Origin of the sequence: Pseudomonas sp. DCB_BI, from assembly GCF_026240995.1 — a bacterium.
Classification (GTDB): domain Bacteria; phylum Pseudomonadota; class Gammaproteobacteria; order Pseudomonadales; family Pseudomonadaceae; genus Aquipseudomonas.
The window spans coordinates 168494-225654 of sequence record NZ_JAPFCG010000005.1; the positions used below are offsets into that span (position 1 = coordinate 168494).

Consider the following 57161-nt stretch of genomic DNA (forward strand, 5'->3'; position numbering starts at 1 on the left):
CTGACCGGGCCGCTGACCTTGTCCAGGCGGTAGTAGTTGTAGCCCCAGCCTTCCAGTGTACGTTCCTCGAGGCTGCCGCCCAGGCGCTGGTGATTGCAGTCCACCTCCAGGGTTTTGCCGGCGAGGATTTCCAGTTGGTAGGCCGATTCGTCAGCCTGGGCCGGCAGGTGGATGACCTGGCGCGTGAAGCCTTTTTCCGCCTCGGGGTAAGGCGCGACGTCCTTCAGGCTGGCGGCTGAAGCGGGCGCAGCCGCCGCCAGGGTGAGGGCCAGGATCGCGGTGATTGGGGTAGGGCGCATAAGGCCTCCTTGCAGATAAACGAATGCGAAACCACCACCAGGCCCAGGCCGCCCGTCACTGGGCCAACCAGCCACCATCAACGTTCCAGGCAGCGCCGCGAACCTGGCTACCGGCTTCGCTACACAGGAATAATACCAGCTCACCCAAGTGTTCAGGGGTGACGAAGGCCAGCGACGGTTGCTTCTCTGCCAGCAGCTCATGCTGAGCTTGCAGAGGGTCGCCACCGTTGGCAGCACGATCGTCAATTTGCTTCTGTACCAGCGGGGTGAGCACCCAGCCCGGGCAGATGGCGTTGCAGGTGACCGGGCTGGCGGCGGTTTCCAGGCCGACCACTTTGGTCAGGCCGACCACGCCATGTTTGGCCGCCACATAAGCGGCCTTGCCGGTCGAGCCGACCAGGCCATGTACCGAGGCGATGTTGATGATGCGACCCCAGTTGCGCGTGCGCATGCCCGGCAGCGCCAGGCGCGTGCCATGGAAAACGGCAGACAGGTTGAGGGCAATGATCTTGTCCCAGCTTTCCACCGGGAATTGATCGACCGCCGCCACATGCTGGATACCCGCGTTGTTGACCAGGATGTCGACACCACCGAACTCACGCTCGGCCAGGGCGAACAGTGCCTCGATCTGGGCTACATCCGACAGGTCTGCCGGGTGGTGGATCACCTTCACCCCGTGCCGGGCGATGTCGGCCAGCGCCGCTGCCGGGTCGCCAAAGCCATTGAGTACGATGTTGGCGCCAGCCCGGGCCAGGACCAGGGCGATACCCAGGCCGATACCGCTGGTGGAACCGGTGACGAGTGCAGTCTTGCCGTTGAGGGTCATGCAATGCTCCTTGGACAATGCCTGTGGCGTAGAACGTGGCGATGACCACGCACACTGCCAGGGTCTTGATCAGGGTAAAACCAAAATGCACGGTGCAGCGCCTGAATCCTCATCCGCGAGGGTCAAACGCTTCACGCAGGGCATCCCCGATGAACACCAGCAGTGACAGGATCAGCGCCAGTGCAAAAAACGCGGTAAAACCCAGCCAGGGCGCTTCCAGGTGCTGCTTGCCCTGGGTCACCAGTTCACCCAGCGAGGCGCTACCGGCCGGCATCCCGAAATCAAGAAAGTCCAGCGCGGTAAGCGTGGTAATCGCACCCGTGAGCATGAACGGCACATACGTCAGCGTGGCATTCAGGGCATTGGGCAAGATGTGCCGCAGCATCACCTGGCTGTCCGGCAAGCCCAGCGCCCTGGCCGCTTTCACATACTCCAGGTTGCGCCCACGGAGGAACTCGGCGCGCACCACATCGACCAGGGTCAGCCACGAGAACAGCGCCATGATCCCCAACAGCCACCAGAAATCCGGCTCGACGAAGCCGCTGAGGATGATCAGCAGGTACAGCACCGGCAACCCCGACCACACCTCCAGCAAGCGTTGACCGAGCAGATCGACCCAGCCGCCGTGGTAGCCCTGCAGGGCACCCGCCGTTACGCCGATGAGCACGCTGACCACGGTCAAGGCGAAGGCGAACAGCAATGACACCCGCGTGCCATACAGCACCCGCGCCAGCACATCGCGGCCCTGGTCGTCGGTGCCCAGCCAGTTGCTGGCGCTGGGCGGGCTGGGCGTGGGCACTTGCAGGTCGTAGTTGGGGGTGTCGGCGCTGAACGGGATGGGGGCGAACAGCATCCAGCCGCCCTGGCCCTCGATCAGCTGGCGGACATAGGTGCTGCGGTAGTCTGGCTGGAAGGGCAGCTGGCCGCCAAACTGCTGTTCGGTATAACGCTTGAGCGCAGGCACATACAGTGCTCCCTTGTAGCTCAGCAGCAGCGGCTTGTCGTTGGCCACCAGCTCGGCGCCCATGCTCAGTACCAGCAAGCCGGCAAACAGCCACAGCGATACCCAGCCAAGGCGGTTGCGACGAAAGCGTTGCAGGCGGCGGCGCGAGACAGGCGACAGCATCAGTGCGCCCTCGTGTCGAAGTCGATGCGCGGGTCCAGCAGGGTGTACGACAGGTCACCGATCAAGCGGATCAGCAAACCTGCCAGGGTGAAGATGAACAAGGTGCCGAACACCACCGGGTAATCCCGCGATACGGCGGCGTCGTAGCTCATCCGGCCCAGCCCATCCAGCGAGAAGATCACCTCGATCAGCAACGAACCGGCGAAAAACACCGTGATCAGTGCCTGCGGCAGCCCGGCCACCACCAGCAGCATGGCGTTGCGCAAGACGTGGCCATACAACACCCGGCGCTCGCTGAGGCCCTTGGCCCGGGCGGTGACCACGTACTGGCGGGAAATTTCGTCGAGGAAGGCATTCTTGGTCAGCAGGGTGAGGGTGGCGAAGCCGCCGATCACCAATGCCCCGACCGGCAGGACCAGGTGCCAGAAATAGTCGGCGACCTTGCCCAGCAGGCTGAGCTCGTCGAAATTGTCCGAGACCAGGCCGCGTACCGGGAACCAGTTCAGCGAAGTGCCACCGGCGAACAGCACGATCAACAGCAGGGCGAACAGGAACGAGGGCAAGGCGTAGCCGATCACGATCAATGCACTGCTCCAGGCATCGAAGCGGCTGCCATGGCGCACGGCCTTGCGGATGCCGAGCGGGATCGACACCAGGTAGGTGATCAGGGTGGCCCACAAACCCAGTGACAGGGTCACCGGCAACTTGTCGAGGATCAGGTCGGTGACCTTGGCGCCGCGGAAGAAGCTGTCGCCGAAGTCCAGCCGGGCGTACTGGCCGAGCATCAGCCACAGGCGTTCGGGGGCGGATTTGTCAAAACCGTACTGGCGCTTGATCTCTTCGATCAGTTTCGGGTCCAGCCCACGGGTGGCACGCGATTCGCCATGGACCACCTCGGCCCGTGCGCCCGGCGCGCTCCCGCCGATGCCTTGCAGGCGCGCCACGGCTTGTTCGACCGGGCCGCCCGGCGCAGCCTGGACAATGGCAAAATTGACCAGCAGGATCGCCAGCAGGGTCGGGATGATCAACAGCAGGCGGCGCAGCAGGTAGCTGGTCATGGGGCTGATTTCCGGCGTTCGGCCATTTGGTCATTGGTCAGCGCCGCAGGGCTGACCTCCCACCAGGTGTCCAGGCCTTCATCATAGGTGGCCTGGACCTTGGGCAGGCCGAAGCGGTTCCACCAGACGGTGGAGCTGCCCGGCGGGTAGTAGTTGGGGATCCAGTAGTAGTTCCATTGCAGGACCCGGTCCAGGGCATGGGCATGGTGCAGCATGTCGGCCTCGGTACTGGCACGGACCAGGCCGTCGATCAGGCGGTCCACGGCCGGGTCCTGCAGCACCATCAGGTTGTTCGAACCGGGGTCGCGGGCGGCTGCCGAGCCAAAGTAGTTGTACAGCTCGGCACCCGGCGACAGGGTGACCGGGTAGCCGGTGACGATCATGTCGTAATCGCGGGCCATCAGCCGGTTGATGTACTGCGCCGAGTCGACATTGCGGATATTCAGGGTCACGCCGATCTGGGCCAGGTTGCGCTTCCACGGCAGTAGCAGGCGCTCCATGCCGGCCTGGCCATTGAGGAAGGTGAACGCCAGCGGCGCGCCTTCACTGTTGACCAGGCGGTCGCCATCGGGGTGCCAGCCAGCTTGTTCGAGCAGGGCCAGGGCCTGCAACTGCTGCTTGCGGATGATCCCCGAGCCATCGGTGACCGGGGCCGTGAACACCGTGGTGAACACTTCATCTGGCACTTGGCCGCGCAAGGGGGCGAGCAGCTTCAACTCACCCGCATCCGGCAACTGGCGAGCGGCCAAAGGGGTATTGGAGAACACGCTTTGCTGGCGAATGTACAGGTTGCGCATCATCTGCCGGTTGCTCCACTCATAGTCCCAGAGCATGCCCAGCGCCTGACGCACGCGGCGGTCCTTGAACTGCGGCTGGTCGAGGTTGAACACAAAACCCTGAGCCACTTGCGGTTTGGCCGGGCCCAGGTGGGCGCGTTGCAAGCGGCCGTCGTCCAGTTGTGCGCCGTTGTAGCCCAGGGTGTAGGCGGTGGCTGAGAACTCGCGGTTGTAGTCGTAACCACCGCCCTTGAGCACCTGGCGGGCCACTTCGGTGTCGCCGAAATACTCGATGCGCAGCTTGGCGAAATTGTAACGACCGCGGCTGGCCGGTAGATCACGCGCCCACCAGGTGGGGTCGCGCTCAAAGGTGATGCTGCGGCCGTTGTCGATCCGACCGATGCGGTAAGGCCCACTGCCGACCGGCTTGTCAAACCCGCCACCGTTGGCGAAGTCGCGCTGCTGCCAGTCGTGCTCGGGCAGCACCGGCAAGCTGGCAAGGTCCAGTGCCAGCGTGCGACCGTGCTCGGGCCTGAAGTCGAAGCGCACGCTGTGCGGGCTTTCTACGGTTACCCCGGTGACGTCGGCGAACTGGGTGCGAAACTTGAGGCTGCCCTTGCTCATCAGCAGTTCATAGGTGAAGCGCACATCCTGCGCGCGCACGGGCTTGCCGTCGGCGAACGTGGCGCGCGGGTCGATGTCGAAACGCAGCCAGGCATCCCCAGGGCCGCGCTCCATGCGCCGGGCGATCAGGCCGTAGACGGTGTAAGGCTCGTCGAATGAACGCACCGCCAGCGGCGCGTATAGCAAGCCATCCACCTCGCTGACGCCGATGCCTTTATCGATGTACGGCAGGACATGGTCGAACTGGCCGATCTCGATGGCCGAGCGGCGCAGGATGCCGCCTTTGGGGGCGTCAGGGTTGACGTAGTCGAAATGCCGGAAGCTGGCGGCGTAGCGGGGGGCTTCGCCGTAGACGGTGAGGGCGTGGGTAGGAGCGGCCTGGACCGTAAAGCCCATGCACGAAAATACAAGCCCCCACAATACTTGTGGGAACGGTTTTACCCGCGAATGCGTCGGAGCAGGCAACGAGGTTGTCTGGTCTGGCCTCTTCGCGGGTAAACCCGCTCCCACAGGGGGGCTGATCACCGGGAGGGGTGAATCAGTCCTGACGGCTGGTCACTTCCAGCAGGTGGTAGCCGAACTGGGTCTTCACCGGGCCCTGCACGGTGTTGACCGGGGCGCTGAACACCACGGTGTCGAACTCCTTGACCATCTGGCCGGGGCCGAACGAGCCCAGGTCACCGCCCTGGCGGCTGGATGGGCAGGTGGAGTTGGCTTTGGCGACTTCGCCGAAGTCGGCGCCTGCTTCGATCTGGGCTTTCAGTTCGTTGCACTTGTCTTCGCTGGCAACGAGGATGTGGCGGGCGGTTGCACGGGCCATGGGTACTGCTCCTTGGGGTAAAAAGGCAAGCCTAGCGCACTTGTCCGGGGTCTGTCTCGCCAGGCTTGCAACCATCGGCTTACAGTTTTTGTGCCGCTTCGCGCAACAGGGTTTCGGTGCTGGCCCAGCCCAGGCAGCCGTCGGTGATCGACACCCCGTACTTCAACGCGCCCTTGCCCAGCGCCTGGCAACCGTCGAACAGGTGCCCCTCGATCATTACCCCTACCAGGGAGCGGTCGCCAGCCAGGCGCTGTTCCAGCACCTCGGTGAACACTGCAGGCTGGCGCGCCGGGTCCTTGTTGCTGTTGGCGTGGCTGCAGTCGACCATGATCCGGGCCTGCAAACCGGCCTTGGTCAGCGCCTGGCGGGCCATGGCGATGCTGGTGGCATCGTAGTTCGGGCCCTTGTGGCCGCCGCGCAGCACCAGGTGGGTGTCCGGGTTGCCCAGGGTTTCGATGATTGCCGGGTGGCCCTGCGCATCCATACCGAAGTGGCGGTGCGGGTGCGCGGCGCTGCGCATGGCGTCGCTGGCGATGGCAATGCCGCCGTCGGTGCCGTTCTTGAAGCCGACCGGCAGTTCCAGGCCGCTGACCATTTCGCGGTGGATTTGCGATTCGGTCGTGCGTGCGCCGATCGCGGCCCAGGCCAGCAGGTCATCGAAGTAACCGGCAGCTACCGGTTGCAGCAGCTCGGTGGCGATTGGCAGGCCGCGCTCGATCATGCTCAGCATCAGCCCTCGAGACAGGGCGATACCTGAATGCATGTCATCGCTGCCATCCAGATGCGGGTCGTAGGCCAGGCCTTTCCAGCCTACCGTGGTACGCGGTTTTTCGACGTAGGCGCGCATCACCAGCAGCAGTTTGTCATCGACTTCACGGCTGAGGGCGGCCAGGCGGTCGGCGTATTCCAGGGCCGAGCGTGGGTCGTGGATCGAGCACGGGCCGACGATGACCAGCAAACGCTGATCGCGACCTTCGAGGATGTCGCGGATGGCTTGGCGGTGGGCTTGGACTTGCTGGGCGAGTTCGCTGGGCAGCGGCATTTGCTGCTTGAGCAGGTGCGGGCTGGGCAGGCGCTTGCTGACGGTGGTATTGGCCGCTTGCGGCTGGGTCAGGGGCAGGGCGAGGCTGGAAGCTTGCATGGCGTTTTTCCCTGGGCGGACGGCGGGTTCTGGCCCGCACGGTCGGCCCTATCGAGGTGTTCGACAGATCGTTGAGTGCGTATCGGCTGCTGCATTGCCACCGGTGGAAGACCGATCGGAGGCGGCAGGCTGGCCCGAACGGGATTGGCTAAATCGCCAGGCATAGGTGTTTGCGTCGTAATAAGTGGCGTAGTTCATCAATCTGTCCTCAATGTGAATCGGTGTTGTTCAAAGGCCGGAAAAGCAAAACCCCCGGTCGGGGAGCCGACCGGGGGTTTGAGTATTCTCATGTTCGGCGGCCCCTCGAAGGTGGGCGCCGGATGGGTATCGGCGCCTAGTGGCTAAACCAATACCCAAAGTAATAGCTGGCAGGTGCCACGCAGCCGGCAACAGCCAGCACAGGACGCAGGTGGCGACCGGTGTTGTTGGCGTGGTTGCAGGTGTGTTTCGGCATGTTGCTCTCCAGTGAATGAGCCCGAGCTTACTTCAGTTGGTACGGGCCATTCAATGGATAAATGCGATGGGGTGAATCATTTATTTTTGTACTAGTTGGTTCAATGGCCGTAGCGCCCGACCAGGCTCTGAGCGCCCAGCGCGTGGCCTTGCAGCAACTGCAGCAGGCCACTGCGGTCCAGGCCCTCGGGCAGCGTACCCAGCGGCAGGTCGGTGGCGATCAGGGTCAGTGCGTAGTGGTGCGGGTTGTCGCCGGCGGGCGGGCAGGGGCCACGGTAGCTCAGGGTGCCACGCGAGTTGCGGCCTACAGTCACGTACTGCCCGCTAAGCCCGGCCGCCCCCTCCTTGAGCCCTTCGTGCTCCGGGTCGATGTTGTAGGCGAGCCAGTGCACCACGCCGAGCCCCTTGCTACCGTCCGGATCGAACATGATCAGTGCCAGCGACCGGGTACCCTCGGGCAGGTTGTCCCAGCTCAGTTGTGGAGTACGTTCTTCGCCAGCACCGCAGGCCGGGTCCAGGCCGACCTGTTGCAGGGCAATGACCCCGCCATCGGTGAACGATGAGGAGCTTATCGACAACGCGCCTTGGTTGCTGCCGGCGGCCAGCGCAGTGCACGGCAGCAGGGCCGCGAGCAGCCAGGGTGTGAGGTTCATGGCGAATCCTTGGCAGGGCGATGGACCGCAGTGTAGCCCAGGCCCGCTTCAGTGGCTGTCCTGATCCTCGGCGGTGCCGCCCGTGTGCCCGGCGCCGGAACCGGTGGCTTCGCCGGTGCTGTTGGAGCCCCCGCTGGCGCCATCGGCGGCATCGGTGCTACTGCCGGTATCACTCGCGTCGTTGCTTTTGCCGCTGCCGGGGCTGTTGACGCTGCTGCCTTCACCGGCGGTCTTGCCCCCGGACTGGTCGGTTTGCGGGCGGCTATCAGTGTTGGTGTCGGTAGCGGCAAAACTGGTGCCGGTGAGGGAGGCCAAGGCCAGGGCCAGGCACAGCGAGAGCGGACGAATGCGGATCATGGGGTGGCTCCTTTGCGGATGATCTGTCATTCGTTTGGCTAGGGGCTGCTGGCGGGGTGCGTTCCAGGCGACGAGTGGTCGTTTGGCCCAGGGCCGCACAGCGGCCCCCTGGCTCAGTGGGTTTCGCTGCGTGAGGCCTGCAATGGCTCGGCTGGCTCCAGCGGCGGATGCTCCTGCGCCGCATGCATCAGGTCTTCGGTCACCCGCAACTCGGCGCCGGTGGGCGAGAAGGTGGTCGAAGCGGTGAACGGCGCCGGGTGCTCTGCCGCCGGGCGTTTGCCGCGGCGCCACATGAAGAAGCACACCATGGCCAGGTTGACCACGGCAAACGCCCAGAACAGCCCAGCCTCGCCAAACTCGGTCATCATTGGCGAGATAGCGACCGGTGCCATGGCCGAGCCCAGCGAGTTGATCAGCAGCAGGCCCTGGATCATCGGCACCAGGGCATCGGACGGCGCCCGGTCGGCTGCATGGCTGACCGCTACCGGGTACAGGGTGAACACACCGCCCCCCAGCAGGAACAGCGTGGCCGGCAGCAGGAACGAGTCCGATGGCAGGAATACCGTTACGAGCGACAGCACAACGCACAACCCGGCAAGGGCGAGCAGCACATCGAGGCGGTCCTTGCGGTCGGACCAGCGCCCGACCGGGTATTGCAGCAGCATCGCGCCAAGGATCACCCAGGCCATCATGTTGCCGACCTCACCCACCTCCAGGCCAATACGTTGCAGGTACAGCGGCAGCAGGGCATAGATACCGGCAATGGCCACGCCCGAACCGAAGCAGCCGACCAGGCCTGAGGGGGCCACGCCCAGCAACTGGCGGGGTTTGAGAGGTTCGACCTGGTCAAGCAACGGTGACACCCGCGGCAGGATCACGATGGGCAGCACTGACAGCGCAGCAAGCACGCCGGCCAGCATGAAGGGGGCGGTGTCACCCAGCTGGGTGATTTCGCCCAGGCCAGCCTGGGCGATCACCCCTGCGCCATAAAAGGCGATCATGTACAGCGCGAGCAAGCGCCCGCGGATTTTCGCGTCACCGGCCAGTAGCAGCCAGCTTTCGATCACCAGGAACACGCCCACTGCGGCCCAGCCGTTGATCAGGCGCAGTACCGACCACCAGGTCACGTCGTAGAACAGCCCTTGCAGCAGGATAGTCACGGCGATCAGCGAGGCGAAGCTGGTGTAGGCGCGGATGTGGCCGATGCGCAGGATCAACCGGTCGTTGAAGATGGCGCCGAGGGTCAGGCCGATGAAGTAGGTCGACGACACGATCCCGATAGTGGTGGCAGACTCACCGGCAGCGCCCAGGCGCAGGGTGGTCAGCGAAGACATGAAGCCGTTGCCCAAGGCGATGATGAACAGCCCGAGCAGGGGCGCCAGCGCCATGGCCAGCAAACGCGGAGACATAGGTACCTCTGGTTGGAAGAGCGGAATGAGCGCCTTCTCGGACGCGCACACGGGCTCACCCCGACAAGGGGCGAGTAGCTGCACGGATGCGACCTGGGCAAGACTCAACCGCTGGGCCCTTGGGAAATGGGCCGGGCGGGGAGGGTTGAGCCTATTTCACATGTGCGTTCATGTGTTCAGGCACGGACTCTGTCGTTGCTGCCGGTTGCCACCGTTCAAGGCGACGGGCGAAAAGGAAGCGCGATTCTACGGGCTTGCAAGCATTTGCCCAAGGGGCCTGGGTATGCGACGAGACGCCGCAGCCTGGGGAAGACATGCAGGTGTCCTGGGCAGACATCCTGCGGCCGGTTCGGGTTGTGCAGGCGCGGCCTTGTGATACTGCATAATGCAGGCCCTACCCGAAGGAAGGCATTCCATGTTCGCGTCGCTGTTCGCAGTCCTGGCCCCGGTGTTCATTGTCGCCGGCATCGGCTATGCCTGGGCCCGCAAGGGCCTGGCCTACCCCACCGACTTCATCGCCCGGCTGGTGATGACGGTCGGCACCCCGTCGTTGGTGCTGTCCACCCTGAGCCGCACCGAACTCGACCCGAATGCCTTCACCAGCATGGCCATGGCCTGCCTGCTGTGCACCTTGGGCATGGCCCTGGCCGCGTTGCTGGTGTGCCGTGCCTCGGGCATGCACTGGCGGGTGCTGTTGCCGGCCTTCATGTTCCCCAACACCGGCAACATGGGCCTGCCGATCAGCCTGTACGCCTTCGGTGAACATGGCCTGGCGCTGGCCGTAGCCTTCTTCCTGACGTTGTCGATTGTACAGTTCACCATTGGCATGGCCATTTCCGGCACCGCCGCTTCGCTCAAGGCATTGCTGCACAACCCCATCGTGCTCAGCCTGGCCGGCGCCATGCCGATCATTTTCCTGGGTTTCGAGCCCCCGCGCTGGTTGGCCAACACGGCGGACTTGCTGGGCGGCATGACGATCCCGCTGATGCTGCTGACACTGGGGGTGTCGCTGGCCAGCATTCGTCTGCGCCATGTCGGCAGCGGCATGCTGCTGGGCGGGTTGCGTATCGGGCTGGGCGCTGCGGTGGGCTGGGTGGTGGGCGCGGCACTGGGCATGGACGGCCTTGAGCGTGCAGTGCTGGTGGTGCAATCGGCGATGCCGGTGGCTGTCTTCAACTACCTGATGGCGGTGCGCGCCAACCGTGAACCGGAGCAGGTGGCGAACCTGGTGATGTGCTCGACGGTGCTGTCGTTTGCCTGGTTGCCGGTGGTCCTGGCCTGGTGGATGTAGGCCTGTACCGACGATAGTGCCGGTACAGGCTTCGGGCTACTGGGCCAGCAACTGGTCATCCACCCAGCCTTGGCTGGTCAGCACCAGGGTTCGGGTTTCCTTGAGCGGGGCAGCATTGCTGGCCACCGCCTGGCCCAAGCCGGCGATGCTGGCCTTCACCTGATCATTGGCGGCCCACGCCGGCAACTCGATGATCTTGTAGGCATAGGTCACATTCGACAGCTTCTGCCCGGTTGCCTCGCTCGGCTCACTGAACTGCTCGATCGCCGTCACTTGCGCCTTGCCGAAGCACAGCCCGGCGCCTGCCTTGTAGTATTTGCGGCCTTCATCGGTCAGGTCGTAGGCGTAGTAGATATCCGTGCGTGCCGGCGACCACAGCCGGGCCGGTATTTCGGTGCGCGAAATTTCCTTCTCGCTGACCACGCCTACCTGCGCCAGGGCGTGCAACGCCTTGTTGGTGCCGTGCACGTCGAAGTCCTGGGTCTTGGTAGGGAACGAGCTGATGACGAAACAGTGTGGGTACCGGGTATCCAGGGAGGCCTGGGCAGCCTTGTGGAAACTGGCCTTGATGGTGTCCTGGCTGTCGGAGCAGCCGGCCAGTGTTGCCAGCAGTGCCAGTGGCACGATCTTCCTGTACATGGTGAAACTTCCTTGGCGACGGATCGTGCGCGATTAAAACCCACGGGTTAGAGCGGCGCAATCGTGGCACGACGGCATCCCTGTAGGGGCTGCCGGGGTTACATCACTGTTCGCCCCGGGTGTCGATACTGACCACCACCGACATCCCTGGGCGCAGATGCCTGGCAGTCGGCTGGTCGGCATCCACCGTGATGCGCACCGGTATGCGCTGGGCGATCTTGACGAAGTTGCCAGTGGCGTTGTCCGCCTGCAGCAAGGCGAATTCAGAGCCGGTGGCCGGCGAAATCTGCTGCACATGGCCCCGTAGCTTCAGGTGGTTCAGCGCGTCTACGGTAAAGCTCACGGGCTGGCCGATACGCACATTGGCCATCTGGGTTTCCTTCATGTTGGCAATCACCCAAAGGGTGTCGGGCACCAGCGCCATGAGCTGCGCGCCGGAGTTGACATAAGCACCCAGGCGGGTGCCGATCTGCCCCAGCTGGCCATCGCGCGGGGCCGTGACGCGGGTGTTGTCGAGGTCGATGCGTGCCAGCTCCACGGCGGCCTTGGCGTTCTCCACCGAGGCCTCGAGTGCGGCCCGGTTGACCACCACGGTCTCACGGTCCTGGCGGGCGATTTCCAGCGCCGCCCTGGCCTGGGCCAGGCTGGCGACGGCAGCGGCCGCACTGGCACGGGCCAGGTCCAGGTCGCGGCGCGACACCGAGCCATCGTTGACCAGCGCCTGGTTGCGGCCGAGGTCAGCCTTGGCCTTGGCCGCCTGGGCCGCAGCATCGCCGATGGCGGCCTGGCGCTGGGCAATGGTGGCTTCGGCGCTTTTGCGCTGCTGCTGGTTGTTGGCCAGGGCCGCCAACTGCTGTTGCAGCTGGGCGCTGGCCTGGGCAAGGCGCTGTTTGTAGATACGGTCGTCCAGTTGCACCAGCAGGTCGCCGGCCTTGACGAACTGGAAGTCATGCACCGGTACATCGACGACGTAGCCACTGAGCTGCGGGCCGATGATGGTCACCTGGCCCCGCACCAGGGCGTTCTCGGTGCTTTCGATGGCGCTGCTGAATGGCGGCAGGCGCCAGGCATACAGCACCAACAGGATGCCGGCCAAGGCCACGGCGGCGAAGCTGATGGATGACAGGATGCGTACCCGCCGCGTGCGTACCGGGCTGGTTGGTTCACTGGGCGGTGTGACGCCCTCCGGGGTTTCAGCGATGGCGGTGGTGGTCGTGGTGCGGGTGTCGTCGGTCATCGGGTGGGCGCGCCGGGGGTAGAGTCGGTAAGGGTGGCCTGACGTTTCACATGCCAGAGCCAGGTGCTGCGGATACAGATCCAGATCATGGTCAGGATAGCGATGCTGCCAATCAGCACGAACACATCGTTGTAGGCCATGACGTTCGCTTCACGGGTAGCAGCGCTGGCCAGCAGGCGCATGCCGGCTTCACTGCGCAAGGCAGGGTCGGCAATGATGCCGCCGTAACCGGCACCCCCGCTTTGAACGCGGGCATTGACCAGGGGTTCCAGGTAGCTGAGGCGATCCATCAGGTGGCTGGAGTGAAACTTTTCCCGCCAGGTCTGGAAGGTGCCCAGCAACGCCGCACCAATCAGGCCGCCGAGGTTGTTGCAGATGCCGAACAACACCGAAAAACTGACCAGGTTGCGCGGGTTGGCGCGCACATGGCTGATGCCCAGGGCCATCGACGGGCCGAGGAAGAAGGTGCTGCCGAAGGCCAGCAGGAACTGGCTCAAGTACATCTGAGCCGGGCGTGTGAGGTTGCTGGAACTGCTGTCCATGAAGGCGCCGGCGGCCATGGCCAACAGCGAGACGAACAGCGGCATCACCAAGTGGTTGGGGTTGATGGTGAGGGCGCTGCTGGCCAGGCCTGCGACAGCGCCCAACAGCATGATCCAGTACAGCGAGCGCATCTGCTCGCTGCCCATGTTCAGCGCCTGCAGGAAACCGACCGCGCCGGTGGACTGTTCCGAGGTCACCATGCGGATCAGCACCACGCACAGGGCCAGGCGTATGATGGCGCCACTGCCCAGCCAGTGGGTCATCAACAAGGGGTTGCGGCGATTGTGCTCGATGGCCAGGCCGCTGAAGACCAGCGCGATCGACGCCGCCAGTGCCACGCCGATCCACGGCGCCTCCAGCCACCAGTCGATGCGCCCCAGCGACAGTACGGCGCAGAGCAGTGCGGTACCGCTGGCGATCAAGGTGAAGGTCAGGAAGTCGAGGGGTTCGAATGTTTTAAAACGGTCACCGGGCGGCAATTTCAGCAGCAGTACGCAACCCAGTGCGGTGAGTGCCAGGCCCAGCTCGAACAGGTACAACCCGCGCCATTCGGCGATTTGCAGAAGGTCTTCGGAAAAGATCCGGGCCAGCGGTAGCGCCAGCTGCGAGGCGCCCAGGCCCAGTACCATGGCCTTGAGCCGCCACTGCGCCGGGAAGGCCTGAATCATGTAATACAGCCCCAGCGAGCTGAGCGCCGCGCCGACCATGCCGTGGGCCGCGCGAACGGCGATGGCAGAGTTCAGGTCGTTGACCAGCAGGTGGGCGAAGGTGACCAGCACGTACAGCACCAGAAACACTTCGGTGAAGGCACGCAGGCCAAACTGTTGGCGGAACTTCACCAACAGCAGGTTGATGGAGACGTTGGTCATCACATAGGCGGCCGGCAGCCAGGCCATTTCCGCGGTGGTTGCACCCAGGGCGCCTTGCAGGAACACCAGGTTGGCGGTGACCAGCGCGTTGCCCAGGCCACCGGTGATTGCCACCAGCAGGCCGACCACGCCGTAGGCCAGGCGCTTGGCTGGCGAATGCAGGGGCGTGGAAGGGGAGCCTGGCAGGCTGGGCTTTTCGTGGGGGAGCCACTGGCGGGGGGCGTATTTATCCATCGGCAGACTTTACTTTAGCGACGCTTGGGGCTGCTAGGTGCGTCCTTTGGTTTTTGTGCTGGGGTCGAGATCGGGCGCCGCCCGCTACAACGCTTTGGCCAGAAACTCGGCCGTGCGGCTTGCCCTGCACCCGGCCACCACCTGCGGGGTGCCGCTGACCACCACCTTGCCCCCGGAATCCCCGGCCCCCGGGCCAATATCGATCACCCAGTCACTCTGCGCCACCACCCGCATGTCATGTTCGACCACCACCACGCTGTGGCCCCCCTCGACCAGGTGGTTGAGCTGCACCAGCAGCCGGTCGATGTCCTGCGGGTGCAAGCCGTTGGTAGGCTCATCCAGCACATACAGCGTGGCCCCGCGGGCCGTGCGCTGCAGTTCGGTCGCCAGCTTGATGCGCTGCGCTTCGCCTCCGGACAGTTCGGTGGCAGGCTGGCCCAGGCGCAGGTAACCCAGGCCGATATCCTGCAGCACCTGCAGGCAACGCCGCACGGGAGGCTGGTCGGCAAATGCTGCCAGTGCCTGTTCGACGGTCAGCTGCAGCACTTGCGCGATGTTCATGCCCTGCCAGCTCACCGCCAGGGTTTCGGGGTTGTAGCGGGCGCCATGGCAGGTCGGGCAGGGTGCGTAGACACTGGGCATGAACAGCAACTCGACGCTGACGAAACCTTCGCCTTCGCAGTTGGCGCAACGGCCCTTGGCGACGTTGAAGGAAAACCGCCCGGCATCGAAGCCTTGCGCTTTGGCGTGTTCGGTGCCGGCGAATAGCTTGCGTACATGGTCGAACAGGCCAGTGTAGGTGGCCAGGTTGGAGCGGGGCGTGCGGCCGATCGGCTTCTGGTCGACCTGCACCAGGCGCTTGATGCTGCCAAGGCCCGCACTCACATGGCCGCTGCTGGCCTGTTCCGGCGCGTCTTCCAGGCTCTGTGCTTCGGCCTCGCTCCGTTGCTCGACATGGCCCAGGTGCGCGCCCACCAGTTCCAGCAGGGCCTGGCTGACCAGGCTGGACTTGCCCGAGCCGGAAATACCGGTAACGGCGGTAAAGCAGCCAAGCGGGAAGGCGGCGCTGACGTTGTGCAGGTTGTTGCGGGTGATGCCTTCAAGCTTCAGCCAGTCGCGGGCCTGGCGGGGCTGACGCGTGGTCCGGGCCGGCGCGCTGAACAGGTAGGCGCGAGTGCGTGACGGCTCGACCTCGGCCAGGCCTGCGGGTGGCCCGCTGTACAGAATGGTGCCGCCATGCTCACCGGCCGCTGGCCCGACATCCACCAGCCAATCAGCGCGGCGCATGGTGTCCAGGTCATGCTCCACCACATACACCGAGTTGCCAGCGTGCTTCAGGCGCTGCAGGGCTGCGAACAGTGCTTCGCTGTCGGCGGGGTGCAAACCGGCCGAAGGTTCGTCGAGCACGTAGATCACGCCGAACAGCTGCGAATTCAGCTGGGTGGCCAGGCGCAGGCGTTGCAGTTCACCAGAAGACAGGGTCGGAGTGCTGCGCTCCAAGGCCAGATAACCCAGGCCAAGCTCGAGCAGGGTATCGATGCGTTCGAGCAACTCGTTGGCGATGCGTTGGGCTGCCAGGCGCTTTTCTACCGTCAGCGGGTCCTGTTTTCGGGTCAGGTAGTCCGCTGCCGCCACCTTCCGGAACACATCCGCCAGCGCCTGCAACGACAGCTGCGACAGCTCGGCGATGTCCAGGCCGGCGAAGGTCACGCCCAGCGCCGCGCGCTTCAGGCGCTTGCCCTGGCACAGCGGGCAGGGGCTGGGGCGCATGTACTGGGCCACGCGCTTGCGCATCTGCGCGCTCTGCGAGTGCATGAAGGTATGCAGCACGTAACGGCGGGCACCCATGAACGTGCCTTGATAGCTGGGCTCCAGCTTGCGCTTGAGCGCTTGGCGGGTCTGTGCAGGGGTCAGGCCGGCATACACGGGGGCGGTGGGGGTATCTTCAGTGAACAGAATCCAGTCGCGCTGCGCCTGAGGCAGATCGCGCCAAGGCATATCGACGTCATAGCCCAGCGTGACCAGGATGTCGCGCAGGTTCTGACCTTGCCAGGCCATTGGCCACGCGGCCACTGCACGCTCACGGATGGTCAGGGACGGGTCCGGGACCATGGTCGCTTCGGTCACCTCGTAGACACGCCCCAGGCCATGGCACTGCGGGCAAGCGCCCTGGGGCGTGTTCGGAGAAAAGTCTTCGGCGTACAGCAGCGCTTGCCCTGCCGGGTAGTGGCCAGCGCGGGAATAGAGCATGCGGATCGAACTGGACAAGGTGGTCACGCTACCCACCGAGGAACGAGCACTCGGCGTGCCGCGTTGTTGCTGCAAGGCCACCGCTGGCGGCAGGCCCTCGATACTGTCCACGTCTGGTACACCCACCTGGTCAATCAGGCGCCGGGCATAGGGTGCCACCGATTCGAAATAGCGGCGCTGGGCTTCGGCGTAAAGGGTGGAGAATGCCAACGAAGACTTCCCCGAGCCGGACACGCCGGTGAAGACCACCAAGGCGTCGCGGGGGATATCAACATCGATGTTCTTCAGGTTGTGTTCACGGGCACCGCGCACCCGGACGAAACCGCTTGGTGTGGTTGAGCGTGTGGGCATGACGCGGTCCTTGGCTGGCTGAGCCGCCCAAGGTAGCAGTAATTGCGATGCCTGTACGGGATCACGCCATGTTCCACAGGGTGGAACCATATTCAATTGTGCTCTTGAGCTACGCGCGCAAACCTGTGACCTGGCACGACCTGCCCCCCACGTCGTGATCTCAAGGCGAACAACAAGAACGGGAAATCACCCGCGCGAGGAGACTCTGCATGTCCCGACACCAGCACATCCTGGCCTGGCTGAACGATGTGGCCAGCGACCTGCACGCAATCCGTCACGATATCCACGCTCACCCGGAACTGGGCTTTGAAGAAAGCCGTACCTCGGCACTGGTTGCCCGGTTGCTCGAGGCGTGGGGCTACGAGGTGCACACGGGCATCGGCCAGACAGGCGTGGTCGGTGTATTGCGCAATGGCAGCAGCCAACGCCGCCTGGGCCTGCGCGCCGACATGGACGCGCTGCCCATCCACGAAGCAACGGGCGCGGCATACAGCAGCCAGCACCCAGGCTGCATGCACGCCTGCGGCCACGACGGGCACACCACCATGCTGTTGGGCGCCGCACGCTACCTGGCGGCAACCCGGCAGTTCGACGGCACCCTGACACTGATCTTCCAGCCGGCCGAGGAGGGCCAGGGCGGCGCCGAGGCGATGCTGGCCGACGGCTTGCTGGAGCGTTTCCCCTGCGATGCCCTGTTCGGCATGCACAACATGCCGGGGTTGCCGGCCGGGCATCTGGGCTTTCGCGAGGGGCCGATGATGGCGTCGCAGGACCTGCTCACCGTCACGCTCGACGGTGTTGGTGGCCATGGCTCGATGCCGCACCTGACCGTCGACCCGCTGGTGGCGGCGGCCAGTGTGGTAATGGCGCTGCAAACCGTGGTCGCCCGCAACATCGATGCACAAGAAGCTGCGGTGGTCACGGTCGGTGCGTTGCAGGCCGGCGAAGCAGCCAACGTCATTCCTCAGCAGGCGCTGCTGCGCCTGAGCCTGCGCGCGCTCAACGCCGAGGTGCGGGCGCAGACCCTGGCGCGGGTGCGGGCGATCATCGTCAGCCAAGCCGAAAGCTTTGGCTGCCGCGCCAGTATCGAACACCGCCCGGCCTATCCGGTGCTGGTCAACCATGCCGAGGAAAACGCCTTCGCCATGCAGGTAGGGGTCGAGTTGCTCGGGGCTGATGCGGTGGATGGCAACACCCGCAAGCTGATGGGCAGCGAAGACTTCGCTTGGATGCTGCAGCGCTGCCCGGGCGCCTACCTGTTCATCGGCAACGGCGTATCACGGCCGATGGTGCACAACCCGGCCTACGACTTCAACGACGACATCCTGCTGACCGGCGCCGCCTACTGGTGCGCGCTGGCAGAGCGGTGGCTCGCGCCCATCTGATCCTCTTTCTGACGACTGCCGCTGGAACCTGGGCGCGACCGCGCCCGGGCGATCACCCAATCATTGTGTGGAGTGTTCCCTATGCAGACTTCGAGCACCGGCGTGTCGCGTACCCGGCAAGTGGTGGCCGCCGTTATCGGCAACGCCCTGGAATGGTATGACTTTATCGTGTACGGCTTTCTGGCCAGCATCATCGCCCGGCAGTTCTTCCCGTCCGACGACGAATACGCCTCGCTGCTGATGGCATTGGCCACCTTCGGCGTCGGCTTTTTCATGCGCCCGGTGGGTGGCGTGTTGCTGGGCATGTATTCCGATCGCAGAGGCCGCAAGGCTGCCATGCAGATGATCATCCGCCTGATGACCGTGTCGATCGCCATGATCGCCTTTGCTCCGGACTACCTGGCGATCGGCATGGCTGCGCCGCTGCTGATCGTGGTGGCGCGCATGCTGCAGGGCTTTGCCACTGGCGGTGAGTATGCCAGCGCCACGGCCTTTCTGGTGGAAAGCGCGCCGGCCCATCGCAAGGGCCTGTATGGCTCCTGGCAACTGGTGGGGCAATGCCTGGCGGTATTCTCCGGCGCGACGATGGTGGCGCTGGTCACCCACCTGTGCTCGCCCGAGACGCTGGACAGCTGGGGCTGGCGCATCCCGTTCGTGCTGGGCCTGCTGATCGGCCCGGTTGGCCTCTGGATCCGCAAGCACATGGAAGACCCCGAGGAGTTCATCGAGGCGCGTCGCCAGGCCAAAGGCCAGTCGCCGAGCCTGATGCAGGTGCTGCGTGAGCATCGGCGCAGCCTGCTGGTGTCGATGGGCCTGGCCTGTGGTGCGACGGTGTCGTTCTACGTGGTGCTGGTGAACATGCCGACCTTTGCCCACAAGAGCCTCGGCCTGCCGCTGGACCAGGTGCTGCTGGTACAGATGCTTGCCGTAGGGCTGATGACCATCGTCATTCCCTTGGCCGGAGCGTTGTCTGACCGGCTGGGGCGACGCCCGGTGCTGATGGCTTTCACCCTGGCGTTCTTCGTGATGGTCTACCCCCTGTATGTGTGGGTGGCCGCTGCGCCATCCCTGGAGCGACTGCTGGTCATGCAACTGCTGCTGTGCACGGCCATCGGCGGGTTCTTCGGCCCGGCACCTACTGCCTTGGCCGAGCAGTTCCCGGTCGACGTGCGCTCTACGGGTGTTTCGGTGGCCTATAACGTGGCGGTAATGGTGTTCGGCGGTTTCGCCCCGCTGATCGTCACCTGGTTGACGAAAGTGCTCGGCACCCCCGTTGCGCCATCGTTCTACGTATTGTTTGCCTGTCTTCTGACCCTGTTGGGTACTTATTGCCTGAAAGAAGCACCCCGTGCGGGCAAACCTGCCGCCTTCAACCTTGGAGTGAAACCGTGAAGCCGCTAGCCATCGACCCCATCGTGGCCCTTGACGCCGAGGCGTTGTCCCAATCCATCCATGCCCGCCAGCTGTCCTGCCGGGAAGTGATGCAGGCCTACCTGGCGCACATCGAGCGCTGCAACCCGCAGGTCAATGCGCTGGTGTCGATGCGCCCGGCCGAGGCGCTGCTGGCCGAGGCCGACGAGCGCGACCGCGAACTGGCCCTGGGCCATTCGCGCGGCTGGATGCATGGCATGCCACAGGCCATCAAGGACCTGGCCGCCACTGCCGGGCTGCGCACCACGATGGGGTCGCCGTTGTTTGCCGAGCAGGTTCCCGAGCATGACGCGATCAGTGTGGCGCGGGTACGGGCGAGCGGGGCGCTGATCGTGGGCAAGACCAATGTGCCCGAGTTCGGCCTGGGCTCGCAGACCTACAACACGCTGTTTGGCACTACCACCAACGCCTACGACCACCAGCGTGTGGCGGGCGGCAGCAGCGGCGGGGCGGCGGCTGCCCTGGCCATGCGCCTGCTGCCGGTAGCCGACGGCAGCGACATGATGGGTTCGCTGCGTAACCCGGCAGCGTTCAACAACGTGTTCGGTCTGCGCCCTTCGCAGGGGCGGGTGCCGCACGGGCCGGCACCGGAGCTGTTCGTGCAGCAGCTGGCTACCGAGGGCCCAATGGGCCGCAGTGTGACCGACGTGGCGCGCCTGCTGTCGATCCAGGCCGGCGTCGACGTGCGGGCGCCCTTGTCGCTCAGTGAAGGGCGGCGCGATTTTACTGCCGGGCTGCAGCGTGACTGCCGTGGCGTACGGGTGGGCTGGCTGGGCGATTACAACGGCTACCTGCCGCTGGACGACGGGGTGATGAACCTGTGTGAGGCAGCGCTGGCCGACTTTACCGAGCTGGGTTGTCGGGTCGAGGCCTGCCAGCCTGCATTCGACCTTGCCCGTTTGTGGCAATGCTGGCTGACCCACCGCCATTTCCTGGTGCACGGCAACCTCGGCGGGGCCTATGCCGACCCGAAAAAGCGGGCACTGCTCAAGCCCGAAGCCCAGTGGGAGGTGGCGGGCGGTTTGCAACTGAGTGCGGCGACGCTGTACCAGGCCTCGCTGGACCGCAGCGACTGGTACCGGGCACTGGCCAAGTTGTTCGAACGTTACGATTTCCTGCTGTTGCCCTCGGCCCAGGTGTTCCCTTTCGATGCACAGCAGGCCTGGCCAACGGTGGTCGGGGGGCAGACGATGGACACCTATCACCGCTGGATGGAGGTCGTGATCGGGCCGACCCTGGCCGGCCTGCCGAGCATCAGCGTGCCGGTTGGCTTCAATGCGGCCGGCTTGCCCATGGGCCTTCAGATCATAGGCCCGGCCCAGGCTGACCACGCCGTGTTGCAGCTGGCATTCGCCCATGAGCAGCTCACCCGTTGGGTGCCGCGCTGCCCGCCGCAGGGCCTGCAGGCGCCGTGAAAGCGCCATGCAGGCGCGGATCTTGCTGGCTATTCTGACCATCCCGCTACAAGGAGGTCATACCCATGGGCATCACGGCAGACAATGGCGGCGTGCGTTCGGTGGAACGGGCCCTGGCCATCGTCGACCTGCTCGGCGAACACCAGGCACTGGGCCTTGAAGAGCTGCATTACCTGACCGCGCTGCCCAAGGCTACGGTGTCACGTATGCTCGCCACTTTGCAGGAGCAAGGCTGGGTGTACCGTGGCCTGAGTGACCGGCGCTACCGGTTGAGTGCGCGTCGCCTGTATGGCGACCGCCAGCTGCGTTTCAAGCGGCGCCTCGTGGAAAGCGCTGCGCCACTGCTGCTGGAGCTGAGTGAGCGCACTGGCCTGGTGGTGGACCTGTCGTGTTTCGACGGTGAGCGGCTGGAGGTGATGGAAAGCGCCATCCCCCAGGTCTTGCGCAAGCGGTACCCGCACACCTGTCAAATCGTCGGGCACCATGCCAGCCTGTTTCATTCGGCGATGGGGCGGGCCTGCCTGGGCGAGCTGGCGGTGGATGAAGTGAAGCGCCTGGCATCCCATGCGCGGGTCGGTGACGAAACCGTGCTGCGCGCCATCGAGGAAGAGGCGCACAAGGGCTTTGGCCAGCGCACCGAAGGGCATTGGGAGTACCCGGTGCGCCTGCCGCACCTCATCCGTGCCATCGCCTTGCCGGTGCATGCCGAAGGGCGCCTGGCCGGGAGCATCGCCTTGCATTGGCCGCTGGACCAGGCACCGGTCGAGCGTGTGCTGAACCTGCACCTGAACAGCCTGGCGAGCACCGTGGGCGAGGTGCAGCGGGCTTTGGCCTGATCATTCACTGGCCTTCCCGAAACCCGCTGGGGCTCACCCCCGCCTGCTTGCGAAAGAACCGGCTGAAATAGCCCACATCGGCAAACCCAAGCTCGTGCGCGATTGCCTTCACATTCAGGCTCGAATGCCCGAGCATGCGTTTGGCCTCCAGCACCAGCCGGGCATTGATCACGTTCATTGGCGTCATGCCCAGGTGCTCCTGGCACAGCCGGCCCAGCGTAGCCGGGGTCATGCCCAGCTCTGCAGCGTACTGCGCCAGTGGCCAATGCACGCGATAGTGCATGTCGACCAGCTCACGAAACGCGGTCAACTGCTGGCTGCGTCTTGACACCGGGCGCAGCTCAGCCTGTGGCAGCTGCGGCTCATGACGCAGTACCTGAATCACCAGCGTCAGCAGCAGCGCCATGCTGCTGGCCACATGCTCGCGGGCGCGATTGTGGTACTCCTCGCGCAGGGCACGGCACAGCGGCAGCAGCGGGTCTTCGTCGGCTGGCCATCGCGGCAGGGCGATCACCTGCGGCTTGCGCAGCTGCGCCCCGAGGCTGGGTGCCAGTACCTGGGCGATGCCTTCCAGCGGGTGCTGGGCAGCCGTGATCACTTGGCCTTCGACCTGTCCAGACCAATGAAAACCATGCACCACCTGCGCCGGTACATACACCACGCAGGGCGCCTGCACCTGCAGGCGGTCACTGTCGAACAGCACCTCGCCGCCCCCGCTTTGCAGGTACAGCAGTTGCAGCAGGCCGTCATGACGGTGTGCGGCAATTTCCCAGTTGTGCGCGCCAGAGCGCTTGGAAATCTGCTCCACATGCAGGGATTCGTGCCATACCGGCTGCGCGGCTTCACCGTACAGGGCGTAAGTGGGGATCTTGTTCATGTTGTTGTAATTGTTCTGTCCGCTACAGGGCCACTGTGCCACAGCGACACGCAACCTTCAGGGCGTCGGGGAAAAATTGACCGGAATGTGGTGCGGGTTGCAGGTTTTGTCCATTCTGTCGATGTGCCTGCCGGCCATAGGCTGTGGCCCAGAACAAGCGACACTCTGGAGAGCTGCATGCACAACAACAAGATTCCCTCTCAGTGGCTGGGCCTGGATTCGGCCGTCTGCGTGATTACCGGCGCGGCCGGTGGCATAGGTGCGGCGCTGGCTGCTGCGCTGGTCGAGCAGCAGGCCCATGTGGTGCTGCTGGACCGCGACCTGGGCAAATGCCGCGAACTGGCGGCCACAATGGGTGAGCACAGTGCCGGCGAAATCACTGCCCTGGCCTGTGACATTGCCGACCCGGCCAGCGTGGAGCAGGCCGCCGCCCAGGTACAAGCGCTGCATGGGCGCTGCGATGTACTGGTCAACAATGCCAGCGTGCTGCGCCCCGGCGCACTGGACACGTTGAGCCTTGAACACTGGAACCAGGTGCTCGCGGTCAACCTGAGTGGCTACCTGTTATGCGCCCAGGCCTTTGGCCGCTCGATGTTGGCCCGCGGCCAAGGCCGCATGGTGCACGTGGCCTCGATTGCTGCCCATTATCCGCAGCCCAACAGCGGCGCCTACAGCGCGGCCAAAGCCGGCGTCAGCATGCTGTCACGGCAGATTGCCGTGGAATGGGGGCCGCGCGGTGTGCGCAGCAATGCGGTGTGCCCTGGGTTGATTCGCACGCCATTGTCGGCGGCGTTCTATGCCGACCCAGCGGTGGAGCGCCAACGCAGTGCCATGACTGCCAATCAACGCATCGGCGAACCACAAGACATCGCCGAGGCTGTGCTGTTCCTGGCCAGCCGCCGCGCCGACTATATCAACGGTGCTGAGCTGACCGTGGATGGCGGGCTGGAGAGCATGCCCATGGCCCTGATCCCGCGCCCGGGTTTCGAGGGGGCAGGCCAATGAATACGCGCCATTGCGATGTGCTGGTGATAGGTGCAGGGGCCGGTGGCCTGACGACCGCGATCACGGCGAAAAAACGTGGCCTGGAGGTGGTTGTCATCGAAAAGGACGACTGCTTCGGCGGCACCACGGCATTTTCCGGCGGCGTGCTCTGGGTGCCAGGCAACCCGCACGGCGGTAGCGACAGCCACGCGGCGGCCATGACCTACCTGCGCAACGAAGCAGGCGCGTGCTTCGATGCTGAGGGTGTCGAGGCATTCTTGCAGTACGCCCCACAAATGGTGGCGTTTTTCGAGCGCGAGACGGCCGTGAAGTTCGTGCCTACGCTATACCCCGACTATCACCCGCAGGTCGAAGGAGGCGTTGACGTTGGCCGTTCGATACTGGCCGCCCCCTATGACATTCGCGGTCTCGGCCAGGACATGGCACGCCTGCGCCCGCCGCTGAAAACCATCACCTTCATCGGCATGATGTTCAATTCCTCGAATGCCGACCTCAAGCACTTCTTCAATGCTACCCGTTCGTTCACCTCGTTCCTGTATGTAGCCAAGCGCCTGATGACTCATGTGAAGGAGCTGGCCCTGTACCGCCGTGGCACCCAGGTTACCAGCGGTAATGCCCTGGCGGCGCGGCTGGTGCGTTCGGCGCTGGACCTGGGGATACCAATCCTGACGGGTACCCCGGCGCGGAGGTTGCTGCAAGAAGGTGGCCGCGTGGTAGGTGCCTTGGCCGAGCAGGCCGGCAGCGAGCTGTGCATCCAGGCCCGGCGTGGGGTGGTGCTGGCCTGTGGTGGGTTCTCCCACGATGTGCAACGGCTGCGCCAGGCCTACCCACATGTGCGGCGTGGCGGCGAGCATTTTTCTCCGGTGCCGGCGGGCAATACCGGTGATGGTGCGCGGATGGCCGAGGCGTTGGGGGCCAGGGTCGATATCCGTCTGCAGGCACCCGCCGCGTGGATGCCCGTGTCGAAGGTGCCGGTGGCAGGCGGGCGGCATATAGCCTTTCCGCATTTGCTGGACCGTTACAAACCCGGTGTGATCGGTGTGCTACGTTCGGGCCGGCGTTTCACCAACGAGTCGAATTCCTACCATGACGTGGGCGCAGCGCTGATCGGGGCCTGTGAAGGTCAGGCGGAAACGGCTATGTGGCTGGTGTGCGACCGCCGCACCTTGACCAAGTACGGCCTGGGTTACGCCAAGCCTGCGCCGATGCCGCTGGGGCCGTTGTTGCGCAACGGCTACCTGCTCAAGGGCAAGACCCTGGCCGAGCTGGCCGCCAAGGCCGGGATCGATGCACAAGGGTTGGAGCAGACCGTGCGCGCTTACAACCTCGGAGCAGTTCACGGTGAAGACCGCCAGTTCGGGCGGGGCAGCACTAGCTTCAACCGCTACCTGGCCGACCCGCAGCAGCAGCCGAACCCCTGCGTGGCACCGGTGGCTGAGGGGCCGTACTTTGCCGTGAAGGTGATCATGGGCGACCTTGGCACATTCGACGGGCTACGCACCAGCGTGGTTGGCGAAGTGCTGGCGGCCGACGGCCAGGCCATCGATGGCCTGTATGCCGTAGGTAACGACCGCGCCAGCATCATGGGGGGGAACTACCCCGGGGCGGGTATCACCCTGGGGCCGATCATGACCTTTGGCTACATCACCGGGCGCCACCTGGCAGGTGTCGAGCAAGGGTTGGCAGCGGTGGGCAACGCGCAGGAGGTGGCGTGATGGACAAGCCTGTGGTTGACCACCGCATCTACACCATCCGCCCGCGTGGCATGGCGGCTTTTCTCGACGCTTTCGACCGGTTGGCTATGCCGATTCTGCTACGCCATCTCGGCCCACCACTGGGGTTCTATACCAGCAGCATCGGCCCGCTGAACCAGGTGGTGCACTTGTGGGGCTACGACAGCCTCGATGACTTTGAAAAGCGCAGTGCCGCGCGCGACGCCGACCCGGACTTTGCCGCGTACCTGCATGCCACCCGCGACCTGGTGGTGGCGCAGGAAACGCGGATCATCAGGCCCGCGCACCTGACCAGCCTCAGTCGGCGGTGATGTTGCGTGTGCTGGCGGTTGGGCCGCAACGCGGCCCCGATACACCCCCATAAAAACAACAACAGGTGATACCCATGAACAACCCGCTTGACGTGCGCCAGCTGATCGATCGGCAACCCATCGGCCGCTACCAGAAATGGGTGGTGTTCCTTGGCTTTCTGATCATTGCCCTTGATGGCCTGGACGTGGCCATCATCGGCTTCATTGCCCCGCAACTGAAAAGTGACTGGAACCTGGGTGCGCAAAGCCTAGGCCCGGTATTGAGCGCTGCCTTGATCGGCCTGGCCCTCGGCGCGCTGGTCGCGGGTCCTTTGGCTGACCGCCATGGGCGCAAGGCGGTGTTACTGTGCAGCGTCCTGCTGTTTGGTTCATTCACCTTGGCCTCAGCCTTTTCCCCCAATCTGGAAACCTTGGTGACGCTGCGTTTTCTCACCGGCCTGGGGCTGGGGGCGGCCATGCCCAATGCCAGCACGCTGGTCAGTGAATATGCCCCGGCACGCAGCCGCTCGCTGTTGATCACGCTGGCGTTCTGCGGCTTCTCCATGGGCGCGGCGTTTGGGGGCTTCGTCAGCGCCTGGATGATCCCCAACCTGGGCTGGCGCAGCGTGCTGGCAATGGGCGGGGCATTGCCGCTATTGGTCTTGCCGCTGCTGTACTGGCGCCTGCCCGAATCGGTGACCTTCCTGGTCAGCAAAGGCGCGAATCGCCAACGTATCCTGGACATCGTTCGCCGCCTGGCGCCAGGGCAGGTCAACGCGGACAGTACCTTTGTCATGCCCGGCAAAGGCCTGCCGGCGGGCGGTGCGATCGGTACTGTCCTGTCGCCCCAGTATCGCTTTGGTACTTGCATGCTCTGGGTCGGCTACGTGCTGGCGTTGTTCCTGGTGTATCTGTTCAGTGGTTGGCTGCCGACGCTGGTGAAGGAGGGCGGTGGCTTTTCGGTGTCCGAAGCAGCCATCGTCACGGCCTGTTTCCAGATCGGCGGGCCGCTGGGGGCTGTTACGGTGGGTTGGGCGATGGATCGTTACCCGGCACAGCGGGTGCTGGTGCTGACCTTCCTGTTCAGCGGTGCGGTGATTTTTGCCATTGGCCAGGTGGCCACAGACTTCGCCTGGCTGTGCGTGGTTGCCAGCGCCGTGGGCTTTGGCCTGAATGGCGCAAGTGTTGGCATGAATGCGTTGGCAGCGGCCTTTTATCCAACCCAAGCGCGGGCGACCGGGGCCAGTTGGATGAGTGGCATCGGTCGCATCGGCGCCGTGCTCAGTGCCTTTGCCGGGGCGCAGATGCTGGCGCTGGGCTGGAGCTTCTCCCAGGTTTTCGCTGCGCTGCTGCTGCCTGCCGGGCTGGCGGCATTGGCGGTATGGCTGCACGGGCGTCAGGCTGCACGGCAGCTCAGCGTTCCAGGCTGTACATGCGGCATTCCGCCAACAATGCCAGCAGGTTCGGCTCCCGCTCCCGCGCCTTCAGAAATACCACGCCGATATGCTGCTGCAGGCGATATTGCGGCTGCAAGGCGATCAACCTGACGCGGTTTTCGTACACCGCCGCGATGCGCCCGGGCAGCAAGGCAAAGCCAACCCCCGAGCTGACCATGCTCAGCAAGGTGAAGATATCGTTCACCTGCATGGCCACCTTCGGTTCGAAACCAGCTTGCTGGAACACCCGTGCGCCATCGCGATGAGTCGCGAAGCCTTGGGTGAGGGTGATGAAGGTGGAGTCGGCGAGGTCGGCCAGATCCACTTCGGCCTGCCCGGCGAAGGGCGAGTCGGTGGGCACGGCGAGGTAGATGTCGTCGGAGAACAGCGGCAGTTGTTCGCAGGCCGGGTCGCTGACACTTTCGTCGAGGGAAACGAGGACGGCTTCCAGCTCGTGGTTCTTCAGGCGCTGCAGCAGGTCGACGTTGGAACCCAGGGTCAGGTCGATGTTGAGTTCACTGCGGCGCAGTTTCAGGCCCATGACCAGTTTGGGCACGGTTTTCACCGTGAGCGAGTAGAGTGCGCCCAGGCGGAAACGCTCGGCATAGAAACCGGCGGCTTCGCGGGTCTGGCGCACCATCTGTTCAGCGTCCTGGATCAGCTGGCGAGCTTTCTTTTCCAGTACGTAGGCACTTTCCAGCGGGATCAGCTGGCGGCCTTCGTGCTTGAACAGCGGGCAGCGCAGCGCGCTTTCCAGTGAATGGATGGCGCGGTGCACGCTGACGGCGCTGGTGGACAGTTCGGCGGCGGCGCGGCCAAGGTTGCCGGTGCGCATGAACGCGAGGAAGGTGTCCAGTTTTTTGAGGGTCAGTTCTTCGTCGATCAGCATGGGGCGGCCTGAGCGTGGGCAATTGCAGAATCTTGCCTGTTGAGGTGAAAACCTGGGGCGGCAAAGAGGCCCCGAAGGCTCACTGCATGGACTCGATCAACGCCCATAGCGCTGGGTCGGTAAAGTCCTGTATCACCCGCTGCGCACCCGCGGCGAGTAGTCGCTCCGGCGTCTGCGTGGTGGCAACGCCCACGGTGAAGATCCCCGCGCCACTGGCTGCCGCCACGCCCGGCAGAGAATCCTCGAAAGCCAGCGCCTGCCCGGCCTCGGCACCCAGCCGCTGCAGGCCGGTAAGGTAGGGCAGCGGGTCTGGCTTGGGCCGGGCCAGTTCCTCGGCCACCAGCACATGCTCGAAGCGCTGGCCCAGGCCCATGGCCTTGAGCATGTGCTCGGCGTTCAGCCGCGGTGCGTTGGTGACCACGCACATGCCGATGCCGCGCGTCTGGGCGTACTCCAGCAGGCGCAACAGGCCCGGCAGCGGTTGCAATGAGGGCGACATGTCGCGGAACAGTGCCTCCTTGCGGTCGGCCAGGGCCAGGCATTGTTCGCGACTGGCGCCACTGAACAGCTCGGCGAACAGTTCACCATTGGCGCGGCCGCTCACCTGGGCATCGAACTGTGCCTGGCTCAGCTCGCGGCCGTCCTGCTCCCGTAGCAGTTGGCGAAAGGCCTCCAGGTGCAAAGTGTCGGTGTCGGTCAGGGTTCCATCCAGGTCGAACAGCAGGGCAGTCAGCATCGGGTATCCAGATCAAGAAAATACAGGCCTGGGGATCATAGCGAAAGCTGACGACAAAGGGGGCTGTTCAGCACGCCTCGAAAGGAGTACAAATGTGCTCCATGGACAACCTTACCCCCAAACGCCGCGCCATCTTCGAATTCATCCGTGAGCGTATCGCCGATCACGGCCAGCCGCCGAGCCTGGCCGATATCGCCACGCGCTTCGGTTTTGCCTCGCGCAGCGTCGCCCGCAAGCACATCACGGCCTTGTGCCAGGCCGGCTACATCGATGTCACGCCGAACCAGGCGCGGGGCATTCGCCTGGCGGCACCGCTGCGCCGGCCAGAAATCCTCGAAGTGCCGGTGCTGGGCCAGGTGGCGGCAGGCGCCCCCATCGGCCCTGACGTCGACATCCACGAGCAGCTGCTGCTCGACCCCAGCCTGTTCCGGCGTACCCCCGACTACCTGTTGAAGGTGCGTGGCGACTCGATGATCGACGACGGCATCTTCGACGGTGATTTGGTCGGTATCCTGCAGCAGGCAGATGCCCGCGACGGGCAGGTCGTGGTTGCCCGCCTGGACGGCGAAGTGACCATCAAGCGCCTGCAACGCCAGGGCAAGCATTACCGACTGTTGCCCCGCAACCCGGCCTATGCCCCCATCGATGTGCAGCCAGAGCAGGAGTTCTTCATCGAAGGCGTGTTCTGCGGCTTGCTGAGGCGCGACTGATGGGCGCGGTGGTCGACCTCGACCGGCTGCTTGACCAGCGCCGGATATGGCGCGGCCGGCAGGCCCAGGCGCGGCCACTCGGGTTGCAGCCGACCGGCCATGCTGCGCTCGACGAACGTTTGCCGGAAGGCGGCTGGCCGGCATCAGCACTGAGCGAATTGTTGCTGGCCAGCCCAGGGTGTGGCGAATTGCAGCTGCTCTGGCCAACCCTGGCCAGGCTGAGCGCTGAAGCCAGCCGGGTGGTGCTGGTGGCGCCGCCTTTCATTCCTTATGCCCCGGCCTGGCAGGCAGCGGGGGTAGACCTTCGCTGGTTGGTGCAGGTGGACGCTGAACCTGCCGATGCCCTTTGGGCTGCCGAACAGTGCCTGCGCTCGGGCAGTTGCGCCGCCGTGCTGTGCTGGCCGGAACGTGCCGACGACCGTGCCCTGCGGCGCTTGCAGGTGGCCGCCGAAACCGGCCAGGCCCTGGCCTTTGCCTGCAGGCCGCAACAGGCTGCGCACAACCCGTCACCGGCAGCCCTGCGCATTGCCGTCGACACCCGCCCGGCGCAATGGCGCGTGCTGAAAAGCCGCGGCGGCATGGCGCCAGCGCTGCCCATCGCCTGCCCGGTGCGGGGCTGATGCAACATGCTCTGGGCCTGCATCCTGCTGCCGCAGCTGGCGCTGGACACCGTCCTGCGTGAACGCGACGATCCCGATACGCCTTTGGTGCTCATTGGCGGGCCGACCCAACGGCGCGTGTTACAGGCAGTCAACCCAGCTGCGGCGGCACTTGGCCTGCGGGCCGGGCAAACCCTGACGGCAGCGCATGCTTTGGCGGATGGGTTCACCTGCGTCGAGACCGACCCCGGCCGCATCGACCAGATGCAGCAGCTGCTGGCAGCCTGGGCCTACCGTTTCAGCGCGCAGGTCAGCCTGCATTACCCACGGGCACTGCTGCTGGAAGTAGGCTCCAGCCTGCAGCTGTTCGGCTCCTGGCCCTTGTTGCAAGCACGCCTGCGCCAGGAACTGGCCGAGCTCGGCCTGCGTCAACGCATTGTGCTGGCCAGCAACCCGGTGGCGGCACGCATGCTCGCCAATGCGCACGACGGGCTGGCCGTGAGCGACGCGGACACCACCCGCGCAGCGCTGCTGCACATGCCAATCAGCCGGGTCGGCCTGCCGCCAGAGGCCACCGAAGCCTTTGCCCGCATGGGCCTGCGGCAGTTGGGCCAAGTCCTGGCCTTGCCGCGCGATACCCTGGCCAGGCGCTTTGCGTCGCAGGTGCAGCTTCACCTCGACCAGTTGCTGGGGCTGCGTAACCTGGGGTTGGACTTCTATCAGCCACCGGACCGCTTCGAAACGCGACTGGAGCTGAACTTCGACGTCGAATCGCACCAGGCACTGTTATTCCCGCTGCGGCGAATGCTCAACGACCTGGCGGCATTCCTGGCCGGGCGCGACTGCGGCGTGCAGCGCTTCTGCCTGCACCTGGAGCATGTGGAGGGGCCGGATACCTTGCTCAAGGTGGGCTTGCTGGCGGCCGAACGCGATGCCGCGATGCTGTTCGAACTGGCCCGTGGGCGCCTGGAGCCCCTGCGCATCCCGGCACCGGTGCGCAACCTGCGCCTGGTCGCCGAGGACTTGCCAGCCTTCGTGCCGCAGCACCAGGCGCTGTTCGACCCACGGCCGCAACAGGCGCAACCCTGGGATCAATTGCGTGAGCGGTTGCGCGCGCGCCTGGGCGATGAGGCCGTGAAAGGCTTGTGCGCGGCAGCCGACCACCGCCCCGAATGCGCCTGGCAGCGGGTAGAGCAGGGTGTCCAGGGCTCTATGCCGGTTGCCCCGGGCAGTCGCCCGGGTTGGTTGCTGCAGGCGCCGGTGGCGCTGAATGACGCCGGTTACCAGGTACAGGGCCTGGCCGAGCGCATTGAGTCGGGCTGGTGGGATGGCGGCGACGTGCGCCGCGACTATTACCGCATCGAAACCCGGGACGGCCTGCGCGGTTGGGCCTATCGCGACCTGGGCCAGGCCGGCCCGCTGTGGTTGCAGGGTTGGTTCGCATGAACACTCCGGGTTATGCCGAGCTGCATTGCCTGTCCAATTTCACCTTCCAGCGCGGTGCGTCGAGTGCTGATGAGCTGTTTCGACGGGCAAAGGAGCAGGGCTACGATGCCCTGGCCATCACTGATGAATGCACCCTGGCGGGTATCGTCCGTGCCTGGCAGTCTGCCAAAGCGCACCAGATGCGGCTGATCGTTGGCAGCGAAGTGCAGTTGCACGACGGCCCCAAGCTGGTGTTGCTGGTTGAAGGCCTGACCGGCTACCAGAACCTGTGCGCATTGATCACCCGGGGTCGGCGGCGGGCGGAAAAGGGTGAGTACCAGCTATTGCGCGATGACCTGCTGCAGCACCATCAAGGCTTGCTGGCCTTGTGGGTGGCCGATGACAGCGCTGATACGGCGACCGGCCAGTGGCTGCGCAGCGTGTTCGCCGAGCGCCTGTGGCTGGCCGTGCATTTGCACCGCGGCAGTGACGATGGCCAACGCCTGCAGCGGCAGCGTGCGCTGGCAGCGGCGTTGGGCATCCGTGCCGTGGCCTGTGGCGATGTGCATATGCATGTACGTGGCCGCCGAGCCCTGCAGGACTGCATGACTGCCATCCGCCAGCACTGCCAGGTGGCCGAGGCCGGGCGCTTCCTTTTTGCCAACGGCGAGCGGCACCTGCGCACCCAGGCGCAACTGGCCGAGCTGTATCCGCCCGACCTGCTGGCCGAGACCTTGGCCATTGCCCGGCGCTGCCAGTTTGACCTGAGCGAACTGAACTACCAGTACCCCCGCGAACTGGTCCCCGAGGGGCACACCCCGGCAAGCTGGTTGCGTGAACTGTGCGAACAGGGCTTGCCCTCGCGCTGGCCGGGTGGGCCGAGCGACAAGGTGCGCGCGGTACTGGCCAAGGAGCTGGGGCTGATTGAAGAGCTGGGTTACGAAAGCTACTTCCTGACCGTGCACGATATTGTCGCCTTTGCTCGCAGCCAGCGGATCCTGTGCCAGGGTCGCGGCTCTGCAGCCAACTCGGTGGTGTGCTTCGTACTGGGTATCACCGAACTCGACCCCATGGCGCACCGCCTGTTGTTCGAGCGCTTCCTGTCGCGCGAGCGTAACGAACCGCCCGACATCGATGTGGATTTCGAGCACGACCGCCGCGAAGAAGTGATCCAGTACGTGTTCCGCCGTTATGGCCGGCACCGGGCGGCGCTGACTGCAGTGGTCAATACCTACCATGCCGCTGGTGCAGTACGGGATGTGGCGCGGGTGCTGGGGTTGCCGATGGATCAGGTCGATGCCCTGGCCAAATGCTGTGGCCGCTGGAGCGACCGCATACCCGACGAGCAACGCCTGGCCGAGGCCGGTTTCGACGCGGGCAACCCGTCCTTGCGGCGGGTGCTGGTGCTGGCCGGCGAGCTGATCGGCTTCCCTCGGCACCTGTCACAGCATCCGGGTGGTTTTGTCATCTCCCAGCAACCGCTCGACCAACTGGTCCCGGTGGAGAATGCCGCCATGGCCGAGCGCACGGTGATCCAGTGGGACAAGGACGATCTGGACATGGTCGGCCTGCTGAAGGTCGATGTACTGGCCCTGGGCATGCTCAGCGCGTTGCGCCGCTGCTTCGACCTGTTGCAGCGCCACCGCGGCCGGCAGTTGACCCTCGCGACCATCCCCAGCGAAGACCCGGCCACCTACGCAATGATCAGCCGCGCCGAAACCATGGGCGTGTTCCAGATCGAGTCGCGCGCGCAAATGGCCATGTTGCCGCGGCTGCGCCCCAACACGTTCTATGACCTGGTGATCGAAGTAGCCATCGTCCGCCCTGGGCCGATCCAGGGTGACATGGTGCACCCGTACCTGCGTCGGCGCCTGAAGCAGGAGCCGGTGACCTACCCGTCGCCGCAACTTCAGGAAGTCTTCGAGCGCACCCTGGGGGTGCCCCTGTTTCAGGAGCAGGTGATGGAGCTGGCCATGGTCGCCGCCGACTACAGCCCGGGTGAGGCCGACCAGTTGCGTCGCAGCATGGCCGCCTGGAAGCGCCACGGCGGCCTGGAGCCGCACCGCGAGCGGCTGGTACAGGGCATGCTGCGCAATGGTTACGACCTGGCGTTTGCCGAACGCATCTTCGAGCAGATCAAGGGCTTTGGCAGCTATGGCTTTCCGGAGTCACATGCGGCCAGCTTTGCCTTGCTGTGCTATGCCAGCAGTTGGTTGAAATGCCACGAACCGGCGATTTTCACCTGCGCGCTGGTCAACAGCTGGCCCATGGGTTTCTACAGCCCCGACCAGCTGTTGCAGGAGGCACGACGCCAAGGCATCGAGGTCCGACCAGTGGATGTTTGCCACAGCGAGTGGGACTGCACCCTTGAGCCAGATGCGCAAAGCACCTTGGCCCTGCGCATGGGCTTGCGCCTGGTGCGGGGGTTGGCCGAAGCCGATGTCAGGCGCCTGGAGCAGGCCAGGGCACAGCGGCCGTGGCGCGACGTCGAAGACCTGTGCCTGCGCGCCGGGCTGGATGCCCGCGCCCGTGCCCACCTGGCCGACAGTGGGGCGCTGCGGGCCTTGGCCAGCGACCGGCACCAGGCCCGCTGGCAGGTGGCGGCGGTGCAGGCGCAACTGCCGCTGTTCGCTGATGTGCAGGCCTTGCCAGAGGTGGCGGTGAACTTGCCGGTGCCGACGGTGGGCGAGGATCTGGTGGCTGATTACCACGCCTTGGGCACTACGTTAGGGCCGCATCCGTTGACCTTGTTGCGTTCGCGGCTACGCGCGCTGGGTTGCCGCAGTTCTGCCGAGCTGCACAGCGTCGAGCATGGCGACAGCATCACGGTGGCCGGGCTGGTGGTGGGGCGGCAGCGGCCACAGACCGCCAGCGGGGTAACCTTCGTGACCCTGGAGGACGAACACGGCATGGTCAATGTGGTGGTATGGCGCGAGCTTGCCGAGCGGCAAAGGCGGGCGCTGGTCGGCTCGCAACTGCTCAAGGTCAGCGGGCGGCTGGAACAGGAAAATGGTGTGAGGCACCTGATCGCCCGGCGACTGGAGGATGTAAGCCCGCTGTTGCAGGGGCTGGATGTGCGTAGCCGAGACTTTCATTAGGCTGATTGCTTTGCCACCATGACTTCTCCATGGGTCGTGAGCGCCCGCACGGCGCTCATCCTCACAGCACAGCGCAAAATTCGCTAGACCATCGCCAACCGCTGCTTGCGTGACGGTGCCGGGAAAGCCTGGTCGATCGCGCGCAGGTCTTCGCGGGTCAAGCTCAACGTACCCGCCGCCGCGTTCAGCTGAACATGCGCCGGCGCCACAGCTTTGGGAATGGCGATGACGCCGTCGTGGCGGGTTACCCAGGCCAGGCTGACCTGGGCCGGTGTGGCCCCATGGCGCGTGGCGATTTCCGCCAGCACAGGGTGCTGCAGCAACCGCCCGGCCTGGGCCAACGGGCAGTAGGCCATGGTCGGCAGTGCATGCGCTTCGCACCATGGCAGCAGGTCAAACTCGATGCCCCGCTGGGCCGGGTTGTAAAGCACCTGATTGGTGGCGCAATCAGGGGTGTGCAGTTCGCGCAGGTCGTCGACGTCGAAATTGGACACGCCCCAGTGTTTGATCTTGCCTTGCTCGCGCAGGCGCTCGAAGGCCTCGACGGTTTCCTCCAGCGGGTGCTGGCCACGCCAGTGCAGCAGGTACAGGTCGATGCAGTCGGTGCCCAGGCGTGCAAGGCTGCGTTCGCAGGCTGCGGCCATGCTGCGTCGGCCGGCGTTGTGCGGGTAGACCTTGCTAACCAGGAACACGTGGTCGCGGCGCCCGGCAATAGCCTGGCCGACGACCTCTTCCGCACCGCCTTCGGCATACATCTCGGCGGTGTCGATCAGGCTCAGGCCTAGCTCGATACCCTGTTGCAGGGCCGCCACTTCCGCAGCCTTGCGCCCAGGGTCTTCGCCCATGTACCAAGTGCCCTGGCCGATGGCCGGAACACGCCTGCCTGCCAGTTTCACGTAACGCATGTCACCTCCGGGATCCGAGTGTTGGAAAGTACAACCTCAAGCAGCGCCTGCGCTGCGGTGGAAAGCTTGTGTTCGCTGAGGGCAATCACGCCGATCCGCCGCTCGACGGTGGGCTCGACCAAGGTCACGCAGCGCGCGCCCAGTTCCTGCATCTGGTTGATGCACAGTGCCGGCACGGCACTCACCCCCAGGCCGCTGGCCACCATGCGGCCAATGGTCGCCAACTGATGGCTTTCGAAGGCCACGGCCAGCTTGCCATGTTGGGTGGCCACATTCTGCTCCATCAGCAGGCGCACGGCCGAGGGGCGTTGCAGGGCCACGAAGTCCTCGGCCATCAGTTGCGCCCAGCTCACCTGGGGCAGCAGCGCCAGGGGCGAATCGGCGGGCACCACCGCGACGAAGCGGTCCATGTACAACGGATGGAAGTTCAGCCCGTCGATGTTGTCCGGCTCGAAGCCGATGCCCAGTTCGACGCGCCGATGGCGCACCAGTTCCTGCACCTGTTCGTTGATCACGTCATGCACGGTGACATTGACCTTGGGGTAGCGCTGGCGAAACACCTTGAGCGAATGCGGCAGCAGGTTGCCGGCAAACGCCGGCATCGCCGCCACCGATACCCGGCCCAGTTGCAGGGTGAAGCGCTGGCGCAGCATTTCTTCGGTGTCGTCCCAGTCGGCCAGCAGTCGCCGTGCCAGTGGCAGCAGCACTTCGCCCTCGGCGGTAAGGCTGACACTGCGTGTGGTGCGGCTGAGCAGGGCACCGCCGAGGTTTTCTTCCAGGGCCTTGATGGTCAGGCTCAGGGCCGGTTGCGACACATGCAGGTGTTCACCGGCCTGGGCGAAACTCTGATACTTGGCCACGGCGACAAAGGCGCGCAGTTGCTTGACGTTCATGACGGGCCTATTGTTTGTTTTGTAAAAGTTATCAATCGATGACGAAAACAAAATTAACAAATCAGTCGCTTGCGGTGAAGATGGTTACACACGCTCACCGACAACCTCGTCGGTTCAACAACTACAAAAGGCGGATCAGCATGGCCGGACTGGACAAGCGCGTTGCAACCTATGAACAGGCCCTTGAAGGCCTGACCGACAACATGACGGTACTGGCCGGTGGTTTCGGCCTGTGCGGTATCCCCGAAAACCTCATCAACGAAATCAAGCGTCGCGGCGTCAAGGGCCTGACCGTGGTCTCCAATAACTGCGGCGTGGACGGCTTTGGCCTGGGCGTGCTGTTGGAAGACCGGCAGATCCGCAAGATGATCGCCTCCTATGTGGGCGAAAACGCCGAGTTCGAACGCCAACTGCTCAGCGGCGAACTGGAAGTGGAACTGACCCCGCAGGGCACCCTGGCCGAGAAAATGCGTGCGGGCGGTGCCGGCATCCCGGCGTTCTTCACCGCCACCGGCTACGGCACGCCGGTCGCCGATGGCAAGGAAGTGCGCGAGTTCAAGGGCCGCAAGTACATCCTTGAAGAGTCCATCACCGGCGACTTTGCCATCGTCAAAGGCTGGAAGGCCGACCACTACGGCAACGTGGTGTACCGCAACACTGCGCAGAACTTCAACCCGCTGGCGGCCACCGCCGGCAAGATCACCGTGGTGGAAGTGGAAGAGATCGTCGAGCCCGGCGTGCTGCTGCCCAGCGAAATCCACACCCCGGGCATCTACGTGGACCGTGTCATCGTCGGCACCTTCGAAAAGCGCATCGAAAAGCGCACCGTCAAGGCCTGAGCGCCATCCACCAGAACAACAAAGAGACTCTGACCATGGCACTGACCCGCGAACAGATGGCACAACGCGTCGCCCGTGAACTGAAGGACGGCTATTACGTCAACCTGGGCATCGGCATTCCGACCCTGGTGGCCAACTACGTACCCGCCGACATGGATGTGATGCTGCAATCGGAAAACGGCCTGCTCGGCATGGGCGAATTCCCCACCGAAAGCACCCTCGATCCCGACATGATCAACGCCGGCAAGCAAACCGTCACCGCCCGCCGCGGCGCCTCGATATTCGACTCGGCGCAGTCGTTCGCCATGATCCGTGGCGGCCATGTCGACCTGACCGTACTCGGTGCGTTCGAGGTGGATGTGCAGGGCAACATCGCCTCGTGGATGATCCCGGGCAAACTGGTCAAGGGCATGGGCGGGGCCATGGACCTGGTAGCGGGTGCCGACAATATCATCGTCACCATGACCCACGCGTCCAAGGATGGCGAGTCCAAGCTGTTGCCGCAGTGCAGCCTGCCGCTGACCGGCGCCGGCTGCATCCGCAAGGTGCTGACCGACCTGGCCTACCTGGAAATCGAAAACGGCGCCTTCATCCTGCGCGAAACCGCACCGGGGGTAAGCGTCGAGGAAATCATCGAGAAGACCGCCGGCAAGTTGATCGTGCCGGATGATGTCAAGGAAATGACTTTCTAAGGCTTCACCCGATCTTGCCCTGTGGGGGCGGGTTCACCCGCGAATGCGTCGGTACATTGACCACCGCATTTGCAGGTAAACCCGCTCCCACAGGGTTTTTGTGTTGCCTGGCAATACTGCTCCACCTCATAAAACCAATAAAAGGAATGCCACTGTGGCCGCTGAAATCCAAGACAGCCGTTCCGCGCGCTTTGCCTTGCGCTGCTCCAACTGGGCCGAACGCTGGTTCCCCGATTCCTGGGTATTCGCCGCCTTGGCGGTACTGCTGGTGTGCATTGGCGCACTGGCAATGGGGGCCAAACCCACCGACACCGCCAAGGCCTTTGGCGATGGTTTCTGGAGCCTGATCCCGTTCACCATGCAGATGGCTTTCGTGGTCATCGGTGGCTATGTGGTGGCCAGCTCCCCACCCGCCGCACGGCTGATCGACCGCCTGGCGCGCATCCCCGCCAATGGCCGTTCGGCGGTGTGCTGGGTCGCGCTGATCTCGATGCTGGCCTCCTTGCTCAACTGGGGGCTGTCACTGGTCTTTGGTGGCTTGCTGGTCCGCGCCCTCGCGCGGCGCACCGACCTCAAGATGGACTACCGCGCCGCTGGCGCAGCCGCCTACCTGGGCCTGGGCGCAGTGTGGGCGCTGGGCCTGTCATCATCGGCAGCGCAGTTGCAAGCCAACCCGGCCAGCTTGCCGCCGTCGATCCTGTCGATCACCGGGGTGATTCCGTTCACCGAAACCATCTTCCTCTGGCAGTCCGGGGTGATGCTGGCGGCGCTGGTGATTGTCTCGCTGGTAATCGCCTATGCCACCGCCCCCGGCCCGAACAGCGCGCGCAGCGCTGAAGACTGCGGTGTCGATCCCAGTTTCACGGCACCCCCTGCGCCGCAACGCACCCGCCCGGGTGAGTGGCTGGAGTACAGCCCGATCCTGATCCTGCTGTTGGTGGCCCTCGCTGCCGGCTGGCTGTACCAGGAGTTCGCCACCAAACCGGCGATTACCGCGATCTCCGGCCTGAACACCTATAACCTGCTGTTCATCATGCTCGGTGCCTTGCTGCACTGGCGCCCGCGCAGTTTTCTTGACGCCGTGGCACGTGCCGTGCCAACCACCACGGGTGTGCTGATCCAGTTCCCGCTGTATGGCTCGATTGCAGCCATTCTGACTCAAGTGAAGGGCGTGGATGAGCAGACCCTGGCCCACCACATTTCGCTGTTCTTCACCCAGATCGCCACCCATGACACCTATGCCTTGCTGATGGGTGTGTATTCGGCGGTGCTGGGCTTCTTCATCCCTTCGGGCGGGGGTAAGTGGATCATCGAAGCGCCCTACGTGATGTTGGTGGCCAATGACCTGCAGTACCACCTGGGTTGGGCCGTGCAGATCTACAACGCTGCCGAAGCCTTGCCGAACCTGATCAACCCGTTCTACATGCTGCCGCTGCTGGGCGTGCTGGGGCTCAAAGCACGCGACCTGATCGGTTTCTCGTTCGTGCAGTTACTGGTGCATGTGCCATTGGTGCTGGTGTTGCTGTGGGCGCTGGGTACCACGCTGCAGTACGTACCACCCGTGATGCCATGAAGGCGGGGCCGCGCTGCGGCCCCAGCATTTCAGCGCGCAAACGCCGCATCGGCTGCGTGCTGTAGGGGCCCAGCCGGCGCAGTTGCTGGTCGTGGTGCCCCACGGCGACGAGTGAATCACCTGGGGTCGCCACGCGTGACCTGCCTGAACCGTTCACTTTCTCATCTGTGAAACGCTCACATCTCGCTACAGCGACTTCCCTGCACTTTTTGCCTGCCGATTTTTTGACGAATCGCCCGGATGCCCATTGAATTTTATTATGGTGTCGGATCATTGACGTAGTGTCACTGTGCCCATAAGCTCAATTCAACAGCACCACATCTCCCGCCACACCTCGCCACCAACTCATTGATTTTCCTACTTAAAGGAAGGGCGTATGCGCACGACTCTGATAATCAAATCGATGTTCTTGCTGGTGCTGTTGAGCGGCGCTGCGCGCGCAGCAGATTCGTATATCAGCCAGAACAGTATCATCCCTGTTTCAACCGCTGGCTGGTTCTTCGCGTTCGCTGTGGTGGGTTTTGTGGCGGTGGCCAACCGCCGAAAAATCTGAAGCTTGTTGTTTGACGGGTAATGCCATTGGCTCCGTACCTGGCTTGTCAATTTCCCAACCGTTGCTATATTCCCAGTACCCCGTGAAGGTCCACGGTTACCGGGCATCGCAACCCAGGCTGCACAGCGTCAAGGTAAGGGCCTCCAGGAAGGTCGAGGCCATCGCGGCACGGTTACGCCGCGAAGCGGAGCGAGAGTTGGTGTGTTGTTCTCATTCAGTGCTCTTTGTCGGGCCATTTGGCCGGAGGGACCCTCATGGTGCGTTCAATATTTGCCGCGTTCTGCATGCTGTCAGTGTGGTCCGGTGCGGGCTACGCCGATCAGACCAGTTCCACCTACCTGCTCAGCCCTGGCGATGTCGTGATGGTTTCGGTGTGGCAGGAAGACAGCCTGCGTCAAGAAGCCACCGTACTTCCCGATGGCAGTATCACCTTCCCACTGGCCGGGCGCATCGATGTCGCCGGTCTTGATGTAACGGCAGTCGAAAAACAAGTGGCTGCAAAACTGGAAAAATTCCTGCCCGATCCTAATGTCAGCGTTGTCGTCAAGAGCATCGCCGGCAACCTGGTTTATGTTCAAGGCAAAGTGATCAAGCCCGGCCCCGTGCAAATGGCAGGCCCTACTGCAGTGTTGCAGGCCTTGAGCATGTCTGGCGGCCTGGACAAGTTTGCCGACGAAAGCGAAATCAAGGTGGTTCGCGGTACCGGCGCTTCCCAAAAAATCCTGCCCGTGCGATATAAGGACCTGGTGTCTGGGCGGGACATGTCCACCAACATCCAACTTCAGGCTGGCGATACGCTGGTCGTCCCTTGATCTTGCCTTTAATAAGAACACTTAATGCCTCTTCTTAGAACAACTAGCATTGCAACGGCAATCTTGGTCTTGCCGTTTACGGAGTCGGTCCTGGCGGCAAATTGGCAGTCTACGGTGGTGGTACCGACAACCGTCGAATACGACAGCAACCCTTTGCTGCTGTCGTCGGGGGAGAAGGGCGTAACGCGGACGATCATTGCGCCCGATTACACCCTGATCGGTACTTTCGACCGTGACGAGTTGAGGTTGGGGCTGGGCATGAATGTGTTGCGCTCGTCCGACACGGATGTGGTCGATGACCGTGAAGACCCCGATATCAGCCTAGGCTGGCAGCGCACCACCGAGCGTGGGCGTTTCGGCCTTTTGGCGCGCTATAACGAAAGCTCGACGCTGTCGGGGACGGTGCTGGACACCGGCGTCATCACCACCGACGGTACCCAGAAGCTCTACACCCTGACTGGCAACTGGAGCCAGGCGGTGACCGAGCGCAGCACCTTGAGCAACGAAACGACCTACAACCGTGCCCGTTATGACATCAGTACGCTGACGGGTTACGACGAACTGGCGAACGTCTTTACCTGGACTTACGCCTGGAGCGAACGGGCCGATGTCTATACCCGCTTTGGTGCCCGCCGCTACGAGCCTGAGCAAGACCTGACCGCTACCGCTTCCAACAGCTACACCCCGGCAGTGGGCATCAAGTACCAACTTGCCGAAGGCCTGAGTGCCGACGCGCACATTGGCGTCAACCAGGTGTCGGGGGACGAGGGCGGCCGACGCGGGGAGGGGGGTGTTGCATTGCTGTACACCGGTACCCGTGCCGATGCCAGTTTTACCGCCGAGCGCAGCACGGTGGCCAGCGCCGAGGGTGGCTTTGCCGAGCTGGACCAGGTGCGTGGCGTGTGGAGTTACGCGCTTACCGAGTTGACCCGGGTGGGAGCCGACGCTGCCTGGCAGGACAGCAAAGGCCAGTCACCCAACACGTTGCAGACTTACAGCGTGTGGGCCAGCCGCGAATTTTCGCCGTATTGGGACCTGCGCCTGTCGCTGATGTACAAGGAACGGCAGCAGGACCGCGAAGCTGATGCGACCGCTACGATCGTTGGTTTGACGTTGACGTACAGGTACCCCGACATCTGAACTTCAGGCAGGTGGCCCCATGAAGTCTGACTACGAGCTGTCCCTCAGAGATTACATCGCCATTATCAAGGACAGAGCCCTGGTGTTAGGGGTCAGTGCCGCAGTCATTCTTGCCGCGACCGTGGCGGTCGCCTTGATGGTGCCGCCGATTTACCAGTCGACCGGCACCATCCTGGTGGAGTCGCAGCAGATTTCGCCCGAACTGGTGTCGACCAACACCACCAGCTTCGCCGATGAACGCATCGAGGTGATCCGCCAGCGGGTGATGACCCGTGAAAACCTGCTGCGGATCATTGGCAAGTACGACCTGTTCGCCGACAAGCGCCTTAGCGAAAGCGACAAAATCGACCAGATGCGCAGCGCCATCGTGGTCGAAACCCTCACCACCTTCGTGCGCGGGCGGGGTGAAGCGACCGTGGCCTTCAACGTGTCGTTCGAGCACAAGCAGGCGCAGGTGGCCAAGGAAGTCGCCGATGAACTGGTGACGCTGTTCCTCAACGAAAACCTCAAGCAGCGTACCGAGCGGGCCAATGAAACCACCGAATTCCTCACCCAGGAGGCCAACAAGCTCGGCGCTGAACTGGCCAGCCTGGAAAACCAGCTGGCTGATTTCAAGCAGGCCCATGCGAATGCCCTGCCCGAGCACCAGACCCTGCGCATGAACATGCTGTCGCGCTCGGAGCTGGAGTTCCGCGAGGTCGACCGCGACTACAAGGCTGCTCAGGAAGAACTGCGTTACCTGGAGCTGGAACTGTCTGCGGCCAATGCCGGCCTGGCGACCAAGGCAGTGGAGGGTGCCCGCCCAAGCAGTGCCGATCAGCCCCAGGACCTGGCAAGCCTGAAGGCCGAGTACGCCCGGCTGCTGACCCGCTACAAGGATGCCCACCCGGATGTGGTGGCGCTAAAACGCAAGATCCAGGCGCTGGAAGCCACGGGTGGTCGTGCTTCGGCCGCTTCCACGGTCAGCCTCGATGCGGCCCGGGTGCGCGCCAAGATGAGCGCCGCCCAGGAACGCATCGCTTCGCTGGCCCAGCAGAAACGCGAGCTGACCCGAAAGATGGAAGGCTACGAAGCCGAGATTCTAGAAGCGCCGCAGGTCGAGCGTGGTCTGGTGACCTTGATGCGCGACCACGACAACGCCCGCAAGAAGTACGAAGAAATCCGCGCCAAGGAAATGGGCGCGAAGATTACCGAAAGCCTGGAGCAGGAAAACAAGGCCGAACGCTTTGTGCTGCTGGAGCCACCGCTGCTGCCTGAGAAGCCGATCAAGCCCAACCGCAAGAAAATCGCTGCACTGGGCCTGGTGCTGGCACCTGCCGGTGGCGGTGCGCTGGTGATGCTGCTCGAAATGCTCAACCAGCGCGTGCGCGGCGTTGGCGCACTGGAAAGCCTGCTGGGCAAGCGGGTGCTGGTGGCACTGCCCTATATCGACACCCGGGCCGATGTGGCCAGGCGCAAGCGCTGGCGTAACTGGCTGATCCTGGCGGCGCTGGCGCTGGCGGCTATCATGGTAGTGCTGGTGCACGTGTTCTACATGCCACTGGATGTGCTGTTGTTCAAGGTCATATCTCGGTTTGCATAGGGAAAGCAGTGATGGACAGGACCAAGCCGGCTGTTGGCAACAATCTTCATCAGGTTACCCCGGGCACCCCGCAGGCCTTGTCACCCGCCCCCGGGACCGCACTGGCCGAAGTGCCAGGCCAGTTCGACTACGTGAACACCAAGGTGGTGCCGTTGCGGCCGGACCACCTCGAGCGCCACCGTATCGTCGCTTACAACAAGAATTCCAACATGAACGGGCCGATCGACCTGTTGCGGACGCAGGTGCTCAGGCTGATGGATGAGAACGGCTGGCGCACCCTTGGCATTACTTCACCCACGCCAGAAGCGGGCAAGACGGTGCTGGCGGTCAACCTGGCCATGAGCATCGCCCACCACACCACCAAGACCGCGTTGCTGGTGGACTTCGACCTGCGCAGGCCCAAGGTCGGCAGTACCTTGGGCTTGCCCATGGACCAGGCGCTCAACGAGTTTCTGACCGACAAGGCCGAGTTGCAGGACTGCCTGGTCAACCCGACCTTGCCGCGCTTTGTGGTCCTGCCGACGCGGGTACCGGTACCGCTGTCAACCGAGATGTTGTCCTCACCCAAGGTCAACAACCTGATCGGCGAGTTGCGCAACCGTTACGATTCGCGCATCTGCATTTTTGATTTGCCACCGTTGCTCAGTTCGGACGATGCGATCACCGTGATACCCAAGTTGGATTGCGTATTGCTGGTGGTGGCCAACGGCATGAACAACAAGAAGGAAATCGAGGATTGCCTGCATCACCTGGCCACGGTGAACCTGATCGGGACGGTGTTGAACAAGGCTGACGAGCAACCGCGGACGTATTACTGAATCACGGCCAGCCCTGTGAGCGCAGCACAACGCTGCGCCTGCAAGGCATCGGGGTAGGGCTCAGCGCGCCCAGGGATACTGCAACTCCCACTGCCAGGCATGCCGTACGATCTGCTCCAGCGACGCGAACTCCGGCCGCCAGCCCAGCACCTGCTGGGCTTTTTGCGCATCGGCCACCAGCCGCGGCGGGTCACCGGCTCGGCGTGGTGCATCCAGCGTATTGATCTGCCGACCGGTCACCGCGCGGGCCGTATCGATCACCTGCTGCACCGAAAAGCCCAGCCCATTGCCCAGGTTGAACGCGGTACGCTCTCCACCTGCCAGCAGGTAATCCACCGCCAGCGCATGGGCTGCCGCCAGGTCAGCTACGTGTACGTAATCGCGGATGCAGGTGCCGTCCGGCGTATCGTAGTCGCGGCCAAACACCGTTACTGCCTCACGTCGCCCGGAGGCAGCCTGCAGAATCAACGGGATCAGGTGGGTCTCCGGGTCATGACGCTCGCCCAGCTGGCCTTCCGGGTCGGCACCCGCTGCATTGAAGTAGCGCAGGCTCACCGACTTCAGGCCATAGGCCCGGTCGAAGTCCTCCAGAATCTGTTCGACCATCCATTTGCTCAACCCATAAGGGTTGATCGGCCCTTTGCCGTGGGCTTCGTCGATGGGTACGTACTGCGGGTTGCCGTAAACCGCGGCAGTGGAAGAAAACACCAGGTGCCTGATGCCCGCATTGACCATGGCCTGCAGCAGGGAAAGGGTAGCGGCGACGTTGTTCTGGTAATACTTGCCAGGTGCGGTGACCGACTCACCCACCTGGATAAACGAGGCAAAGTGGAACACTGCATCGAAGTGAAACACGCCAAACAGCACATCCAGCGCAGCTTCGTCGGCAATGTCGAGCCTGGCCCACTGGATACCGGGGCCGGGCGATACCAGGTCGGCCACCACCACTTCGTGGCCGCCGCCCAGCAGGTGCTTGACCATGTGCGAGCCAATATAGCCTGCGCCACCGACAACCAGGAATTTCATCCGCACCTCCTGTGACCCGCTGTTTTACCGACGCAGTGAATCGAGCGTAGATGGCCACATGCCCTATTTCAAGAACAGCCAGTTCGACATGTAGCGGTTGTCGAAGGTGATCGTGTAGTGCCCATCCTTGTAGGCTGCGGGCAATGCTTTCAGCTGCGCCTGCGCATCGCGGGCGAACAGCTGCAGGCCGGCCGGTGCCTTGATGGTCAGGCTGCCTTCAAGGGGTTCGACATTGAACGGCGTCTTGTCATCGGCCTTGGGCATGGCCCGCGTGCCCAGTGATAGCAGCAGGTCGCGCGAAACGCCCAGCGGCTTGCCGTCCAGGCTCTGCACCACGACGCTGGCGTAGGGCGTGCGGGTTTCTACCTGAATGGCACCCAGGTTGATCTTGCGGCCACCCAGCCAGCCGCTGGCGGCCTGGGTCAGTGCTGTGTCGATGGTGTAGATGCCCAGTTGCCAGTTGCGCTTGAGCTCGCCGGTGTCGGTCACCGACTTGCTGGCATCGGCAGCCAGCAGTGACTGCCCCGGGTCCCGCAGTACCTGCGCATCGGCAGCGATGTCAGCGGGCTTCAGCCATGGCAGTTCGGGTGTTTGCGGCAGGGCGATCTGCAGCTGGCCCTTTTCCATGGCCGTGCGCAACAGGGGTGAGTTGCGCGGGGTGATTTCCTGGTTGTACAGGGTGGCGGGCGTAGGGGCGAATACATAGTGAGTGGTAGCCGGCTTCACGTCTGCGCGGCGGTAGAGCAGGGCGGCAGCGGGCAGGGTGGCGAGCATTGCCGGGTCATTGTACGCGTGCCAGTTGTCCGCCGTACGCCAACCCGGGTTGAACGCCTGCTGGCTGTAGGCATATTGCAGCATGGCGTCCCAGCCCTGATGGGCGGCGGTGCCGGCCACATACAACGGCAACGAGTGACGGTCGGGCAGTGGGAAGGGCTCGGCGTTCCACTCGGTGACCGTCAGCGGCTTGCCGACTACCTGGGCGGCTGCGATCCAGTCGATCATGCCGTCGCTGGTGAGCGGGTTCTTCTCCAGTTGGCCAATGGCGCCATAGCTGTGGGCGTCGATCACGTCACCGGCCGTCAGGGCGGGCAGCGCGCTCAGGCCATTGCCGCCCCAGGTGCTGGTGGTGGCGATCGGCACTTTTACCCCGACGGTGCGCAGGTGGGCGATCATGTCGGCGTTGAAGCGATGTTCCAGTTCGTTGAGGAACAGCTTCGACGGCCCGTGTTCCCAGGCACGCCAGGTAAGGTCCGCGGGCAGGTCATACTGTTTGGCGAAAGCTTTCGCCGCAGCCATGTAGCGCTCGCTGTGGCGTGGCACATCCTTGTTCGGCATCAGGGCGTTGCCATAATGCTGGGTCAGGTCGTTCTCGTTGGTGATCAGCACTGCAGCGATGGCCGGGTCATCCTTGTAGGCCAGGCCGGTGTACGCATTCACATGGGTCAGGTACTGCTCGGCGAAGCGCTTCATGGCCTGCTGGATGCTGCTGTTGACGTAGGCGTAGCCCTTCAGGTCGATGCGCGCTTCGCCCTTGGCCAGCTCCTTGAAGTCGTCGATGCTGTCGTTGGCGGTGAGCGCGCGCTGTACGTGCATGTCCAGCCAGATGTACACCCCTTCGTCCTTGAGCGCCTTGATCCACAGGTCCAGCTTGCGCAGCGACTCGGTGCCCAGCTGCTGGGTATCACTCACCAAGGCGGCGTCGCCGAACACATTGGGGTTGACCCAGGGCGAGTCGTGGTGATGCAGGCGCACCAGGTTGAAGCCAAGGGCCGACAGGCGCTTGGCCTGCTGGCGAATTTCTTCGTCGGGGGTTTTGAACAGTGAATAGGCGGACAGGTTGGTGCCCCAGAAGCGCACCGGGGTGTTGTCGGCGAACATCAGTTGCTCGCCAACTGCCTTGACGAAGCCACGCTTGCCGGCAGGTTTCTCCGCCGCGTTGAGGAACGACAGGTCCACCGGTGAGGTGCGCCAGTCCAGCTGGTCATCGGGCCAACTGGCAGGGTCGGCCAGGCCGAAACGTTCGGTCGGGGTAGGGCCCAGATCGATGTCGCCGGTAACGTTGAGTACGGCCCTGATCTGCTGCTTGCCGGCATTGATCGGGTCCTTGTATAGAAACGCACGCAGTTCGGACGGGTTGCCGCGCTCGAAATACACCTTGGCCAGTGGCGGGTCGAAGCGCATTTCGATGCGCCGGCCCTGGTCGGCCTTGCCCCACCACCAGCCGCGGTTGTCGGGCAGCAATTGCGGGGCCCCCATGTCACCGGCGATTTGTGCCGGGTCGAACTGGAACACCATGCCGCCGCCCATTACCCCCGCCTGGCGGCTGTGTGCATCGAGGTCGATGGCCCAAGTCAGGGTTTGCGCCTGCTCCTTGCGGATATCGGCGGCCAGGTCGAAGTCCAGTTCCTTGTTCTTGCCACGCAGCGTGTAGTGGTAAGGGCCGTTGACCTTGAAGTCGGTCTGGAAGGCGGTCCAGCTCCAGTTGCCAGCCCAGAAGTCGAACTTGGCTTGCATCACCGGCCCGCCGCCGCGTGTCACGCTGGGCAGGCCATTTTGCTCATCGACACTGACCTGCCAGGCCGACCCCCAACCGGTCAATGGCAGCAAGGCCAGGCCGGCAATGCCTGAAAGGCGCACGAGATGACGCAGGGCAAGCACATTCATGAACATTACCTGGGTTGTAGGTCGGGGCCGGCCAGTTGCGTGGCCTCGCTGTTGTGCAACCGTCGCACCATCTGGGTGTAGGCCACGCCCAGTCCGGCGATGGACCAGTACACCACCGGAATGAAGGTGATGCTGCTGACGGTGAAGATGATCACCAGAATGCCGATCAGTGTCGCCAGCAAGGCCCGGCCCAGCTGCCTTCGTTCGTCGGCCTTATCGGGAAAGCTGAGCATGGCCTTGCGGATACCCTGCAGCACCACGGCAAAGAACGCCACGAACAGGCCGAGACCGACCAGGCCGACTCGCAGCGCCAGGTTGATGTAGGTGTTGACGATGTCGATGATGCCTTCGCCCTGGATCATCGATTGCATTTCCGGGGTGTTGCGGAAGTCGAATGAGCCGAACAGCGGGTTGCGCTGGATGACGATCCACGAATTGTCCATCAACCGCTCGCGGTAGGTGATGTTCTCTTTCTCGATGTTGCCGATGTAGGGCAGCAGGTCCAGCACCTTGTCGCCACCGGGCACCACGGTCAGCAGGGGCAGCGCCAGCATGGCGGCAGCAGCCAGCAACGCCAGGCGCCTCACGGCACCTTTGCCCAGAGCGATGAACACCACCACGATGACTACCGCGCCGATCCACGGGCCACGGGACAAAGGGGCGAATAACCCGGCGGCCAGCAGCAGGGCGCCCATGGCCCGGTGCAGCGGGCGTTGCACATAGCCCTGGACGAACAGGAACAGGCCGATGGCCACGCTCATCACATAACCCAGCGCAATCGCCTGGCCCGTGGTGACGCTGGCCCGCAACGCGCCGCCACGGCTCAGGTAGCCGGACATGCTCCACGGCACGCCCATGGCGTCGACCAGGGCGCTGTACAGCAGCCAGTGGCGTACATATTCGGCCACGGCGATCAGCGCCATGACGAACGAGGTGAGTACGAAGGCCAGCATGGCGTCCTTGAAGTCGCTGATCTGACGCAGGCCCCGGCTGGCCACGTAATACGGCAAGAAGACGTCGACATACAGGTACAGCGCCTGGCGCAGGGTGTCGGTGAGGGTGGTTTCGCGCAGGTACAGCACGCTCATCAGCACCAGCCCGGCTGCCAGCAACCGGTCGGCCCAGGTGCGGCCAAAGCGCAGCGTGTCGCCCTGGCGACGGAGTTGCAGCGCGGCCGGCAGCAGTACGCACAGGGCCAGCAGGCGGATGTGGTTAAGGTCGACCAGGTAGTTGACCACGCCGAAACCGGGCACTTGCACCGACGCTGGAGGGATCAGGAACAGCAGCATGTAGAACAGCGCCATGGGGTTGTGTTCGCGGCGCCCGGCCAGCCACAGGATCACCGCGCCTGCGCCCAGGTACAGCCAGAAACTGTGCGAGACAAAGGCCAGCACGGTCAGCAGGAACCACAGGTTGCGCCGGCGCTTGTAGTCGCTTGGCGGGATCAGGTCGGTAGCAGGCCGCCGCGCCAGCAGGAAGACCACGCTCGCCAGGAACAGGATGACGATCAACGCACGAAAATGTTCAGGCATCGGCTATGTACACCTTTCCCTCGGTGGGCAACGGCTAGCATCGTGGCTAATTGAAACTATAGTGACTTTAGCCGATCAGTCAGAGATTGAAGTCATGCCGTCGATTGATGTGTCAGCCGCCGCGAGCCTGCGCCAGCGGGCCATGAGGGCCGGTTCGTGGAACCTGCTGTCACAGGTGGCGTCACAGGTGATGCGCCTTGGCGGCAATCTGATCATGGCTCGACTGCTGCTGCCGGAAATGTTCGGGGTGATGGTCATTGCCACCACCGTGTCGGTACTGCTGCATTTGCTGTCGGATGTAGGGCTGCGCCAGAACATCATCCAGAGCCATCGCGGCGACGATCCAGACTTTCTCAATACCGCGTGGACCGTGCAGATCATCCGCGGCTTCGTGCTGTTTGCCTTGACCCTGTTGCTGGCCCTTGCCGCCTGGGTGGCCCAGGTGGAAGAGCTGTGGCCGGCGGACTCAACCTATGCCGCACCGGTATTGCCGATGGTGCTGGCGGTCACCGGGCTGTCGGCGGTCATCTGGGGTTTCCAGTCCACCAAGATAGATGTCGCGGTCCGAACTTTCCAACAGAAGCGCGTGGTGCTGGTCGACCTGGCGTCCCAACTGGCGGGGCTGGTGGTGATGCTGGTGCTGGGTTTGCTCACGCATTCCATCTGGGCGCTGGTGATCGCCGGCGTGGTGTCGGCCGTGGCCTGGACCGTGCTGGGGCACACCGCGCTCGAAGGGCCGAACAACCGCTTGCGCTGGGACCGCACGGCGCTGACCGAACTTATCGTGTTCGGCCGCTGGATTCTGCTTTCGTCGATGGTCGGCGTGCTGGCCATGTACGGTGACCGTATATGGTTCGGCGCCAGCATGTCGGCGGCCCAGCTGGGGGTGTATTCCATTGCGGTACTGATCCTGGGTGCTGTCCAGACTGCGCTGATGAAAATTGTCGGCGCCGTGGCACTGCCTGCCTTCAGCGAGGCGGCGCGGGCCGACGACAAGGAGCGCCTGAAAGCGCTGTATTACCGCTTCCGCCTGCTGGTCGACCTGCTGGTGCTGTTCATTTGTGGCGGCTTCCTGACCGCCAGCCCGCTGCTGATTGGCTGGATGTACGACGATCGCTACCGTGAGGCTGGCCCGATGCTGGCAATTCTTTCGCTGTCGTTCATCGTATTGCGCTATACCTTGGCTCATCAGGTGTGGATTGCCCTGGGCCTGACCAAGTACCAGGCCATGGACAACATCATTCGCCTGGTTTCGCTGTGGGGGCTGCTGCCACTGCTGCTGGCCATTGGCGGTGTCGAGTGGGCGATCTGGGGGGTTGCCCTGCATACCGTGCCAACGGTGGTGCTGGTGGTGTACGTGAACCGCAAGCTGGATATGTTCAGCCTCAAACGTGAACTGGTGGTGCTGCCGATGCTGCTGGTCGGGGCGCTGTGCGGGGCGCTGCTGACGGCCTTTTTCAACTGGCTGTGATGCAGGTCGCTTGGTGTAATTTTATGGGTACAGGTCACGGGATTATGGGGAAGCTCACTTTTTGCACTGCGCAGTTGGGTCGGAGAAGCTTTCTTCACAGTTGTGTGTTGCTCGGCGTGGGTAGCGCGGTGTGTGGCGTCTTGCCAGCCGTTGCCGGCAAACCTGGCGAACAGCCTGGGTTCGTGGTGATCAACGGTTGGGTATTGCCGTCCCGTTATTTTCGGAACGAGCCAGCATGATCAGCGATTACCAGCAGCAGAAGGCGCTGCGCGACAACTATGATTTCTGCATCATCGGTGCCGGCCCGGCGGGTATCACCCTGGGCCTGCGCCTGGCGAGCGCTGGCTGGAACGTGCTGATCGCCGAAGGCGGGGGGCGCGAGTACGCGCCGCACTCGCAAGCCCTGTATGCCTGCGCATCCACGGGTCTGGAGCTGTATGCCGAGGAAACCCGCCTGCGCTATCTGGGCGGCACATCCAACCACTGGGCGGGCCGTTGCCGGCCATTCACCGCATCGGACTTCACCTTCGCCCCGCCAGGTGACTTGCCAGGCTGGCCGATCCCCTATTCAGAGATCGAAAGCTACCTGCCGGCAGCGATGGATATCGTCGACTTGCCGCCGGGTGCAGATTTCCGTGCGATGAATACCGGCCTCGCTGGCGGTGAGTTCGAGGCAGACCGTTTTCTGCTCAGCACACCGACCCGCTTTGCGCAGAAGTACGCCACGGCGCTGGAGCAGACCAAAGGCCTGGACGTGTTCATCAACTGCAACTGTGTCGACCTTGAGTTCGACAAGGCTTCCGGCCACCTGGCGGCGGTGGTGTTGTCCGACTACGAACGCAATCGCCAGCGCCTGGTGGCGAGGAATTTCATCCTGGCCACGGGTGCCATCGAGAATGCCCGGCAGTTGCTGAACAGTGAGACGCTGGTGGCGGCAGGCGTGGTAAGCCGGCAGGGGTTGGTCGGCGGGTGTTTCATGGAGCACCTGAACATCGAGATGGGTACCTTCATCCTCAAGTCCGGGCAGGACCCTGAGCCGCGCCAGTACTACACCACCGACGCCTTCGTCGACGCGTACAAGGCGGGTAAAGGCAACGTCACGGCGGCCTTGTTGGCGGATGTGCAAACCTACGGGCGCACTGCCGAGGTCAAGCATTTTCTCGAGAACTTGGCCTGCGACATGGGGATTTCCAGCAAGATCGAATTCGTGGCCAAGTTCAGTTGCCCTGGCGATGGCGTCATCAGCACCATGATCGAACAGTTCCCCAACCTGCAAAGCCGTATTTCGTTGCTGGACGAGAAGGATGCGCTGGGGGTGGCCAAGGTCAATGTCAACTGGGCGCTGAGTGCAGATGACCGGCACACCATCAAGTGCATTGGCACGGAGCTGGCCAAGCAGTTCGCCGATATGGGCCTGGGTTTCGTCAAGCTCAATGACTTCGTCTACGACACGTCCATTCCACTGATAATGGCGCCACATGCGCACCACATGGGCACCACGCGCATGGCCGCTTCGCCGCAGTCCGGCGTTGTCGATGCCAATTGCAGGGTTTTCGGCACCGAAAACCTCTATGTCGCCGGCAGCAGCATTTTCGCCAAGGGCGGCGCTTCCAACCCGACCATGCCGCTGTTGCAGTTTGCCGTACGGCTGGCCGATCACCTTGACGCGAAGATGAGAGCGGCCAGCGGAGCCGCAGCGTAGAAGACGTTGTAGACAGGGTGAGTGCGCAGCGGTCAGCACCTAGAAGAACGAGACCGCATCGCCTCAGGGACACATCCAGCGGTACAGATCGCGAGGCCAGGCAGTATGAAGGGATGGATACGCAAGGCAGTGATGCACTATGCCCATTCAACCGGGCGAGCAGGCACGTTCTACAGGAGGTTTTGCAAACCTTCAGGGCTGGAGTGGGGCGCCTGGCTCACGCGTTGGGGCAACTTTCATTCGGTAGGGACTAACTTCTTTGTCAACACCGGCTGCAAGTTTCTGGACCCTTCACTGGTGCGTATTGGTAACAGTGTCGGGCTGTCTGACTGCACGCTGATCGGGCATGACGGGGTGGTGTTGTTGATAGAGCATCGCTTTGGCAAGCACCTTGATTCGGTGGGCTATATCGACATCAAGGACAACTGCTTCATTGGCCATGGCGCAATCATCATGCCGCGGGTGACCATCGGGCCTGAGTCGATCGTCGCCGCAGGTGCGGTGGTCACCAAGGATGTGCCGCCGGGTACGGTGTACGGAGGCAACCCGGCGGAGTTCATCTGTACCACCGAAGCGTTGATCAAGCGGGTCGAGGCACGCTGCGAGTCCTACCCATGGATTGACCTGGTCAAACAGCGCAATGGTGCCTATGACCCCGAGGTAGAGCCGCTGCTGATGGCGCAGAGGCGCCAGTATTTCTTCGGGGACAGCAACAATGGCTAAACCGGTCGACGTGATGGTGGTCAACTTCAACACCGCAGGGTTGTTGCAGCCGATGTTCGATGCCCTGCGCCGGGCTGACAGCGAGCGGCTGGCCAGCTACCTGGTGGTGGACAACGCCTCGGTCGACGATTCGGTGCAGCGCATGGCCGAGGTATGCCCGCAGGCCTTGCTGCTGAGCAACAAGCAGAACATCGGCTTTGGCCGGGCAAACAACCAGTTGCTGGCGCACCTGAAAGGCAGGTACGCCTTGTTGCTCAACACCGACGCTTTCGTCGCCACCGACTCGCTGCAGAAAACCATCGATTACATGGACGCCCACCCGGACTGTGGTGTGCTGGGCGTACGCCTGGAAGGCCGGGATGGCGACCTGCAACCCAGTTGCCGCTACTTCCCCACGCCGCTCAACGTGTTTGTCGGCCGTACCGGGCTGAAGCGGTTCTTCCCCGGCCTGAAGATGGTCGACGAAATGAACTGGGACCATGCCTCGGTGCGCGAGTGTGACTGGTTGCCCGGTTGTTTCTACCTGGTGCGCCGTGAAGTGCTTGAGCAGGTAGGCCTGTTCGATCCGCGCTACTTCCTCTACTACGAGGAGGTCGACCACTGCAAGCGGGTCAAGCAGGCGGGCTGGAAGGTGGTGTTCTACCCGCACACCACGGTGGTGCACATCGGTGGCGAAAGCTCGAAGTCGGTGGCCGAGCTGGAGGCGGCCAGCCGCCAGATCTCTGCCTACCAGATCGAGAGCGAGTTGCTGTACTTTCGCAAGCACCATGGGATTGCGGGGCTGGCCCTGCACATGCTGCTGGTCACCTTGGGTGACCTGGTGCTGGCACTCAAGGCACTGTTGAAACGACGCGGCCGCGGCGCGATTCTGGCCTGCTGGCGTCATTGCCGGGCGACCTGGTCACTGCTGTTCAAGACCCGCTACGCCAGCCAACCGACAAGGTAGGTGGAACCATGTTCGAGAATATTCGTGCTGACCTGCGGGCCCATGGCGGTGACTGGGGCGCCCAGGGTTTCTGGGTGCTGCTGGTGTACCGCTTCGGTCGCTGGCGTTACAGCGTGCGCCCGGCATTGCTGCGCAAACTGTGCTCGTTGCTGTACAAGGTATTGTTCAAGTTCGTGCAGATCATTACCGGCGTCGAACTGCCGTGCGAAGCGGTGATCGGCCGTAACTTCGTCATCGACCATTTTGGCGGCATCGTGGTCAGTGGTTACGCCCGGTTTGGCGATGACTGCCGTATCCGCAACGGCGTGGTGGTGGGCTTGAAGAATGTGGACGAGCCAATTGCCCCCGTGTTTGGCAACAACGTCGATATCGGCACCGGGGCCAAGGTGCTGGGCAGCATCCGCATTGGTAACAACGTGATCATTGGCGCCAATGCGGTGGTGCTGGTGGATGTGCCGGACAACTCTCTGGCAGTTGGGGTGCCGGCCACCATCAAGTCCCGTCAGCCTGCCGCCACGGCCCCGGTCGAGTGAGGCCCATGACGACCGTGATCGGCGTGGTGGTGATCGGCCGGAACGAAGGCCAGCGCCTGGAGCGCTGCCTGCGTTCGCTGGTGCATGCCGCCGACAAGGTCATGTATGTCGATTCGGGCTCCACCGACGGCTCGCTGGCGCTTGCCCGCAGCCTAGGGGTGGAAGTACTGGCGCTGGACCTGAGCACCCCGTTTACCGCCGCACGCGCACGCAATGAAGGTTTCGCCGCCTTGCTGCGGCTATTGCCGTCGATGCAACGGGTACAGTTCGTCGATGGTGATTGTGAAGTGGATGCCCGCTGGCTGCCCACGGCCCAGGCGTTTCTTGACGAACACCCCGAGGTGGCGGTGGTGTGTGGCCGCCGGCGCGAACGCTTCCCGCAAAGGTCGGTGTACAACTTGTTGTGCGACCTGGAATGGGACACCCCCGTTGGTCAGGCCAAGGCCTGCGGTGGGGATGCGCTGATGCGCGTAGACGCCTTTGCTGCAGTGGGCGGCTTTCGCCCCGACCTGATTGCCGGCGAGGAGCCGGAGTTATGCGTGCGCTTGCGCGCCAAAGGCTGGAAAGTCTGGCGCCTGGCCGCCGAAATGACCCTGCATGACGCCGCCATGACCCGTTTCAGCCAATGGTGGCGGCGCAGCCTGCGCGCCGGGCACGCTTATGCCGAGGGCGCCTACTTGCATGGCCAGCCACCAGAGCGACACTGGCTGCGCGAGTCGCGCAGGGCCTGGTTGTGGGGCCTGGGCATCCCTCTGGTGATCGTGCTGGCCTGCCTGCTGGTGGGCGGCTGGGGCCTGTTACTGCTGTTGATCTACCCCCTGCAGGCGGCGCGCCTGGCGCGTCGTGGTGGCAAGCCAACGCGCGAGAACTGGCTGCAGGCGGGGTTTCTGGTGCTGGGCAAATTCCCGGAAATGCTGGGCCAGCTGAAGTTCTTGCGCCACCGCCTGGCGGCCGGCAAATCGGCTTTGATCGAGTACAAGTGAGAGAGACCCATGATGCTCGGCACCCTCGTGAAAAGCGTGTTCATCTTGCAACCGGGCTACTCGTTGCGGGCGTTGCACAACAAGTACAAATTGATGCTGGAGATCGCCAGGCACCGGCATGAGCTGAGCACGTTCATGCAGCGCATGACCGCGGCGCTTGGCCCGCAGGGTTTGCAGCGGCTGGGCGTGGATTGTATCGGTGTCGTGCAATGGCCTTACATCAGCCAGTCCTGGGCTGCCCCGCAGCGCCTGGACGCAGTGGCCTCGCACTTTGAACTGGTGGCCAGGCAGTATCCCGCGTTGCTGCTGCTGGGGCGCGATGAAAGCCTGACGCTGTGTGACCTGTCCAGGCACTCGCCAGGCTGCAGGCTGGTGCTGGACCGGCCGATCTGGTTCAAGCGCGAGGGGGAGCTGGTGCTGAACCTGTTCCAGCATGACCTGCGTGTGGCTTCGCTGGCATTCGTCCTGTGCCGTGGTCAGGGTGAGCTGAGCCTGCTCATCGGCGCCGTGCAGGGCATACACAAGGGCGTCGACAGTGAAACCTCGCTGGCCATCTACCGCGAGCTGACCAAGGACTTCGAGGGGCTGCGCCCACGCAGCCTGTTGCTGGAAGCCTTGAAGTGCCTGGCCAGGACCCTGGGTGTGACGCAGCTGTACGCCGTCAGCGATGCCAGCCGGCATCATCGCCACCCCTATTTCGGCAGCGACAAGGGCCAGGACCTTGCGGCCAACTACGATGCAATCTGGCAAGAGCATGGTGCCATGGCGTCCGCGCGGGAAGATTTCTGCAACCTGCCGCTAGCCCCCGCGCAACGTGCAGAAGCTGACATTCCGGCGAAGAAACGGGCAATGTACCGTCGCCGCCAGGCGTTGCTCGACGATGTTTTTAAGCGTTTGCAGGCTGCATTGCCAGGCGCTGGTCACAACCTTGGACTACAAGGAAAACAGGGGGA

Annotated in this window: 49 protein-coding genes and 1 pseudogene (2 of these 50 running past the window's edge); 28 read left to right on the top strand and 22 right to left on the bottom strand. The window is 63.8% G+C overall.

Features of this window, described 5'->3' with window-relative positions; genetic code table 11:
• The 10 genes from eco to OO258_RS07705 form a co-directional block, all read right to left on the bottom strand.
• A protein-coding gene (gene eco, locus OO258_RS07660) for a serine protease inhibitor ecotin (protein ID WP_266029574.1) crosses the window boundary here: on the bottom strand, positions 1-299 show its 5' portion. It extends 181 nt beyond the left edge of the window; the window shows 299 of its 480 coding nt (coding positions 1-299); its start codon is at positions 297-299; the stop codon falls past the left edge of the window.
• A 55-nt stretch (positions 300-354) separates the two neighbouring features.
• The gene (hbdH, locus tag OO258_RS07665; RefSeq protein ID WP_266029576.1) at positions 355-1125 is read right to left on the bottom strand and encodes a 3-hydroxybutyrate dehydrogenase; all 771 of its coding nucleotides are present in this window, start codon (positions 1123-1125) and stop codon (positions 355-357) included.
• Positions 1126-1234: 109 nt separating this feature from the next.
• Positions 1235-2251 (bottom strand): ABC transporter permease, encoded by a 1017-nt coding sequence (locus tag OO258_RS07670; protein WP_266029577.1) that lies wholly within the window; start codon positions 2249-2251, stop codon positions 1235-1237.
• Positions 2251-3309 carry a microcin C ABC transporter permease YejB gene (locus OO258_RS07675; RefSeq protein ID WP_266029578.1) on the bottom strand — a complete coding sequence of 353 codons (1059 nt, stop codon included), beginning with the start codon at positions 3307-3309 and terminating at the stop codon, positions 2251-2253. The genes OO258_RS07670 and OO258_RS07675 overlap by 1 nt, the downstream gene beginning before the upstream one ends.
• Entirely contained in the window at positions 3306-5105 is a 1800-nt protein-coding gene (locus OO258_RS07680; RefSeq protein ID WP_266029579.1) for an extracellular solute-binding protein, read from the bottom strand. The genes OO258_RS07675 and OO258_RS07680 overlap by 4 nt, the downstream gene beginning before the upstream one ends.
• Before the next feature lie 142 nt (positions 5106-5247).
• Entirely contained in the window at positions 5248-5529 is a 282-nt protein-coding gene (locus tag OO258_RS07685; RefSeq protein ID WP_110745333.1) for a peptidylprolyl isomerase, read from the bottom strand.
• Positions 5530-5608: 79 nt separating this feature from the next.
• Positions 5609-6670, bottom strand: coding sequence for a 3-deoxy-7-phosphoheptulonate synthase (locus OO258_RS07690; RefSeq protein WP_266029580.1), 1062 nt, complete (start codon positions 6668-6670; stop codon positions 5609-5611).
• Positions 6671-7224: 554 nt separating this feature from the next.
• On the bottom strand, positions 7225-7776 hold the full coding sequence (locus OO258_RS07695; protein WP_266029581.1) for a YbhB/YbcL family Raf kinase inhibitor-like protein: 552 nt from the start codon (positions 7774-7776) through the stop codon (positions 7225-7227).
• 48 nt (positions 7777-7824) lie between these two features.
• Positions 7825-8133: a hypothetical protein gene (locus tag OO258_RS07700; protein ID WP_266029582.1), complete on the bottom strand. Its 309-nt coding sequence runs from the start codon at positions 8131-8133 to the stop codon at positions 7825-7827.
• A 113-nt stretch (positions 8134-8246) separates the two neighbouring features.
• Positions 8247-9542 (bottom strand): MFS transporter, encoded by a 1296-nt coding sequence (locus OO258_RS07705; RefSeq protein ID WP_266029583.1) that lies wholly within the window; start codon positions 9540-9542, stop codon positions 8247-8249.
• 415 nt (positions 9543-9957) lie between these two features.
• On the opposite strand from OO258_RS07705, the gene OO258_RS07710 reads away from it, so the two are divergent.
• The gene (locus OO258_RS07710) at positions 9958-10833 is read left to right on the top strand and encodes an AEC family transporter (protein WP_266029584.1); all 876 of its coding nucleotides are present in this window, start codon (positions 9958-9960) and stop codon (positions 10831-10833) included.
• Between the two features lie 36 nt (positions 10834-10869).
• Here OO258_RS07710 and OO258_RS07715 read toward each other — a convergent pair whose 3' ends face one another.
• The 4 genes from OO258_RS07715 to OO258_RS07730 all read right to left on the bottom strand — a co-directional run bounded on the left by OO258_RS07715 (position 10870) and on the right by OO258_RS07730 (position 16956).
• Entirely contained in the window at positions 10870-11472 is a 603-nt protein-coding gene (locus tag OO258_RS07715) for a hypothetical protein (RefSeq protein WP_266029585.1), read from the bottom strand.
• A 103-nt stretch (positions 11473-11575) separates the two neighbouring features.
• On the bottom strand, positions 11576-12709 hold the full coding sequence (locus tag OO258_RS07720) for an HlyD family secretion protein (protein ID WP_266029587.1): 1134 nt from the start codon (positions 12707-12709) through the stop codon (positions 11576-11578).
• Complete coding sequence (locus tag OO258_RS07725; RefSeq protein ID WP_266029588.1) at positions 12706-14355, bottom strand: MFS transporter; 1650 nt, start codon at positions 14353-14355, stop codon at positions 12706-12708. The genes OO258_RS07720 and OO258_RS07725 overlap by 4 nt, the downstream gene beginning before the upstream one ends.
• 84 nt (positions 14356-14439) lie before the next feature.
• Positions 14440-16956, bottom strand: a complete 2517-nt coding sequence (locus tag OO258_RS07730) for an excinuclease ABC subunit UvrA (RefSeq protein ID WP_266029589.1) — start codon at positions 16954-16956, stop codon at positions 14440-14442.
• Between the two features lie 209 nt (positions 16957-17165).
• Here OO258_RS07730 and OO258_RS07735 point away from each other — a divergent pair, with 209 nt between their 5' ends.
• The 4 genes from OO258_RS07735 to OO258_RS07750 all read left to right on the top strand — a co-directional run bounded on the left by OO258_RS07735 (position 17166) and on the right by OO258_RS07750 (position 22023).
• Positions 17166-18341 carry a M20 aminoacylase family protein gene (locus OO258_RS07735; RefSeq protein ID WP_266029590.1) on the top strand — a complete coding sequence of 392 codons (1176 nt, stop codon included), beginning with the start codon at positions 17166-17168 and terminating at the stop codon, positions 18339-18341.
• A gap of 81 nt (positions 18342-18422) precedes the next feature.
• Complete coding sequence (locus OO258_RS07740) at positions 18423-19733, top strand: citrate-proton symporter (protein ID WP_266029591.1); 1311 nt, start codon at positions 18423-18425, stop codon at positions 19731-19733.
• On the top strand, positions 19730-21187 hold the full coding sequence (locus OO258_RS07745) for an amidase (RefSeq protein ID WP_266029592.1): 1458 nt from the start codon (positions 19730-19732) through the stop codon (positions 21185-21187). The genes OO258_RS07740 and OO258_RS07745 overlap by 4 nt, the downstream gene beginning before the upstream one ends.
• Positions 21188-21252: 65 nt before the next feature.
• The gene (locus OO258_RS07750) at positions 21253-22023 is read left to right on the top strand and encodes an IclR family transcriptional regulator (RefSeq protein WP_266029593.1); all 771 of its coding nucleotides are present in this window, start codon (positions 21253-21255) and stop codon (positions 22021-22023) included.
• 4 nt (positions 22024-22027) lie between these two features.
• Here OO258_RS07750 and OO258_RS07755 read toward each other — a convergent pair whose 3' ends face one another.
• Positions 22028-22900, bottom strand: coding sequence for a helix-turn-helix domain-containing protein (locus OO258_RS07755; RefSeq protein ID WP_266029594.1), 873 nt, complete (start codon positions 22898-22900; stop codon positions 22028-22030).
• Between the two features lie 177 nt (positions 22901-23077).
• On the opposite strand from OO258_RS07755, the gene OO258_RS07760 reads away from it, so the two are divergent.
• The 4 genes and pseudogenes from OO258_RS07760 to OO258_RS07775 all read left to right on the top strand — a co-directional run.
• Positions 23078-23905 (top strand): SDR family NAD(P)-dependent oxidoreductase, encoded by an 828-nt coding sequence (locus tag OO258_RS07760; protein WP_110745318.1) that lies wholly within the window; start codon positions 23078-23080, stop codon positions 23903-23905.
• Entirely contained in the window at positions 23902-25620 is a 1719-nt protein-coding gene (locus tag OO258_RS07765; RefSeq protein ID WP_266029595.1) for an FAD-dependent oxidoreductase, read from the top strand. Before OO258_RS07760 ends, OO258_RS07765 begins: the two co-directional genes overlap by 4 nt.
• Positions 25620-25949 carry an NIPSNAP family protein gene (locus OO258_RS07770; RefSeq protein ID WP_266029596.1) on the top strand — a complete coding sequence of 110 codons (330 nt, stop codon included), beginning with the start codon at positions 25620-25622 and terminating at the stop codon, positions 25947-25949. The genes OO258_RS07765 and OO258_RS07770 overlap by 1 nt, the downstream gene beginning before the upstream one ends.
• Before the next feature lie 74 nt (positions 25950-26023).
• Positions 26024-27406, top strand: a pseudogene (locus OO258_RS07775) (MFS transporter); the annotation flags it as partial.
• Here the strand turns inward: OO258_RS07775 and OO258_RS07780 are convergent.
• Positions 27342-28253: a LysR substrate-binding domain-containing protein gene (locus OO258_RS07780; RefSeq protein WP_110745314.1), complete on the bottom strand. Its 912-nt coding sequence runs from the start codon at positions 28251-28253 to the stop codon at positions 27342-27344. The pseudogene OO258_RS07775 and the gene OO258_RS07780 sit on opposite strands and share 65 nt — an antisense overlap.
• Before the next feature lie 79 nt (positions 28254-28332).
• On the bottom strand, positions 28333-28989 hold the full coding sequence (locus OO258_RS07785; RefSeq protein WP_266029598.1) for an HAD family hydrolase: 657 nt from the start codon (positions 28987-28989) through the stop codon (positions 28333-28335).
• A gap of 92 nt (positions 28990-29081) precedes the next feature.
• On the opposite strand from OO258_RS07785, the gene lexA reads away from it, so the two are divergent.
• Genes lexA through OO258_RS07805 form a run of 4 tightly spaced genes read left to right on the top strand, consistent with a single transcriptional unit; the run spans position 29082 to position 34821 of the window.
• Complete coding sequence (gene lexA, locus OO258_RS07790) at positions 29082-29699, top strand: transcriptional repressor LexA (protein WP_110745312.1); 618 nt, start codon at positions 29082-29084, stop codon at positions 29697-29699.
• A complete protein-coding gene (imuA, locus tag OO258_RS07795; RefSeq protein ID WP_266029599.1) occupies positions 29699-30319 on the top strand; it encodes a translesion DNA synthesis-associated protein ImuA in 621 nt (206 codons plus the stop codon). The genes lexA and imuA overlap by 1 nt, the downstream gene beginning before the upstream one ends.
• Before the next feature lie 6 nt (positions 30320-30325).
• Positions 30326-31744: a Y-family DNA polymerase gene (locus OO258_RS07800; protein ID WP_266029601.1), complete on the top strand. Its 1419-nt coding sequence runs from the start codon at positions 30326-30328 to the stop codon at positions 31742-31744.
• Entirely contained in the window at positions 31741-34821 is a 3081-nt protein-coding gene (locus OO258_RS07805; RefSeq protein WP_266029602.1) for an error-prone DNA polymerase, read from the top strand. The genes OO258_RS07800 and OO258_RS07805 overlap by 4 nt, the downstream gene beginning before the upstream one ends.
• An 83-nt stretch (positions 34822-34904) precedes the next feature.
• On the opposite strand, the gene OO258_RS07810 is transcribed toward OO258_RS07805, so the two are convergent.
• Positions 34905-35726 (bottom strand): aldo/keto reductase, encoded by an 822-nt coding sequence (locus OO258_RS07810; protein WP_266029604.1) that lies wholly within the window; start codon positions 35724-35726, stop codon positions 34905-34907.
• Positions 35714-36619, bottom strand: coding sequence for a LysR family transcriptional regulator (locus OO258_RS07815; protein WP_266029606.1), 906 nt, complete (start codon positions 36617-36619; stop codon positions 35714-35716). The genes OO258_RS07810 and OO258_RS07815 overlap by 13 nt, the downstream gene beginning before the upstream one ends.
• Positions 36620-36759: 140 nt before the next feature.
• Between OO258_RS07815 and OO258_RS07820 the strand changes: the two genes are divergently transcribed.
• The 8 genes from OO258_RS07820 (at position 36760) to OO258_RS07860 (ending at position 44628) form a co-directional block, all read left to right on the top strand.
• The gene (locus tag OO258_RS07820; RefSeq protein ID WP_266029607.1) at positions 36760-37458 is read left to right on the top strand and encodes a CoA transferase subunit A; all 699 of its coding nucleotides are present in this window, start codon (positions 36760-36762) and stop codon (positions 37456-37458) included.
• A gap of 35 nt (positions 37459-37493) precedes the next feature.
• Positions 37494-38150, top strand: a complete 657-nt coding sequence (locus tag OO258_RS07825; RefSeq protein WP_266029609.1) for a CoA transferase subunit B — start codon at positions 37494-37496, stop codon at positions 38148-38150.
• A 154-nt stretch (positions 38151-38304) separates the two neighbouring features.
• Positions 38305-39723 (top strand): short-chain fatty acid transporter, encoded by a 1419-nt coding sequence (locus OO258_RS07830; protein ID WP_266029610.1) that lies wholly within the window; start codon positions 38305-38307, stop codon positions 39721-39723.
• Between the two features lie 376 nt (positions 39724-40099).
• Positions 40100-40276 carry an EPS-associated small membrane protein EppA gene (gene eppA / locus OO258_RS07840; RefSeq protein WP_009682731.1) on the top strand — a complete coding sequence of 59 codons (177 nt, stop codon included), beginning with the start codon at positions 40100-40102 and terminating at the stop codon, positions 40274-40276.
• Between the two features lie 254 nt (positions 40277-40530).
• Positions 40531-41088 carry a polysaccharide biosynthesis/export family protein gene (locus tag OO258_RS07845; RefSeq protein WP_266029611.1) on the top strand — a complete coding sequence of 186 codons (558 nt, stop codon included), beginning with the start codon at positions 40531-40533 and terminating at the stop codon, positions 41086-41088.
• Positions 41089-41112: 24 nt separating this feature from the next.
• A complete protein-coding gene (locus tag OO258_RS07850) occupies positions 41113-42228 on the top strand; it encodes a hypothetical protein (RefSeq protein WP_266029612.1) in 1116 nt (371 codons plus the stop codon).
• 19 nt (positions 42229-42247) lie between these two features.
• Positions 42248-43810, top strand: coding sequence for a GumC family protein (locus OO258_RS07855; RefSeq protein ID WP_266029614.1), 1563 nt, complete (start codon positions 42248-42250; stop codon positions 43808-43810).
• An 11-nt stretch (positions 43811-43821) separates the two neighbouring features.
• Positions 43822-44628: a CpsD/CapB family tyrosine-protein kinase gene (locus OO258_RS07860; RefSeq protein WP_110745300.1), complete on the top strand. Its 807-nt coding sequence runs from the start codon at positions 43822-43824 to the stop codon at positions 44626-44628.
• A 60-nt stretch (positions 44629-44688) separates the two neighbouring features.
• Here the strand turns inward: OO258_RS07860 and galE are convergent, their stop codons facing one another.
• The 3 genes from galE to OO258_RS07875 all read right to left on the bottom strand — a co-directional run bounded on the left by galE (position 44689) and on the right by OO258_RS07875 (position 49850).
• Positions 44689-45654 (bottom strand): UDP-glucose 4-epimerase GalE, encoded by a 966-nt coding sequence (galE, locus tag OO258_RS07865; RefSeq protein ID WP_266029615.1) that lies wholly within the window; start codon positions 45652-45654, stop codon positions 44689-44691.
• Between the two features lie 63 nt (positions 45655-45717).
• The gene (locus OO258_RS07870) at positions 45718-48318 is read right to left on the bottom strand and encodes a cellulase family glycosylhydrolase (RefSeq protein WP_266029617.1); all 2601 of its coding nucleotides are present in this window, start codon (positions 48316-48318) and stop codon (positions 45718-45720) included.
• Between the two features lie 5 nt (positions 48319-48323).
• Positions 48324-49850 carry an O-antigen ligase family protein gene (locus tag OO258_RS07875; RefSeq protein ID WP_266029618.1) on the bottom strand — a complete coding sequence of 509 codons (1527 nt, stop codon included), beginning with the start codon at positions 49848-49850 and terminating at the stop codon, positions 48324-48326.
• A 94-nt stretch (positions 49851-49944) separates the two neighbouring features.
• Here OO258_RS07875 and OO258_RS07880 point away from each other — a divergent pair, with 94 nt between their 5' ends.
• The 7 genes from OO258_RS07880 to OO258_RS07910 form a co-directional block, all read left to right on the top strand.
• A complete protein-coding gene (locus OO258_RS07880; protein ID WP_266029619.1) occupies positions 49945-51321 on the top strand; it encodes an oligosaccharide flippase family protein in 1377 nt (458 codons plus the stop codon).
• 235 nt (positions 51322-51556) lie between these two features.
• Complete coding sequence (locus tag OO258_RS07885) at positions 51557-53023, top strand: FAD-dependent oxidoreductase (RefSeq protein WP_266029621.1); 1467 nt, start codon at positions 51557-51559, stop codon at positions 53021-53023.
• Between the two features lie 105 nt (positions 53024-53128).
• Complete coding sequence (locus OO258_RS07890) at positions 53129-53746, top strand: acyltransferase (RefSeq protein WP_266029623.1); 618 nt, start codon at positions 53129-53131, stop codon at positions 53744-53746.
• A complete protein-coding gene (locus OO258_RS07895; protein WP_266029625.1) occupies positions 53739-54692 on the top strand; it encodes a glycosyltransferase family 2 protein in 954 nt (317 codons plus the stop codon). The genes OO258_RS07890 and OO258_RS07895 overlap by 8 nt, the downstream gene beginning before the upstream one ends.
• Before the next feature lie 8 nt (positions 54693-54700).
• Entirely contained in the window at positions 54701-55225 is a 525-nt protein-coding gene (locus OO258_RS07900) for a serine O-acetyltransferase (protein ID WP_110745292.1), read from the top strand.
• Between the two features lie 5 nt (positions 55226-55230).
• Complete coding sequence (locus OO258_RS07905) at positions 55231-56208, top strand: glycosyltransferase family 2 protein (protein WP_266029627.1); 978 nt, start codon at positions 55231-55233, stop codon at positions 56206-56208.
• A 9-nt stretch (positions 56209-56217) separates the two neighbouring features.
• Positions 56218-57161, top strand: the 5' portion of a protein-coding gene (locus OO258_RS07910) for a VirK/YbjX family protein (protein ID WP_266029628.1). Its footprint extends 61 nt past the window's final position; the window shows 944 of its 1005 coding nt (coding positions 1-944); the start codon lies at positions 56218-56220; its stop codon lies off the right edge, out of view.

What these genes read in the sequence shown, in the direction of transcription:
- OO258_RS07895 (WP_266029625.1), top strand. Translation starts at nt 53,739, where the DNA reads ATGGCTAAACCGGTCGACGTGATGGTGGTCAACTTCAACACCGCAGGG.
- OO258_RS07815 (WP_266029606.1), bottom strand. Translation starts at nt 36,619, where the DNA reads ATGAACGTCAAGCAACTGCGCGCCTTTGTCGCCGTGGCCAAGTATCAG.
- OO258_RS07755 (WP_266029594.1), bottom strand. Translation starts at nt 22,900, where the DNA reads ATGAACAAGATCCCCACTTACGCCCTGTACGGTGAAGCCGCGCAGCCG.
- OO258_RS07715 (WP_266029585.1), bottom strand. Translation starts at nt 11,472, where the DNA reads ATGTACAGGAAGATCGTGCCACTGGCACTGCTGGCAACACTGGCCGGC.
- OO258_RS07800 (WP_266029601.1), top strand. Translation starts at nt 30,326, where the DNA reads ATGCTCTGGGCCTGCATCCTGCTGCCGCAGCTGGCGCTGGACACCGTC.
- eppA (WP_009682731.1), top strand. Translation starts at nt 40,100, where the DNA reads ATGCGCACGACTCTGATAATCAAATCGATGTTCTTGCTGGTGCTGTTG.
- OO258_RS07845 (WP_266029611.1), top strand. Translation starts at nt 40,531, where the DNA reads ATGGTGCGTTCAATATTTGCCGCGTTCTGCATGCTGTCAGTGTGGTCC.
- OO258_RS07860 (WP_110745300.1), top strand. Translation starts at nt 43,822, where the DNA reads ATGGACAGGACCAAGCCGGCTGTTGGCAACAATCTTCATCAGGTTACC.
- OO258_RS07735 (WP_266029590.1), top strand. Translation starts at nt 17,166, where the DNA reads ATGTCCCGACACCAGCACATCCTGGCCTGGCTGAACGATGTGGCCAGC.
- OO258_RS07900 (WP_110745292.1), top strand. Translation starts at nt 54,701, where the DNA reads ATGTTCGAGAATATTCGTGCTGACCTGCGGGCCCATGGCGGTGACTGG.
- OO258_RS07825 (WP_266029609.1), top strand. Translation starts at nt 37,494, where the DNA reads ATGGCACTGACCCGCGAACAGATGGCACAACGCGTCGCCCGTGAACTG.
- OO258_RS07720 (WP_266029587.1), bottom strand. Translation starts at nt 12,709, where the DNA reads ATGACCGACGACACCCGCACCACGACCACCACCGCCATCGCTGAAACC.
- OO258_RS07810 (WP_266029604.1), bottom strand. Translation starts at nt 35,726, where the DNA reads ATGCGTTACGTGAAACTGGCAGGCAGGCGTGTTCCGGCCATCGGCCAG.
- OO258_RS07685 (WP_110745333.1), bottom strand. Translation starts at nt 5,529, where the DNA reads ATGGCCCGTGCAACCGCCCGCCACATCCTCGTTGCCAGCGAAGACAAG.
- galE (WP_266029615.1), bottom strand. Translation starts at nt 45,654, where the DNA reads ATGAAATTCCTGGTTGTCGGTGGCGCAGGCTATATTGGCTCGCACATG.
- OO258_RS07750 (WP_266029593.1), top strand. Translation starts at nt 21,253, where the DNA reads ATGGGCATCACGGCAGACAATGGCGGCGTGCGTTCGGTGGAACGGGCC.
- OO258_RS07855 (WP_266029614.1), top strand. Translation starts at nt 42,248, where the DNA reads ATGAAGTCTGACTACGAGCTGTCCCTCAGAGATTACATCGCCATTATC.
- OO258_RS07850 (WP_266029612.1), top strand. Translation starts at nt 41,113, where the DNA reads ATGCCTCTTCTTAGAACAACTAGCATTGCAACGGCAATCTTGGTCTTG.
- hbdH (WP_266029576.1), bottom strand. Translation starts at nt 1,125, where the DNA reads ATGACCCTCAACGGCAAGACTGCACTCGTCACCGGTTCCACCAGCGGT.
- OO258_RS07820 (WP_266029607.1), top strand. Translation starts at nt 36,760, where the DNA reads ATGGCCGGACTGGACAAGCGCGTTGCAACCTATGAACAGGCCCTTGAA.
- OO258_RS07760 (WP_110745318.1), top strand. Translation starts at nt 23,078, where the DNA reads ATGCACAACAACAAGATTCCCTCTCAGTGGCTGGGCCTGGATTCGGCC.
- imuA (WP_266029599.1), top strand. Translation starts at nt 29,699, where the DNA reads ATGGGCGCGGTGGTCGACCTCGACCGGCTGCTTGACCAGCGCCGGATA.
- OO258_RS07680 (WP_266029579.1), bottom strand. Translation starts at nt 5,105, where the DNA reads ATGGGCTTTACGGTCCAGGCCGCTCCTACCCACGCCCTCACCGTCTAC.
- lexA (WP_110745312.1), top strand. Translation starts at nt 29,082, where the DNA reads ATGTGCTCCATGGACAACCTTACCCCCAAACGCCGCGCCATCTTCGAA.
- OO258_RS07875 (WP_266029618.1), bottom strand. Translation starts at nt 49,850, where the DNA reads ATGCCTGAACATTTTCGTGCGTTGATCGTCATCCTGTTCCTGGCGAGC.
- OO258_RS07770 (WP_266029596.1), top strand. Translation starts at nt 25,620, where the DNA reads ATGGACAAGCCTGTGGTTGACCACCGCATCTACACCATCCGCCCGCGT.
- OO258_RS07905 (WP_266029627.1), top strand. Translation starts at nt 55,231, where the DNA reads ATGACGACCGTGATCGGCGTGGTGGTGATCGGCCGGAACGAAGGCCAG.
- OO258_RS07785 (WP_266029598.1), bottom strand. Translation starts at nt 28,989, where the DNA reads ATGCTGACTGCCCTGCTGTTCGACCTGGATGGAACCCTGACCGACACC.
- OO258_RS07890 (WP_266029623.1), top strand. Translation starts at nt 53,129, where the DNA reads ATGAAGGGATGGATACGCAAGGCAGTGATGCACTATGCCCATTCAACC.
- OO258_RS07740 (WP_266029591.1), top strand. Translation starts at nt 18,423, where the DNA reads ATGCAGACTTCGAGCACCGGCGTGTCGCGTACCCGGCAAGTGGTGGCC.
- OO258_RS07705 (WP_266029583.1), bottom strand. Translation starts at nt 9,542, where the DNA reads ATGTCTCCGCGTTTGCTGGCCATGGCGCTGGCGCCCCTGCTCGGGCTG.
- OO258_RS07725 (WP_266029588.1), bottom strand. Translation starts at nt 14,355, where the DNA reads ATGGATAAATACGCCCCCCGCCAGTGGCTCCCCCACGAAAAGCCCAGC.
- OO258_RS07700 (WP_266029582.1), bottom strand. Translation starts at nt 8,133, where the DNA reads ATGATCCGCATTCGTCCGCTCTCGCTGTGCCTGGCCCTGGCCTTGGCC.
- OO258_RS07730 (WP_266029589.1), bottom strand. Translation starts at nt 16,956, where the DNA reads ATGCCCACACGCTCAACCACACCAAGCGGTTTCGTCCGGGTGCGCGGT.
- OO258_RS07880 (WP_266029619.1), top strand. Translation starts at nt 49,945, where the DNA reads ATGCCGTCGATTGATGTGTCAGCCGCCGCGAGCCTGCGCCAGCGGGCC.
- OO258_RS07695 (WP_266029581.1), bottom strand. Translation starts at nt 7,776, where the DNA reads ATGAACCTCACACCCTGGCTGCTCGCGGCCCTGCTGCCGTGCACTGCG.
- OO258_RS07765 (WP_266029595.1), top strand. Translation starts at nt 23,902, where the DNA reads ATGAATACGCGCCATTGCGATGTGCTGGTGATAGGTGCAGGGGCCGGT.
- OO258_RS07690 (WP_266029580.1), bottom strand. Translation starts at nt 6,670, where the DNA reads ATGCAAGCTTCCAGCCTCGCCCTGCCCCTGACCCAGCCGCAAGCGGCC.
- OO258_RS07780 (WP_110745314.1), bottom strand. Translation starts at nt 28,253, where the DNA reads ATGCTGATCGACGAAGAACTGACCCTCAAAAAACTGGACACCTTCCTC.
- OO258_RS07670 (WP_266029577.1), bottom strand. Translation starts at nt 2,251, where the DNA reads ATGCTGTCGCCTGTCTCGCGCCGCCGCCTGCAACGCTTTCGTCGCAAC.
- OO258_RS07675 (WP_266029578.1), bottom strand. Translation starts at nt 3,309, where the DNA reads ATGACCAGCTACCTGCTGCGCCGCCTGCTGTTGATCATCCCGACCCTG.
- OO258_RS07885 (WP_266029621.1), top strand. Translation starts at nt 51,557, where the DNA reads ATGATCAGCGATTACCAGCAGCAGAAGGCGCTGCGCGACAACTATGAT.
- OO258_RS07805 (WP_266029602.1), top strand. Translation starts at nt 31,741, where the DNA reads ATGAACACTCCGGGTTATGCCGAGCTGCATTGCCTGTCCAATTTCACC.
- OO258_RS07870 (WP_266029617.1), bottom strand. Translation starts at nt 48,318, where the DNA reads ATGAATGTGCTTGCCCTGCGTCATCTCGTGCGCCTTTCAGGCATTGCC.
- OO258_RS07710 (WP_266029584.1), top strand. Translation starts at nt 9,958, where the DNA reads ATGTTCGCGTCGCTGTTCGCAGTCCTGGCCCCGGTGTTCATTGTCGCC.